Source organism: Paenibacillus sp. P2(2022) (genome assembly GCF_029522175.1).
In the GTDB taxonomy this organism is placed as follows: Bacteria; Bacillota; Bacilli; order Paenibacillales; family Paenibacillaceae; genus Paenibacillus; species Paenibacillus polymyxa.
On sequence record NZ_JAKWFI010000011.1, the window covers coordinates 1 to 57671 of the forward strand.

The 57671-nt window shown below is 47.1% G+C and carries 59 protein-coding genes, 1 rRNA gene and 1 riboswitch; of the genes, 57 read left to right on the forward strand and 3 right to left on the reverse strand.

Annotated features, from left to right (window positions below):
* Positions 1–2 precede the first annotated feature (2 nt).
* Together rrf and MMB75_RS23020 are read left to right on the forward strand one after the other, a co-directional pair.
* Positions 3–119, forward strand: a 5S ribosomal RNA gene (rrf, locus tag MMB75_RS23015).
* Between the two features lie 231 nt (positions 120–350).
* Positions 351–770 (forward strand): hypothetical protein, encoded by a 420-nt coding sequence (locus MMB75_RS23020; RefSeq protein ID WP_013368653.1) that lies wholly within the window; start codon positions 351–353, stop codon positions 768–770.
* 363 nt (positions 771–1133) lie between these two features.
* Here the strand turns inward: MMB75_RS23020 and MMB75_RS23025 are convergent, their stop codons facing one another.
* A complete protein-coding gene (locus MMB75_RS23025) occupies positions 1134–1661 on the reverse strand; it encodes a hypothetical protein (RefSeq protein ID WP_216976836.1) in 528 nt (175 codons plus the stop codon).
* 400 nt (positions 1662–2061) lie between these two features.
* On the opposite strand from MMB75_RS23025, the gene MMB75_RS23030 reads away from it, so the two are divergent.
* The 10 genes from MMB75_RS23030 (at position 2062) to rsmI (ending at position 10082) form a co-directional block, all read left to right on the forward strand.
* Complete coding sequence (locus MMB75_RS23030) at positions 2062–2247, forward strand: sigma factor G inhibitor Gin (RefSeq protein ID WP_013368656.1); 186 nt, start codon at positions 2062–2064, stop codon at positions 2245–2247.
* A gap of 144 nt (positions 2248–2391) precedes the next feature.
* Positions 2392–3975 (forward strand): aminotransferase class I/II-fold pyridoxal phosphate-dependent enzyme, encoded by a 1584-nt coding sequence (locus MMB75_RS23035; RefSeq protein ID WP_277511096.1) that lies wholly within the window; start codon positions 2392–2394, stop codon positions 3973–3975.
* Positions 3976–4078: 103 nt separating this feature from the next.
* Positions 4079–4726 (forward strand): dTMP kinase, encoded by a 648-nt coding sequence (tmk, locus tag MMB75_RS23040; protein ID WP_045245223.1) that lies wholly within the window; start codon positions 4079–4081, stop codon positions 4724–4726.
* A 74-nt stretch (positions 4727–4800) separates the two neighbouring features.
* Positions 4801–5130 (forward strand): cyclic-di-AMP receptor, encoded by a 330-nt coding sequence (locus MMB75_RS23045; RefSeq protein ID WP_007427998.1) that lies wholly within the window; start codon positions 4801–4803, stop codon positions 5128–5130.
* A 197-nt stretch (positions 5131–5327) separates the two neighbouring features.
* The gene (locus tag MMB75_RS23050) at positions 5328–5771 is read left to right on the forward strand and encodes a YaaR family protein (RefSeq protein WP_013368659.1); all 444 of its coding nucleotides are present in this window, start codon (positions 5328–5330) and stop codon (positions 5769–5771) included.
* 248 nt (positions 5772–6019) lie between these two features.
* On the forward strand, positions 6020–7015 hold the full coding sequence (gene holB, locus MMB75_RS23055; protein ID WP_025363640.1) for a DNA polymerase III subunit delta': 996 nt from the start codon (positions 6020–6022) through the stop codon (positions 7013–7015).
* A gap of 138 nt (positions 7016–7153) precedes the next feature.
* Positions 7154–7954 carry a PSP1 domain-containing protein gene (locus MMB75_RS23060; RefSeq protein WP_013368662.1) on the forward strand — a complete coding sequence of 267 codons (801 nt, stop codon included), beginning with the start codon at positions 7154–7156 and terminating at the stop codon, positions 7952–7954.
* A 27-nt stretch (positions 7955–7981) separates the two neighbouring features.
* Positions 7982–8356: a DNA replication initiation control protein YabA gene (gene yabA, locus MMB75_RS23065; RefSeq protein WP_016818929.1), complete on the forward strand. Its 375-nt coding sequence runs from the start codon at positions 7982–7984 to the stop codon at positions 8354–8356.
* An 89-nt stretch (positions 8357–8445) separates the two neighbouring features.
* Positions 8446–9204, forward strand: coding sequence for a tRNA1(Val) (adenine(37)-N6)-methyltransferase (locus MMB75_RS23070; RefSeq protein ID WP_016818928.1), 759 nt, complete (start codon positions 8446–8448; stop codon positions 9202–9204).
* Positions 9201–10082: a 16S rRNA (cytidine(1402)-2'-O)-methyltransferase gene (gene rsmI / locus MMB75_RS23075; RefSeq protein WP_016818927.1), complete on the forward strand. Its 882-nt coding sequence runs from the start codon at positions 9201–9203 to the stop codon at positions 10080–10082. Before MMB75_RS23070 ends, rsmI begins: the two co-directional genes overlap by 4 nt.
* 124 nt (positions 10083–10206) lie before the next feature.
* On the opposite strand, the gene MMB75_RS23080 is transcribed toward rsmI, so the two are convergent.
* Positions 10207–10461, reverse strand: coding sequence for an AbrB/MazE/SpoVT family DNA-binding domain-containing protein (locus tag MMB75_RS23080; RefSeq protein ID WP_007428005.1), 255 nt, complete (start codon positions 10459–10461; stop codon positions 10207–10209).
* 331 nt (positions 10462–10792) lie between these two features.
* On the opposite strand from MMB75_RS23080, the gene MMB75_RS23085 reads away from it, so the two are divergent.
* From MMB75_RS23085 to MMB75_RS23145, 13 genes are all read left to right on the forward strand, one after another.
* The gene (locus MMB75_RS23085; RefSeq protein WP_017427068.1) at positions 10793–12076 is read left to right on the forward strand and encodes an HD domain-containing protein; all 1284 of its coding nucleotides are present in this window, start codon (positions 10793–10795) and stop codon (positions 12074–12076) included.
* Positions 12077–12118: 42 nt separating this feature from the next.
* Entirely contained in the window at positions 12119–12889 is a 771-nt protein-coding gene (locus tag MMB75_RS23090; RefSeq protein ID WP_016818925.1) for a TatD family hydrolase, read from the forward strand.
* Positions 12890–13089: 200 nt separating this feature from the next.
* Positions 13090–13369, forward strand: a riboswitch (cyclic di-AMP (ydaO/yuaA leader).
* Positions 13370–13640: 271 nt separating this feature from the next.
* Complete coding sequence (locus MMB75_RS23095; protein ID WP_016818924.1) at positions 13641–14789, forward strand: 3D domain-containing protein; 1149 nt, start codon at positions 13641–13643, stop codon at positions 14787–14789.
* Positions 14790–14936: 147 nt separating this feature from the next.
* The gene (gene rnmV, locus MMB75_RS23100; RefSeq protein WP_016818923.1) at positions 14937–15482 is read left to right on the forward strand and encodes a ribonuclease M5; all 546 of its coding nucleotides are present in this window, start codon (positions 14937–14939) and stop codon (positions 15480–15482) included.
* A gap of 7 nt (positions 15483–15489) precedes the next feature.
* The gene (gene rsmA, locus MMB75_RS23105; RefSeq protein ID WP_016818922.1) at positions 15490–16374 is read left to right on the forward strand and encodes a 16S rRNA (adenine(1518)-N(6)/adenine(1519)-N(6))-dimethyltransferase RsmA; all 885 of its coding nucleotides are present in this window, start codon (positions 15490–15492) and stop codon (positions 16372–16374) included.
* Positions 16375–16429: 55 nt separating this feature from the next.
* Positions 16430–17326 carry a sporulation peptidase YabG gene (yabG, locus tag MMB75_RS23110; protein ID WP_025363644.1) on the forward strand — a complete coding sequence of 299 codons (897 nt, stop codon included), beginning with the start codon at positions 16430–16432 and terminating at the stop codon, positions 17324–17326.
* Positions 17327–17524: 198 nt separating this feature from the next.
* Positions 17525–17806 (forward strand): biofilm formation stimulator Veg, encoded by a 282-nt coding sequence (gene veg / locus MMB75_RS23115; protein WP_013308120.1) that lies wholly within the window; start codon positions 17525–17527, stop codon positions 17804–17806.
* A gap of 165 nt (positions 17807–17971) precedes the next feature.
* A complete protein-coding gene (locus MMB75_RS23120) occupies positions 17972–18151 on the forward strand; it encodes a small, acid-soluble spore protein, alpha/beta type (protein ID WP_007428013.1) in 180 nt (59 codons plus the stop codon).
* A 144-nt stretch (positions 18152–18295) separates the two neighbouring features.
* Entirely contained in the window at positions 18296–19150 is an 855-nt protein-coding gene (ispE, locus tag MMB75_RS23125) for a 4-(cytidine 5'-diphospho)-2-C-methyl-D-erythritol kinase (RefSeq protein ID WP_025676573.1), read from the forward strand.
* A gap of 181 nt (positions 19151–19331) precedes the next feature.
* Positions 19332–20171 carry a pur operon repressor gene (gene purR / locus MMB75_RS23130; RefSeq protein WP_013368673.1) on the forward strand — a complete coding sequence of 280 codons (840 nt, stop codon included), beginning with the start codon at positions 19332–19334 and terminating at the stop codon, positions 20169–20171.
* Positions 20172–20334: 163 nt separating this feature from the next.
* Positions 20335–20622: a septation regulator SpoVG gene (gene spoVG / locus MMB75_RS23135; protein ID WP_007428016.1), complete on the forward strand. Its 288-nt coding sequence runs from the start codon at positions 20335–20337 to the stop codon at positions 20620–20622.
* 345 nt (positions 20623–20967) lie between these two features.
* Entirely contained in the window at positions 20968–22365 is a 1398-nt protein-coding gene (glmU, locus tag MMB75_RS23140) for a bifunctional UDP-N-acetylglucosamine diphosphorylase/glucosamine-1-phosphate N-acetyltransferase GlmU (RefSeq protein WP_016818919.1), read from the forward strand.
* A gap of 59 nt (positions 22366–22424) precedes the next feature.
* Complete coding sequence (locus MMB75_RS23145; protein WP_013308125.1) at positions 22425–23378, forward strand: ribose-phosphate diphosphokinase; 954 nt, start codon at positions 22425–22427, stop codon at positions 23376–23378.
* Positions 23379–23446: 68 nt separating this feature from the next.
* On the opposite strand, the gene MMB75_RS26160 is transcribed toward MMB75_RS23145, so the two are convergent.
* Entirely contained in the window at positions 23447–23647 is a 201-nt protein-coding gene (locus tag MMB75_RS26160; protein ID WP_013368676.1) for a hypothetical protein, read from the reverse strand.
* A 74-nt stretch (positions 23648–23721) separates the two neighbouring features.
* Between MMB75_RS26160 and pth the strand changes: the two genes are divergently transcribed.
* From pth to MMB75_RS23305, 32 genes are all read left to right on the forward strand, one after another.
* A complete protein-coding gene (pth, locus tag MMB75_RS23150; protein WP_016818918.1) occupies positions 23722–24282 on the forward strand; it encodes an aminoacyl-tRNA hydrolase in 561 nt (186 codons plus the stop codon).
* A gap of 86 nt (positions 24283–24368) precedes the next feature.
* Positions 24369–24599, forward strand: a complete 231-nt coding sequence (gene fin, locus MMB75_RS23155) for an anti-sigma-F factor Fin (protein ID WP_007428020.1) — start codon at positions 24369–24371, stop codon at positions 24597–24599.
* Between the two features lie 134 nt (positions 24600–24733).
* Complete coding sequence (gene mfd, locus MMB75_RS23160) at positions 24734–28261, forward strand: transcription-repair coupling factor (protein WP_045245224.1); 3528 nt, start codon at positions 24734–24736, stop codon at positions 28259–28261.
* Positions 28245–29363, forward strand: coding sequence for a peptidylprolyl isomerase (locus MMB75_RS23165; protein ID WP_016818916.1), 1119 nt, complete (start codon positions 28245–28247; stop codon positions 29361–29363). The genes mfd and MMB75_RS23165 overlap by 17 nt, the downstream gene beginning before the upstream one ends.
* Before the next feature lie 167 nt (positions 29364–29530).
* On the forward strand, positions 29531–30073 hold the full coding sequence (gene spoVT / locus MMB75_RS23170) for a stage V sporulation protein T (RefSeq protein ID WP_013368681.1): 543 nt from the start codon (positions 29531–29533) through the stop codon (positions 30071–30073).
* A 139-nt stretch (positions 30074–30212) separates the two neighbouring features.
* Positions 30213–31871 (forward strand): putative polysaccharide biosynthesis protein, encoded by a 1659-nt coding sequence (locus MMB75_RS23175; RefSeq protein WP_045245225.1) that lies wholly within the window; start codon positions 30213–30215, stop codon positions 31869–31871.
* Positions 31872–32038: 167 nt separating this feature from the next.
* Positions 32039–33538, forward strand: a complete 1500-nt coding sequence (gene yabN, locus MMB75_RS23180) for a bifunctional methyltransferase/pyrophosphohydrolase YabN (RefSeq protein ID WP_277511155.1) — start codon at positions 32039–32041, stop codon at positions 33536–33538.
* A gap of 333 nt (positions 33539–33871) precedes the next feature.
* The gene (locus tag MMB75_RS23185) at positions 33872–34144 is read left to right on the forward strand and encodes an HU family DNA-binding protein (RefSeq protein ID WP_007428028.1); all 273 of its coding nucleotides are present in this window, start codon (positions 33872–33874) and stop codon (positions 34142–34144) included.
* Positions 34144–34422, forward strand: a complete 279-nt coding sequence (locus tag MMB75_RS23190; RefSeq protein ID WP_016818913.1) for an RNA-binding S4 domain-containing protein — start codon at positions 34144–34146, stop codon at positions 34420–34422. The genes MMB75_RS23185 and MMB75_RS23190 overlap by 1 nt, the downstream gene beginning before the upstream one ends.
* A gap of 178 nt (positions 34423–34600) precedes the next feature.
* Positions 34601–34885: a sporulation protein YabP gene (yabP, locus tag MMB75_RS23195; protein WP_013368685.1), complete on the forward strand. Its 285-nt coding sequence runs from the start codon at positions 34601–34603 to the stop codon at positions 34883–34885.
* On the forward strand, positions 34882–35460 hold the full coding sequence (gene yabQ, locus MMB75_RS23200; RefSeq protein WP_019685738.1) for a spore cortex biosynthesis protein YabQ: 579 nt from the start codon (positions 34882–34884) through the stop codon (positions 35458–35460). Before yabP ends, yabQ begins: the two co-directional genes overlap by 4 nt.
* A 4-nt stretch (positions 35461–35464) precedes the next feature.
* Positions 35465–35794: an FtsB family cell division protein gene (locus MMB75_RS23205; protein ID WP_013368687.1), complete on the forward strand. Its 330-nt coding sequence runs from the start codon at positions 35465–35467 to the stop codon at positions 35792–35794.
* Between the two features lie 123 nt (positions 35795–35917).
* The gene (locus MMB75_RS23210; RefSeq protein ID WP_013368688.1) at positions 35918–36433 is read left to right on the forward strand and encodes a S1 domain-containing RNA-binding protein; all 516 of its coding nucleotides are present in this window, start codon (positions 35918–35920) and stop codon (positions 36431–36433) included.
* 506 nt (positions 36434–36939) lie between these two features.
* Complete coding sequence (spoIIE, locus tag MMB75_RS23215; protein ID WP_019685739.1) at positions 36940–39447, forward strand: stage II sporulation protein E; 2508 nt, start codon at positions 36940–36942, stop codon at positions 39445–39447.
* 126 nt (positions 39448–39573) lie between these two features.
* Positions 39574–40323, forward strand: coding sequence for a vWA domain-containing protein (locus MMB75_RS23220; protein WP_016818910.1), 750 nt, complete (start codon positions 39574–39576; stop codon positions 40321–40323).
* A complete protein-coding gene (locus MMB75_RS23225) occupies positions 40307–41245 on the forward strand; it encodes a protein kinase domain-containing protein (protein WP_016818909.1) in 939 nt (312 codons plus the stop codon). The genes MMB75_RS23220 and MMB75_RS23225 overlap by 17 nt, the downstream gene beginning before the upstream one ends.
* 66 nt (positions 41246–41311) lie before the next feature.
* A complete protein-coding gene (gene tilS, locus MMB75_RS23230) occupies positions 41312–42760 on the forward strand; it encodes a tRNA lysidine(34) synthetase TilS (RefSeq protein WP_222821989.1) in 1449 nt (482 codons plus the stop codon).
* Between the two features lie 47 nt (positions 42761–42807).
* Positions 42808–43347 (forward strand): hypoxanthine phosphoribosyltransferase, encoded by a 540-nt coding sequence (gene hpt / locus MMB75_RS23235; RefSeq protein WP_013368693.1) that lies wholly within the window; start codon positions 42808–42810, stop codon positions 43345–43347.
* A gap of 97 nt (positions 43348–43444) precedes the next feature.
* Positions 43445–45484 (forward strand): ATP-dependent zinc metalloprotease FtsH, encoded by a 2040-nt coding sequence (gene ftsH / locus MMB75_RS23240; protein WP_017427052.1) that lies wholly within the window; start codon positions 43445–43447, stop codon positions 45482–45484.
* Positions 45485–45764: 280 nt separating this feature from the next.
* The gene (gene nadB / locus MMB75_RS23245; RefSeq protein WP_045245226.1) at positions 45765–47378 is read left to right on the forward strand and encodes an L-aspartate oxidase; all 1614 of its coding nucleotides are present in this window, start codon (positions 45765–45767) and stop codon (positions 47376–47378) included.
* Positions 47368–48258 carry a carboxylating nicotinate-nucleotide diphosphorylase gene (gene nadC / locus MMB75_RS23250; protein WP_016818905.1) on the forward strand — a complete coding sequence of 297 codons (891 nt, stop codon included), beginning with the start codon at positions 47368–47370 and terminating at the stop codon, positions 48256–48258. The genes nadB and nadC overlap by 11 nt, the downstream gene beginning before the upstream one ends.
* A gap of 6 nt (positions 48259–48264) precedes the next feature.
* On the forward strand, positions 48265–49032 hold the full coding sequence (locus tag MMB75_RS23255) for a type III pantothenate kinase (protein ID WP_013308148.1): 768 nt from the start codon (positions 48265–48267) through the stop codon (positions 49030–49032).
* Between the two features lie 217 nt (positions 49033–49249).
* On the forward strand, positions 49250–50134 hold the full coding sequence (hslO, locus tag MMB75_RS23260) for an Hsp33 family molecular chaperone HslO (protein WP_025674491.1): 885 nt from the start codon (positions 49250–49252) through the stop codon (positions 50132–50134).
* A gap of 20 nt (positions 50135–50154) precedes the next feature.
* The gene (locus MMB75_RS23265) at positions 50155–51105 is read left to right on the forward strand and encodes a peptidyl-prolyl cis-trans isomerase (protein WP_277511156.1); all 951 of its coding nucleotides are present in this window, start codon (positions 50155–50157) and stop codon (positions 51103–51105) included.
* Between the two features lie 241 nt (positions 51106–51346).
* The gene (gene cysK, locus MMB75_RS23270; RefSeq protein WP_016818901.1) at positions 51347–52285 is read left to right on the forward strand and encodes a cysteine synthase A; all 939 of its coding nucleotides are present in this window, start codon (positions 51347–51349) and stop codon (positions 52283–52285) included.
* A gap of 129 nt (positions 52286–52414) precedes the next feature.
* Positions 52415–54037, forward strand: coding sequence for an anthranilate synthase component I family protein (locus tag MMB75_RS23275; RefSeq protein ID WP_277511157.1), 1623 nt, complete (start codon positions 52415–52417; stop codon positions 54035–54037).
* A gap of 5 nt (positions 54038–54042) precedes the next feature.
* On the forward strand, positions 54043–54618 hold the full coding sequence (gene pabA / locus MMB75_RS23280; protein WP_016818899.1) for an aminodeoxychorismate/anthranilate synthase component II: 576 nt from the start codon (positions 54043–54045) through the stop codon (positions 54616–54618).
* 3 nt (positions 54619–54621) lie between these two features.
* Positions 54622–55518 carry an aminotransferase class IV gene (locus MMB75_RS23285; RefSeq protein ID WP_045245227.1) on the forward strand — a complete coding sequence of 299 codons (897 nt, stop codon included), beginning with the start codon at positions 54622–54624 and terminating at the stop codon, positions 55516–55518.
* The gene (gene folP / locus MMB75_RS23290) at positions 55515–56381 is read left to right on the forward strand and encodes a dihydropteroate synthase (RefSeq protein ID WP_045245228.1); all 867 of its coding nucleotides are present in this window, start codon (positions 55515–55517) and stop codon (positions 56379–56381) included. The genes MMB75_RS23285 and folP overlap by 4 nt, the downstream gene beginning before the upstream one ends.
* Positions 56382–56584: 203 nt before the next feature.
* On the forward strand, positions 56585–56947 hold the full coding sequence (gene folB, locus MMB75_RS23295; protein ID WP_013368705.1) for a dihydroneopterin aldolase: 363 nt from the start codon (positions 56585–56587) through the stop codon (positions 56945–56947).
* A gap of 9 nt (positions 56948–56956) precedes the next feature.
* Positions 56957–57505 (forward strand): 2-amino-4-hydroxy-6-hydroxymethyldihydropteridine diphosphokinase, encoded by a 549-nt coding sequence (gene folK, locus MMB75_RS23300; RefSeq protein ID WP_017427046.1) that lies wholly within the window; start codon positions 56957–56959, stop codon positions 57503–57505.
* Positions 57457–57657, forward strand: a complete 201-nt coding sequence (locus MMB75_RS23305; protein WP_080561116.1) for a helix-turn-helix domain-containing protein — start codon at positions 57457–57459, stop codon at positions 57655–57657. Before folK ends, MMB75_RS23305 begins: the two co-directional genes overlap by 49 nt.
* Positions 57658–57671: the final 14 nt, after the last annotated feature.

Below are 57671 nucleotides of genomic sequence, written 5' to 3' on the forward strand. Positions count from 1 at the left end.
TGTTTGGTGGCGATAGCGGAGGGGTTCCACACGTACCCATCCCGAACACGACCGTTAAGCCCTCCAGCGCCGATGGTACTTGGACCGCAGGGTCCTGGGAGAGTAGGACGTTGCCAAGCAACAAGTAGAGAACCATGATCTTATTAAGATTATGGTTCTTTTTTGCATATAGATGTAATTTGGAAATATCCTTACAAAAGGAAGGTAACATTTTTGTTACGGAATGTAAGAGCAAACCCTGTATAATATAGGTATTGAATCCCATACACATACGCTGCTATATTGCAGAATTATGCAAACTCCATTATAGGATTTTGTATAGTCAATCAGGCTGGTAAGGAGGGAAGATCATGCGGCGAAATAAATGGCTTGCTCTATTGGTGCTATTCAGTGTCGCTGTCGCGATTCTTACCGGGTGCGTGGAAGAGGAGCCTTCTTGGACATCGTTTGAGGGTGCTGCTAACGAGAAGACGTTTCCGGTTCCCAAAGAAGCTAGTAAAACCGATCGGGCCAGCAGCAATTCGGACATGGACTATGTACGCTATGCATTGCCAGCGTTGAAGGAAAGCGATAGTCTACCTGCTCCTTATCTGGAGGAGATTGCAGCCTGGGGCTGGACTGAGGAACCGAATTTATCTACCTCGAATCAGAAGGTGTTCCAGAAAAATAAACACATGGTGCATTTGTCTGTGCATGATGGTTCTTTTACCGTATTGGTTCCAAAAGACAGAAAAGCTACCGTGAAGAGTAAAAGTGTAGACCTTAATTAAGAGTGCGATTTTCACTTAAGTATGCAACACAAGATGTATTGTGGGGTCATAGTTAACTCATAGTGTATTGGTTGCTGTACGGATAATGATGAATGATAAGATGGGGAAGCACTTGAAACTGCCGTTGTGTAGAGAGTGGCTTCCTTTTATATATTTGTGTATAGATTGATTTACTAATTTAACGACATATATAATGTGGATAAAGTCTAAGTCTATTTAGTGAGAGAATAAAGGGATTATAATTGTTAAATTACAAAAAAGGAGCAACCCGGGTCGGGTTGCTCCTTTTTATTATTCTTAGGCTGAAGCGTTGGAGATACATTAGTTGAAGTTTCGATCTGTACAGATAGGAGGTGAATTGATTTACTGTTGATAGTAGGAGGCTTCTTCATCGGTGAACTTCAACATGCCATCTTTTCTCTCCCCTGTAAGCCGACTCAAGACGTATAAACGCGGTGCAATGAGCCATAAGTGCCAGAAGAGTAAGGATACTGTAAAGGCTGGTGGAGACCAGAGAATGAATACGGCAGATAAGCAGGTACCAATCCAGAGTGTATGTATGTGCACACGACGAAAAATCCTATAGCCTATGTACTGGTCTGTCATATAGCCTAGCCAAGGCAACCTGCGCTGGAATGCCCAGCGTTTGCGGAAGGCTGGCCCACCACCTATATATAGGACAGATCGCGAGATTACGAAGTGTACCCATAAGGTTAGGAAAAAGGCAAGAGCAAACAAAAATACACTAGTCCAGGAAAAGGCAAGAAGCAGAAAGAGAAGCATAATAACAGGCAGTGTGAGGTGACTCCATATCAGCTGACGCGGTATATTGATTTTTTTGATGAGCTTGTAGTGATAGTAGGTAGCTTTGGTTCCGGTTTCCTCTGTCATGCGAACAGTCCTTTCATTAATCTACTGCATCACAAGTGGCTTCCCGTCCACAGCCGGAAAAAGGGACGGTACTTCGCTCATGCCGCTTTAATAAGCATCAATTATTTTTTGTAAGAGTATAGAACGACGACATCTAGCGTTAGCTAACCTATTCTATAATTACAGGAAAAGCTCTCACTGATGAAGTGTACAAAGGCTTCGATGAAAGGGCATCCATACTATAGAAGCTTTTCTTATTATATCGGCATATGCGGCTGTTTTTTTAAACATACGGGGTACAAACACCATAATAGCCCAAGGAGAATATATATAGAGTATATCGTCGAACTGGGCTATGAAAAGGTTTAAAATAGTAGAAAGTGACCCATACTAATAGTAAAAGAAACAAGGTGGGATGGATATGCATGATCAAGGTGACCACCGCTGCATCATATGCGGACAACACAAACATGAAGGCATTTTTATCGTTTCCGAGTTTATCTGTGATACGTGTGAAGCGGAAATGGTGCACACGGATGCAACTGACGCCAAATATCATTTTTTTATTGATCAACTAAAGCAAATTTGGGTACAGAAAAATGCATAATATCCTTCGCTAGCTAGTGTTTGAAGGATGGGCATTCCAAGGTCTGTCGATACGGGCCTTTTTTTCTGTGAGTAAAAGTAGGATTCCGCTTGATTTTACGATAAAATAGGGTAGATATAAAGCTTTGTTTGGAAGGATTGCAGAATGATGGGGAAAAAGGCGGTTCATGCACCATTAGTGGAAGCTCTAATACGTTACAGGTCTCAGGGGAATGCTTCTTTCCATGTACCCGGTCATAAAAATGGACAAGTCTATAGGCATGAAGAAATGGCATCTCTGTTGCAAGAGGTGATGTCTATTGATGCGACGGAAATTACCGGACTGGACGATTTGCATCACCCAGAAGACGTAATCCGTGAAGGTCAGGAGCTGGCTGCGAAGTGCTTTGGTGCAGAAGAGAGCTTTTGGCTTATTGGAGGCAGCACAGTCGGAAATTTGGCTATGATTTTGACCGTATGCACGAAGCCAGGAGATGTACTATTGGTACAGCGAAATGTACACAAATCTGTACTGAACGGTCTCATGATATCGGGAGCCAAGGCCGTATTTCTAGATCCGGAAATAGATACACTAAGCGGGCTGGCGGTTGCTCCATCGACAGACACGATAAAGGCTGCTCTCAAGGCCTATCCATTGGCTAAAGGAGTATTACTTACGCTCCCTAACTATTATGGGATGGGGCATGATCTGACTGCTACAGCTAAAACTTGTCATGCAGCCGATGTGCCGTTGATGGTAGATGAGGCACATGGTGCTCATTATGGACTGCATCCTCGTTTGCCAGTCTCTACTCTTTCCTGTGGTGCTGATATAGTTGTCCAATCGACACATAAGATGCTTCCAGCTATGACCATGGGAGCCATGTTACATGTGCAAGGACAGAGAATTCATCGGGAACTGCTCCGTCAGCGGTTGGCTATGGTGCAAAGCTCCAGCCCTTCGTATCCATTAATGGCCTCGCTCGATTTGGCAAGATGGTATATCGATGCTTATGGCACGGATGCCTTTACAGAGGGCCTAGCAGCAGCAGACGCTTTTAGAAAGGGGCTGGCGCAGCTCCCACGCTTTCGCTTGGTAGAACCTACACAGCAGGCAAGTGAACAGTGTGGCGCTCAGAAGGGGATCTCTGAGGCTCTGGAAAGGGCCGAGAAGAGAAGTGATGGGTACTCAACTCAGGACCCTTTTAAAATGGTGCTATATGATACATGGGGTGTATTAGATGGCTTTGGATTAAAACGTGAGCTGGAGACTTACAGTTGTATCCCAGAGATGAGCGACGAGAAACATGTGGTTTTATTGTTTACGTTAGGCTCTACAGCTAGGGATGCGAGTCACCTGTTGCAGGCTCTTGTGCATATAAATAATGATATAAGGTTTAAGTGGACGGCTGATAAGCCGGAGTTAGCGGGGATAGAGCAGCAGAGACTAGAATTCGATTTTTCCACGTGGAACAATGAGGGAATGAAGGCTTACTCCAGTCCGGTGCAGTTTGGGCTTCAACCGATTAATCCAGATCAGATGGAGATCGTGCCTGTGGAGGAATCAGCTGGCAGGATAGCTGCTGAAATGATTATCCCGTATCCTCCAGGTATCCCGCTGCTATATGCAGGGGAAATGATCACAGAAGTGATTGCTCTACGGATGATTCGTCTACGTGAGCTAGGAGCTAAATGGCAAGGGATAGCAGATGAAAGTATGCTTACGATTCGGGTATTCCGTTTACAATAAAGATTAGATACTAGAGAATTAACAAATACAGAAGACTGGATAAAAGAAGCATACGCAGCCTGTGGATGACTTTTATTTTTCAGGCAGGAAAGCAGGGAATAACATGAATCGCAAAGGCATTTTTATTACGCTGGAGGGGGGAGACGGCTCCGGTAAAACAACCATGATCCAACGACTGGCGAAGTATATGGAGGAAGAAGGCCATCCAGTCGTCACGACGAGGGAACCGGGCGGCATTGAAATTTCTGAAAAGATTCGTTCTATCATTCTGGACCCTGCTCATACCAGTATGGATGCCCGAACAGAGGCGCTTTTATATGCGGCGGCGCGGCGCCAGCATTTGGTGGAGAAGGTAAAGCCGGCTATTGAGCAAGGAGCTATGGTATTGTGTGACCGTTTTGTGGACAGTAGCCTGGTCTATCAAGGGTTTGCAAGAGGGATTGGCATTGAAGAGGTAGCTTCGATTAATCGCTTTGCGGTGGATGATTGGGAGCCGGATGCCACGTTCTATCTGGATATTGAGCCCGAGTTGGGATTAGCAAGAATCAATGCGTCACGGGGAGAGGAAATGGATCGTCTAGATATGGAGAGCATATCGTTTCACCATAAGGTGCGAGAGGCTTATCTGGAGCTAGCTCGCAAATTTCCGGAACGAATTACGATTGTGGATGCCTCTCCCGCACCTGAACAGGTAGAGCAAGTATTGAAGGATTTGCTGAAAAAGCGGTTTATTCAGAATTTTAGCGTATAATTGTCGAAGGATATACGGTAAAATTGAGCTAGGGACAAGGCTGTCTCTAATATGACTTGAAGGAGGAATACAGGATGAAGCTGATTATTGCGATTGTACAGGATAAGGACAGTAATAGATTATCCAGCGGACTGGTGAAAGCTAATTTCCGTGCTACCAAATTGGCCAGCACAGGGGGATTTCTGCGTGCAGGTAATACGACATTTATGATTGGTGTCGATGACAATCAGGTAGACTCGTTGATGAATGTCATTCGCAGCAGTTGCAAGGTACGTGAACAGCTGGTCACACCCGTTACCCCTATGAGTGGGACGACGGACTCTTATCTGCCGTTGCCTGTTGAAGTGCAGGTGGGTGGAGCGACAGTTTTCGTGATGCCTGTAGACCGTTTCGAGCATTTCTGAATCTACACAATAGAACCTATTTTGCCGATATGATAGTGGAAATGCCTGTTTCTCGCTCATACGATGAGAATGAGAAGCAGATCCACTAAAACGGCAGCGCTACAGCGCAGCCCCCGGAAAGCCGAAGAGACTCCCGAGTTCTCTATTGAACTGTTCGTTGAGGCAAAGGAAAGCATCCGGGGAGAAAGCAGGTTTATATGAAAATAAATCCGGGCTACCGCCCTTTACACAGTACATTGTCTACAAATGAAACGAGTGCCAAGCCAATTCAGCCGAAAAGCTTCTCCGATGTTATGCAGCAAAATGGGGAGCAGGCTTCGAAGGAGGAATTGAACCGGCGCTTTAAGGAAATTCAAATGCAGGGAGACCGTCTTGCTCGCTCAATGACGATTCGTGAGTTGAAGGCCTATAAGATGCTGGTTAAACGGTTTTTGGAAGATACGGTTCGGCGGGGCGTGTCTATGAAGGACACAAAGGGATGGGATCGTCGGGGACGCAGCAAGCGTTATAAGCTTATTGATGAAGTGGATGAGCTATTGCTCAAAATGGCAGATGAGCTGCTCGATACCGAGCAAGGGAAGATTGAGCTTTTGCAAGGAGTCGGTGAGATTAGAGGCTTGCTGATTAATCTCTCATTTTAATGCAGTCTTATGTTATAAATGAATACAGACGGGCTGTTGCCACGAAGAAATAATCTGCTTGCTGATCATGCTGGCAGATTATTTTTGACTATGTACATGTGGGCAAACGTAATATGCGAATAGCGGCACAGCTATACTGAAGAACCATGATTTGAGGGTGAGAGCATCACAACATCAACAAACTCGCCCGGGAAAACAATGATTTGCTGATGATTCATCGTTGTTTTCAGTGGAGAAAGTGAGGAAATATGTCTTTCCAACATATATTGGGGCAGGATGTAGCCAAAAAAATGCTGCAAAGTGCATTGCGGAATCACACAGTCAGCCATGCTTATGTTTTTAGCGGACCGCAGGGAAGCGGACAGCTGAACATGGCACAGACCTTTGCCAAGGCTTTATTCTGTGAAAAACAGACGGATGATGCATGTGGCGAGTGCTTGTCATGCCGCAAGGTAGAGCACGGGAATCACCCGGACTTGCACATTGTGGAGCCTGATGGAGCAACGGTTAAAATCGATCAGATTCGCGGGCTTCAACGAATATTTTCATACAAATCTGAAAGCTCCAACCCGAAGGTATATATCATTCGACAGGCGGATACCATGACAGTGCAAGCTGCTAACAGCTTGCTTAAGTTTTTGGAGGAGCCTCAGATTCCCGTGGTCGGTATACTCATTTCAGAGAATGGACAGGCGTTGTTGCCTACGATTCAATCGCGGACACAGCAGGTGCCTTTCCACGCTTTACAGCCGGAAATGATGATGCAGGTGTTAATTGGGGAAGGCTATACGGCAGGACTTGTCCGGTCAGTGGTTCATATGGCTTCAGGACTGGAATCATGTAGAGAAATTCTCCAGCAGAATTGGTTTGCAGAAATTAGAAACGTAGTGTTACAATTAGTGAAGGAGTCCATGAGCCGGGGGAGTTCGTCGATTATTCTGGCTCAACAGAAGATTTTTAAAACTGGACTTTCTGAACACCTGGATATTCTGTTTCATCTGTTTCATTTGTGGTTTAAAGATATGCTTCATTTCCGTTACGGAAGGCACGAAAGCATTGTTTTCATAGATCATTTGGAGTCCGTCTCCAAATTGGCAATCACCCGCAGCACGGAACAATGGGTCTCTTATATGGATTTGGCCGCGAATTGCAGGAAGAAGCTCCGTTTTCACGTCAACGGACAATTATGCGTGGAGCAGCTTCTGATTGGGTTGTCCGATACAAGCGGTTCTATCACCGGCTAACAGGAAGGCGCGCTTGTTCCACTCTGCACAATCCGCGACGCCAGGTTCCCGGTTTGTGCGACAGTGAGACTTCAATTGCGGCCATTCTTACAATGTCGGCTACAAATGAGGTTTAGTGGCATACAAGGGGGTTAATTTTTGTATAGTGTAGTGGGTGTCCGTTTCAAGAAGGCGGGCAAGACTTATTATTTTGATCCGCTGGACCTTCCAGTGGAGAAAGAAAACTGCGTCATAGTAGAGACCGCTCGCGGTATTGAATATGGCAAGGTTGTGGTGGGCAAAAAAGAAGTAAATGATTCGGATGTTGTCCTACCCTTAAAAAAAGTCATTCGTATTGCCGGAGATGATGACGCTCTTGTTGTAGAAGAGAATAAATTGGCGGCCAAGGATGCATTCGGTACGTGTTTAAATAAAATTAAAGACCATAACCTTAAAATGAAGCTGGTAGATGTGGAATTTACATTTGACCGCAATAAGATCATTTTTTATTTTACGGCTGAGGGTCGGGTTGATTTTCGAGAGCTTGTAAAGGATTTGGCCAGCATTTTTCGTACACGAATTGAGCTGCGGCAGATCGGAGTACGGGATGAGGCTAAAATGCTTGGTGGAATCGGACCTTGCGGACGTATTCTGTGTTGTTCCTCATGGCTGGGGGATTTTGACCCGGTATCTATTAAGATGGCGAAGGATCAGAGCTTGTCGCTGAATCCGACGAAAATTTCCGGGTTGTGCGGAAGATTGATGTGCTGTCTCAAATTTGAACATGATAACTACGAGAGCATGCGGGAAGAGCTGCCTCAGGTAGGTAAGATGGTTATCACCTCTCTGGGAGAAGGAAAAGTGGTAGGTGTCAATGCAGGCCATCGTACGGTACATGTTCAACTGTTTGAGATCAGTAAGGTCAAGGAACTTCCAATGGACGATGTAGTCGTCAAGTAAACCATTAGGTTGCTTCGGGGTGGAAACTTGGATAAATTAAATGTTTTTGCGCGTATTCACGAAATGGAAACCCAAATGGGACAGTTGCATAGCGATCTGGGTGAATTGAAACTGGCAGTAAAAGAGCTGCTGGAGGAAAATCAACGACTAACGATTGAAAACGAACAGGTGCGCAAGATGCTCAAACGTGAAACCTCTGGAGAAGAAAAGACGGCAAGCAAGCCGAAGCTTCCTCCTCCGATCGTCGTTAAGAATGAAGAGGAGACGGGTGAGGTCGTGGGCGAAGGCTACGACAATCTGGCAAGGCTGTATCATGAAGGATTTCATATATGCAACGTGTATTACGGACATTTGCGAACAGAAGGCGATTGCCTCTTCTGTCTGTCATTTTTGAATAAATAAAAACAAGCCGTAGGAGCAAGATTGCCTACGGCTTTTTTGTAAGGAAGTATGAGTAAAAAGCGATTTAGGTTATAGGATAGGAGAGCATTATGTACGAAAATGAAAAGAAGTCTGAACGAATTGATGATCTGCTTTCACACAATCTGCGTATTATTCAGAGTGATGAAGTGTTCAGCTTTTCGATGGATGCGGTCTTGCTGGCACGGTTTGCTGGTATTCCGCTTCAGCGTGGGAAGATTCTCGATTTGTGTACGGGCAATGGGGTTGTTCCCATACTGTTGACGACACGCACCAAAGCATCTATTGAAGGAATTGAGATTCAACCACGCCTGGCAGATATGGCTAGACGGTCTGTCAGTTTGAATGGATTAGAATCTGCAATTGAGATTCGGGAAGGAGACTTGCGTGAGCTGGTTCAAATCACGGGACATGGCGTGTATGATGCGATTACCGTGAATCCTCCCTATATGCCGCTAAATGGTAGCGATATCAAGCTGAATCCTCACCAGGCCATTGCTCGTCATGAAGTGAACTGTACACTGGAAGAAGTCATCCAGGCATGTTCTCGGCTTGTCCGAAATGGGGGGAAAGTATCGATGGTTCATCGCCCACAGCGCCTGGGTGAGATTATATCCTTGATGCGCAGTTATAGCCTGGAACCCAAGCGGATACGTTTTGTTCACCCACGGATTCATATGGAAGCAAATATGGTACTTGTTGAAGCAATGCGTGACGGCAAACCGGAAGTTCGTCTATTACCCCCACTCATTGTATATCAGGAAGATGGGAACTATACTCAGGAAATAAGGGAAATCTATGGAGAAGTAAGCAAGGGGGATTCAGTGTGACAGCAGCTGTACAAAAAAGCTTTAGTAACCGTGAAGAGGAACGGGGAAAGTTATATCTCGTTGCTACCCCGATTGGCAATCTGGACGATATGACCTTTAGGGCAATTAACACCCTAAAGTCATGCAATATTATCGCTGCTGAGGATACGCGACAGACACGCAAATTGCTCACACATTTCGACATCACGCCGGAAATGCTCTTCAGTTATCATGAACATAATAAAGCTGCCAGTGGGCCTGAGCTGATACGTTATATAATAGAAGGAAAAAATTTGGCACTGGTTAGCGATGCAGGTCTACCAGCCATTTCTGATCCTGGTTCGGATCTGGTCAAGCTGGCACTTGAAGCAGAAATCAGTGTTATTCCTATCCCAGGGGCAAATGCTGCACTATCCGCTTTAATTGCCTCAGGACTGGATACAGAGAGGTTTACCTTCGCTGGATTTCCACCAAGGGAGAAAAAGGATCTAGAGAAGTTGTTACAATCATTTCAGGTATCCCATGGCACGATTCTTTTTTATGAGTCGCCCCACCGTATTGTAAAGACATTGACAGTAATAAAGGAAACATTAGGATCACGCAACGTAGTACTTGCCCGTGAACTGACCAAGCTGCATGAGGAATGGGTGCGTGGAACAGTGGAGCAATGTCTTGCAAAACTAGAGGAGAACCCACCGATTGGTGAATATTGTCTGGTCGTTGAGGGGAAAAACGAAGAGGAAGAGGAACAGGAGCGTCAGGCATGGTGGCAGGACTTATCTTTGGAGTCTCACGTCGCGCATTACGAGTCAGAGGGGCTTACGCGCAAGGATGCCATGAAGCGTACAGCCACAGACCGTTCAATTTCCAAGAGGGATGTATACAACGCACTTTTATGAGTACGTGTGTAAACAAAAAAGGGCCTTCCAACGGTTGGGTTCAAACCGTGGAAGGCAACAAGGAGTATATATGAAAAAGGTTAGAATTAACAATCTCTGATAAGTCTATTATATACTAAAATTCTCAGTTTGTCACAGGTGTTGGGATTTCGGAAATGCAATCTTGGCAAACAATTTTCCCTTTGAAGTAAATTACGTTCTCAGCATTGCCGCAGAAGATACAAGCAGGCTCGTATTTTTTAAGCATGATGCGCTCACCATCAACGTAAATTTCCAAAGCGTCTTTCTCTCCGATTCCCAGGGTACGGCGCAATTCGATTGGAATAACAACACGTCCGAGCTCGTCAACTTTTCTTACAATACCAGTGGATTTCATCATAATAAATCAGGCTCCTCTCGCCGTTTAAAATAATATAAGTGTCATCATTCGACAAAATTTTCTCTTTTCTGATATTTACTATACCAACGATTCCCAAAACAGTCAACCTTAAAAAAGTAGTAACAGCCTAATTATGCAAAAGTATTTAGAACAAAGAGCTTTATTCATGTGAATTACCTTATTTTACGGATGATTTGTCTTGTGTGTCGATTTGGAAATGTCGAAAAGTGATAATTCGACATATTACGACAAACAATGTCGAATAAGGGAGGACGTTTAGGATTTTATTGTATTTTAATCCATTATTCCGAATATTAAAGGAGCTGATATCTTGCACCAGCCACTCAGTGAAGAAAAAGTTTTTAAGGACCCGGTACATAATTACATCCATGTTCAGGATACTGCGATATGGCGATTGATCAATACGCCGGAGTTCCAACGTTTACGACGCATTAGGCAGTTAGGCACATCTTATCTGACGTTTCATGGAGCGGAGCATAGCCGGTTTTCACATTCACTGGGCGTATACGAGATTACGAGACGCATCATTTCCCAATTTGAACGTGGAGACTTTCCCGACTGGCCAAAGGAAGAAAGACTGGTTGCTCTGTGTGCTGCTTTGTTGCACGATGTGGGGCACGGTCCATTTTCTCATTCCATTGAAGAAGCCTTTCATATGAACCATGAGGATTGGACATGCCGCATTGTACTGGGCGACACGAAGATTAACGCTGTGCTACGGCAAGTGGATGAGATGCTGCCCCACAAAGTCGCGGCGGTTATAGCCAAAACGTATGATAAGCCGATTGTTGTCAACCTGGTAACAAGTCCGCTCGATGCTGACCGTATGGATTATTTGTTGCGGGATGCTCATTCGACAGGTGTTAACTACGGAACGATTGATTTGGATCGTATTTTACGTTTGTTGCGTCCTCATAATGGGAGAATTGTCGTAAAAGAGTCGGGTATGCATGCTGTAGAGGATTATCTAATGTCACGCTATCAGATGTACTGGCAAATTTATTTCCATCCTGTAACACGCAGCTCGGAAATCCTGTTACGTAAAATTTTCAAGAGAGCAAAGGAATTGTTCAAAAACGGATATGAGTTTGGTTTTCTGCTTGATCCGCTGCCCGATCTGTTAAAAGGAGAACTAACAGTGGAGCAGTATTTGATGCTCGATGAGTCTTTGATTCAGACGGTATTTAGCCAATGGAAACGGGAAAAGGACGAAATTTTAAGTGATTTGAGCAGCCGTTTTATGGATCGTAGATTGTATAAATATGTAGAGATTGAAAATATGGATACAGATACCGTTGACCATATTCGAGAGGCTTTGAAAGAGGCTGGATTGCATCCTGAATATGATCTTGAAATTGATTTTCCAACAGATCTTCCTTATGATGTGTTTCGGCAGGGCGGCTCAACGGACAACCAGATTTTACTGCTTGGACGTCAGGGCGAGGTGCGGGAAATATCCGAAGTTTCAGAAATTGTGCGCTCAATAAGTGGCATTCACCGAGGAAAATATCACATGTATTTTCCCCAAAATAAATTGAACGGGGTAAAAGACAGGCTTCCTGCCGAAATAAGGAATTATTTTGTCAAACAATAGACAAATATATAGAAATGTAAGTAAAAAAAGGAGATGAAAACCTTGGATTTATTCGACACTCATACTCACCTGGATGCCCCACAATTTGACGAAGACCGTGAAGAAGTTATAGCACGTGCTGTCGAATCAGGAGTAACACGGATGATCAATATCGGATTTAATCGTGAGACCATTCCATCCACCATGAAGCTGGCTGAGACGTATGATTTTATTTATGCGGCCGTTGGATGGCATCCGCAGGATGCTATTACAATGCAGGAGGGGGATTTAGAATGGATTGCATCGTTATGCAGTCATAAAAAGGTTGTAGCGATCGGAGAGATCGGTCTGGATTACTATTGGGATACATCACCAAAGGATGTACAGCAGCGGGTGCTTCGAAACCAAATTGGTCTGGCACGTGAGCTCAACATGCCAATTGTTATCCATAACCGGGATGCGCATGAAGATATTGTGAGAATTTTACGTGAGGAAAAGGCGAGCGAGATTGGCGGAGTCATGCACTCCTTTTCTGGGAGCTGGGAGACCGCTAAAATGGTGCTGGATATGGGCTTTCACCTTTCCTTTGGCGGGCCCATAACGTTCAAAAATGCCAAGCAGCCAAAAGAGGTACTGGCCCAGGTTCCGCTGGATCGTCTGCTGATTGAAACGGACGCACCATACTTGACGCCTCATCCGTTTCGCGGGAAGCGAAATGAGTCGGCCCATGTGAGATTGGTGGCAGAGGCAGCCGCCCAAATTAAGGGAATTACGGTGGAGGAATTGGTATCCATTACGACCCAAAATGCTTTGGAACGATTTGACATTCAGTGAAAAAGCGAAGAAATCAATCAAAATAAAGAGATAGACGGAGCTAATTATGATTTTGTTGCAGGAAACTCAAGAATATTACAATTTTTTAACCGAATATTTTAAAAAATGTACTTGAAACCTGCTTTACAACATGCATGGAAACAGGATATCATCTTTTCAGTGAATTGTTGTTGAGTGTAAACATCAACAAATCATTTCATGAACCAGTCTCGCTGAGTCCCTTTTGCAGGGAACGGGGGAACCGATATGGCTTACAGTACGTCCGGCGTATGTGCAAGAGAGAATGTCTCTTCAGCAGCCGGCTCAACCGAAATTCATTTCCCGAATGGGATGAACAGGTAGAGAAGCCGTATTTCGATTTCTTTCTGGGTCTTCGGGGTGAATGTGAAGGCGACCGCCATGAGCGGTTGACCTAAGCTAGGGCGACTCTCTACGTCCGAACCCGACAGCTAACCCCGTAAGCGTAACAAGAGAGAAGCCATCTCGTGCATGAGTTTTCCCGCATATTCACACATGTCGGAAGCCACGAAAGAGCTCTCTAGTCTCTTTCTTTGGCTTTTTTTGTTGTGAATAAAAGAAAATCTGTCATCATACTGTGGTTAAACAGGGGAGGACAGCATGCCGCGAAGACGGGTACATGGTGCAGGACAGTCGCAGTACGGGCTTGTCTTGTAGAAAATCTGTTATAGTCACGTCAACGATCAACTATGTCTTACTCCAGACGGCGGGCTATGTAAGGAGGACGGAGGAAATGGGCATTTTCCGAAAAGAGGAGACCCATGAGTCACGCTCATCCAGCATGTCTTACGTATTACGTTGGAAGCAAGAGAATGTGCGCCAGGCTGCTTTGGTTGCTATTTTTCTAATCGCACTAACGATTATGATTTCAATTCTGATGTACACGCAATCTAAAAAACAAGTCTTTTTTGTCATCGATGGTAAGGCATCTGCGGTAGAAACCCGGGAATCCAAGCTCCAAGATTTGCTCAATGAGCATTCTATTTCACTTCAGCCGCATGATACAATTTCCATGCCGCTAAATGGGGCAGTACAGGATGGGGATCGCGTAGTCATTAAACGTGCCAATCAGGTTAAAGTATCCTCAGGCAATAAGACGAAAAAGCTGTACACAACAGAAAATACAGTAGAGGGTGCCATTCGCACTTCGGGCTATAAATTATCATCAACGGATAAAGTTTACCCTGCGTTGGATGCCTCTGTTTCAGCTAACATGGACATAAAAATCGTCCGTGTGAAGAAACAGCAGGTCGAACAGAAAAAACAAGTGCCTTATCAGGTCATCAAAACGGCAGATCCAAGTCTCTATAAAGGCGATAATCGAGTCATTCAAAGTGGCAAATCGGGTGTGGTAGTCCAGCATGTTCAAAAGGTATACCATGATGGAAAATTGGTATCCAAACAGCTGGTCAACAAGGAAGTCGCACAGAATCGTGTGGATAAGGTAATTGCGGTAGGAACGAAGAAGAAACCGGTCGTTCTAGCTGCTTCCATCGGCCCTAAAGATGCGGTTAAGGCTACAAAGGTTAGTTCGGGCAGTGCTGTCCGTAAAGCAGGTATTAATTTTAATTATAGAAAAGTTTTACAAAATGTCTCCATGACGGCGTATTCCGCACAGGAGCCAGGTATCGGTACACGTACCGCCTCCGGCACGCGTGTCACGGAAGGACGCACCATCGCTGTCGATCCGAGTGTAATCCCAATCGGGTGGTGGGTGTATATTGAAGGGGTGGGCTTCCGCCGTGCGGAGGATACCGGTGGCGCGATTAAAGGCCACAAAATCGATGTGTATTATGAGAGTTTAAGCCGGGCCAACCAATTTGGTCGTAAGCACGGTAAAACCGTATATGTTATCGGACCTGTAAAGCCGGAAATCAACTAAAACAGGTTGTGTATGTTGAGGACAATGCGATAGTATTAACAACATAGTTATGCCATGCTAAGAAGAGGATACCCTCTTCTTATTTTGTTTTCAAAAGCAGGGAAAGATAAATATATGTTGCTGTGTAGCAGTGGAGGGGAAACGAAGATGATCAAGGAAGTGATCGTGGTGGAAGGCCGGGATGATACGGTAGCCATTCGCCGTGCTGTCGAAGCAGATACGATAGAAACTGGCGGTTCAGCCATTAATAAAATGACGCTGCGGAAAATTGCATTGGCGCAGGAACGGCGGGGGGTCATTATTTTAACTGATCCCGATCATGCAGGGGAGCGTATCCGTAAAATCATCGCCTCCAAGGTACCCGGCTGCAAGCAGGCTTTTATACCTGAGGCAGAGGCGACGCGCAAAGGGGATATTGGCGTAGAGAATGCCTCCCCGGAAGCCATCAGACACGCTCTTGCGCGGGTACATACGACAGTGGAAGGTGCCGAACCGCTGATTGAATGGGCGGACCTGATTGACGCTGGACTTATTACCCATCCCAATGCTGCTGCACGCCGTATGGCCTTGGGGAATGTACTGGGTATTGGCTATTGTAACGGAAAGCAGCTACATAAGCGGCTCTCTGTATTTCAGATCAGCCGTGAGGAATTTGCCAGTGCGCTGGCACAAATCGAAAGTGAAGGATTGTGATATCCGTATGACAGGGATTCAAGATATAGCAACACCGCGGCGTACGAAGGAAATTATTCAAAAGCACGGTTTTTCGTTCAAAAAGAGCTTGGGACAAAACTTTTTGATTGATCAAAATATTCTGAGCAAGATCGTAAATGCTGCCGGTTTGGATGATACAAAGGGTGCGCTTGAGATCGGTCCGGGGATTGGAGCTTTGACTGAAAAATTGGCGCAATCGGCTAAGGCAGTTACCGCTGTCGAGATTGATCAGCGGCTGCTGCCCATTCTTGAAGAAGTGCTGGCCCCTTACGATCACGTAAAGGTTCGTCATGGAGACGTATTGAAGCTGGACTTGCGTGAGGTGTTCGCAGTCGATTTTGCAGACGTGAGCAAAGTGAGTGTCGTCGCTAATCTGCCGTATTACGTCACTACACCGATTCTGATGCGTCTACTGGAGGACAAGCTTCCTTTGGAGAATATCGTCGTTATGATTCAAAAGGAGGTGGCTGAGCGCATGGCTGCGTCTCCTGGTACGAAGGATTACGGCAGCTTAAGCATAGCCGTGCAATATTACAGCGAGCCTGAGTTAGTCTGTACGGTGCCGAATACAGTATTTATTCCTCAGCCGAATGTTGATTCGGCAGTTATTCGGCTGCGTGTACGAGAAGTTCCTCCGGTGGAAGTGGTGGACGAGAGGCATTTCTTTGAAGTGGTTCATGCCGCCTTTGCCCAACGTCGTAAAACCATTTCAAATAACCTAAAAAGCCGCTTCTTCACTAAAGAGAACAGGGACACGCTGGAGCCGCTGTTGCAACAAGCTGGTATTGAGCCTTCCCGTCGAGGGGAAACGCTGAGTATCGAGGAATTTGCGCGTCTCAGCGCCGTGCTGTTAGAGGCTGGAATATCCTAAATTGGAACCAAACTGTGCATTCACCCATACGATATAGGAGGGGTGATACAGTGTGATGAGTTTAGGAGACTTGGTCGTTCGGAAATCGTACGGCGGTGATGTCACGTTTCGCGTTGAGGACATCCAGCGGGATAAAGCGATCATTAAGGGGACGGAATTTCGGCTACTGGCTGATTCCCCGGTGAACGATTTGGTCAGAGTGCCGGCAGACCAGGTTAGCGGTAAGACTCAACAGGCCCACATTAAGGCCGGGGAGTCTCTTAATCTTTTGCAACGGGCACGCCAGCAGCAAGCTGCCCGTAGCCAGGCGGCTCTGATTGGAGAGTGGAGTGATCCGGTGGAGTCAACGTATTTTGAAATGCCAGGAAAGGTTCTTCATCTGGATGGAGACCCTGGCTATTTAAGGAAATGTCTCAGTCTATATGAACAGCTCCGTGTTCCCGCAGAGGGACATCACGTTCACGAATCGGCAATGGCGGATACGTTATACCGACTGCTTCCCCGCATTCGTCCTGATATTGTAGTCATCACTGGACATGATGGTGTGCTAAAGCAACCGCAGCCTTATGATTTGTACAGCTTGAAAAGCTACAAGAATTCGCAAAATTTTGTGGCAGCGATTCAGGTAGCGAGACAATATGAGCGTCATCTGGATTCACTGACAATTGTAGCGGGTGCGTGCCAGTCCCATTTTGAGGCGCTGCTACGTGCGGGAGCCAACTTTGCCAGTTCCCCAGGGCGTATCTTGATTCACGCTCTGGACCCCGTTTACGTGGCTGCCAAGGCCGCATTTACTTCGATCCGTGATACGGTCAATATGGGAGACTTGTTTCATCAGACCATCAGTGGCAGCCGCGGAGTGGGTGGAATTGAAACAAGGGGAAGCTACCGCATCGGTTTGCCGAAGCTTGAAAATTTGTCAACGCTTAAAGTAACGCCTTCGGCGATCTGAGATTCAATGTGCCTAATAGGATTTATCTGAACAAAAGCCTCTTTTTAGAGGCTTTTTGTCATTTTTTATGTATATTATTCCTGTTCGCAAAAAATTAAATTGACAACTTATTTTTCGTGTTGTTATAATATTTAGCTTGATTTGACAATCCCTCTAAAATTCGTTATAATGGACAAGGAAAGAGGTGGTCGTTAGGCAATGGCTAAAAATACGCTGTTGGAAATCAAACGCAGTCTCGACGCACATGTAGGGCAAAAGATTTTGCTGCGGGCTAACGGCGGACGCCGTAAGACCGTCGAACGAACTGGTGTCTTGGAAGAAACGTACCCTTCTGTTTTTATCGTCAAGCTGGATCAGGAGCAACAGACGTTTAAACGTGTCTCCTACAGCTATGCTGACATTCTTACCGAGTCGGTGGAGGTCAGTGTATATGATCCCGACTCTCACACAAGTGTAGTCGAATATTTCGAAACACCTTAATTCTTTTTTACGTGATTTATACCAGCTTTGCAGGTTTAACGGCGACCTCGTCATTTTTAATGGCGGGGTCGTTTTGTATTTGCAGAGCAGGATGAAGCATGATATCTCTGCACATACTAAGGCGGGAATGATCTTCCTTATTCCATTGCCGAAGGAGGCGTATGCATGAGCCGAAGAAGACGGAGTGTTATGTCGGAAGAGCTAAAGTACGAACTAGCCAAAGATCTGGGGTTTTACGACACGGTCAAGGAAGAAGGCTGGGGAGGCATTAAAGCCAAGGATGCGGGCAATATGGTCAAGCGGGCCATTCAGCTTGCGGAGCAGGCGGCTTCTCGCAAATCGTAGCTCTCGGTGGTGCTGATGAAAAGCGGGGATATCCGGGGTCATACCGGGGCATCTCCGCTTTTTTGAACCTCATGACTTGACAGGCTGAGTCTGATATAATATGTTAAGCTGTCTTGAGGGAAAAGTTGAAGGTGGGTGAACGCCTTGAAAATATATGAAAAAGCACCGGCGAAAATTAATTTAATGCTTGATGTTCTACGTAAGCGGGATGATGGTTATCACGAGGTCGAAATGATCATGACTATGGTTGATCTATCCGACCGATTGACGATGTCCGAGTTACCGCGTGATACCATTATCATTTCTAGTCAAGCCGGGTACATACCATTGGATGAAAAGAACTTGGCTTTTCAGGCTGCGCGTCTGATCAAAGAACGTTATAACGTGTCTACAGGCGTCCATATCCATCTGGATAAGCATATCCCGGTGGCTGCAGGATTAGCAGGCGGAAGCAGCGATGCTGCTGCAGCATTGCGTGGACTGAACAAGCTGTGGAAACTCGGTATCTCGGATGCGGAATTAAGGGTACTGGGTGCTGAATTGGGTTCAGACGTACCTTTCTGCATTACAGGGGGCACAGCTTTAGCGAGCGGACGCGGAGAACTGCTCAAGCCACTGCCGAATCCGCCACAATGCTGGGTGATTCTCGCCAAGCCGCCGATTAATGTTTCGACGGCTGAAGTGTATGGTCGTGTCAAAGCGGATCAGATTACGCACCACCCGTCTGCCCGGCAGATGGAACAGGCGATTCGTAACGCTTCTTTTACCGATGTATGCAACGCCCTGGGTAATGTACTGGAGGATGTGACATTAAAGCTATATCCAGAAGTGGAGCATCTTAAAAACTCCATGATCCGTTTAGGAGCAGATGGCGTGCTGATGTCAGGCAGTGGACCTACAGTGTTCGGGTTGGTATCTAAGGAAGCCAAAGTGCCACGGATCTATAACGGACTAAGAGGCTTTTGTAAAGATGTATACGCAGTACGACTTTTGACCTGATTTTAGATATTTTCTTCATATTATAGTGGTAATTGTTGTACAAATACGTACGAAGATGATATATTTACTATTAAATATTCGGATTTTACTATATCACTTACATTCCGCCAGCAACCGGCCAGTCCGCCGGTGCTTTATTGTACGAAGCGGGCGGCAGGAGAATAGATCGCGAGGAATTGTTGTGAAAAAACTTAAAAGAAGCTCACGATTGGTGGAAATGACACAATTTTTGTTGTCACGGCCGCATACATTGGTGCCTCTTACTCATTTTGCAGATCGATACGGGGCAGCTAAGTCGTCGATAAGCGAGGATCTAGCTATTATCAAAGAAGTATTTGAGGATGAGGGTACTGGCGAGCTTCTGACACTGGCGGGAGCAGCAGGGGGCGTCAAGTTGATCCCACGGCTCTCCAAGCAGCATGCGCTTGCGTTTGCGAACGACTTGTGCGCGCAGCTGGAGCAGCCTGATCGCATATTACCGGGAGGGTACCTATATTTATCCGATTTGCTGGGCCAACCAGCGATGATGAACGAAGCAGGTAAAATATTTGCGACCGCTTTTGCCGATCGTCAGATTGATGTGGTTATGACTGTAGAGACGAAGGGCATTCCGCTTGCATATGCAACCGGAGCACAGCTTAATTTGCCAGTCGTGCTTGTACGACGTGACCATCAGGTGACAGAAGGCTCAGCTGTAAGTATTAATTATGTTTCTGGATCACAAAAGAGCCTGCATACGATGTCTTTATCCAGACGTGCAATGCGTGAGAAATCGCGTGTGCTCATCGTAGATGATTTTATGAAGGCTGGCGGCACGATACAAGGAATGGTTGACTTGTTAGCAGAGTTTGATGCTGAGGTAGCTGGTGTCGGTGTTCTGGTAGAGTCGGGCGAGGTGGAGAACGAAGAGCGCCTGTTGCACGATTATATTTCACTGGCAAATCTGACCGCAGTCGATTCTCGAAGCAAGCAAATTACAGTCAAGCTGGGTAATTATTTTGATGAGTTAACAGGGCAGTAAATTGTCACAATTCATCATAAAATACCTAAATATGTCGAAAAGAAATCTTTTCAAAAAAATTACCTGAATTTAGGATACGAATTGTCCAAAAAAAGAAGGAATTCGAAATGCTGTGTGGAATGTATACACCAAGTCCTATTTGGAAAAAGGTGGTGAAACACACATGCAGATTACGGATGTTAGACTCCGCCGAGTGAACTCAGAAGGAAGAATGAAGGCGATTGCATCCATTACAATTGATAACGAGTTTGTTGTTCATGACATCCGAGTTATCGACGGTAACAACGGGATGTTCGTAGCTATGCCAAGCAAACGAACCCCTGACGGAGAGTTTCGCGATATCGCTCACCCGATATCTTCAGGAACTCGTGAAAAGATTCAAGCTGCTGTATTGACTGAGTACGAACGTGCAGCTGTTGATGAAGAAGTTGCTATTGAAGAAGGCGCTTAATTCGCCTAAAGCAGGATTGGGGTACAAAAGAAAAAGAGAGCCACTAACTGTGGCTCTCTTTTCTTTTTGTCTGGAATGAGATATATTCTTTAGTGAGTTAACAGTCAGTTTTAAGGCAACTTGGAGCCATCCGGGCTGCCGAAGCGGCTTTTTCATAAGACAGGGACTAGGCAGCGATGCGTCCTGGGGATGAACGTCCAGCACAAGCTGGCCTGAAAAAATAGCCATTAACCAAAGGTTCGCCGTTATTTTTCAGGAGGATTGTGAAAAGTTAAGCAAAATCTGATCTGGGAATTAACGTTTTAGCCAAGGGGTAACTGTTATTTTCAGGATAGGAGGTTGGACTTGTTGGAAAGGTTGGCAGTCATTCTTGCCGCAGGGCAGGGAAAACGTATGAAATCCAAATTATATAAAGTTCTGCATCCGGTGTGCGGAAAACCGATGGTCGGACATGTGCTCGACACGGTTCGTGCAATCGGTGTGTCCCGCAGTGTAGTCGTCGTGGGTCACGGAGCAGAGGCGGTACAGTCTTATTTGGGACCGTCGGCAGAATATGCGCTTCAGGCAGAGCAACTGGGAACGGGCCATGCTGTCAAGCAAGCCAAGGACCTGCTCGGTCAGGAGCAGGGCACCACAATTGTCATCTGTGGAGATACTCCTTTGATCACAGCGGAAACGCTGGAAGGTTTGGTGCAACTGCACGAAAGCCGCGGAGCGGCTGCAACGATTCTGACCGCCGAGTTGGACGACCCGAAAGGATATGGACGAGTTATTCGTGATACTTCCGGGGCCGTGCTTAAGATCGTGGAACAGAAGGATTGTTCACCTGAGGAAGATGCTGTCCGTGAGATTAACACAGGAACGTATTGTTTTGACAATGCCAAGTTATTTGCAGCGCTGGACAAGGTAACGAACGCCAATGCACAGCAGGAATACTACCTGACCGATGTCATTGGTATTTTGCATGGCGAAGGTGAGAAGGTTGAGGCGTATTTGACAGATGACGTGTCGGAATCTATCGGTGTAAACGACAGAGTTGCTTTGTCGGTTGCTGAAGGCTATATGCGCGAGCGTATCGTTCGCAAACATATGCTGAATGGTGTCACCGTCATTGATCCGTCTTCTACCTACATCGGGAGCGATGTTGTCATTGGTTCCGATACAGTGTTGTACCCAAATACATGGCTGCATGGTCAAACACAAATCGGAGAAGATTGTGTGATTGGTCCGCAGGCAGAGATCCAGAATACGATTATCCACTCAGGAGCAACAGTGAAACATTCGGTGTTGAACGAAGCGGAAGTGGGAAGCAGTACATCTGTAGGTCCGTTTGCTTATCTGCGTCCAGGCGCGAAGCTTGGCGAACATGTGAAGATTGGTGATTTTGTAGAGGTGAAAAATGCGACCATTGGAGATCATTCCAAGGTGTCTCATTTGAGCTATGTCGGTGATGCCAAGGTGGGTACAAACGTAAATATTGGCTGCGGGGCAATAACGGTTAATTATGATGGATATAATAAATCCATTACAGAAATTGAAGACGATGCCTTTATTGGCAGCAATGTGAATCTGATCGCCCCGATTAAGATTGGAAAAGGTGCTTATGTTGTCGCAGGCTCCACTGTAACACATGCTGTCCCTGATAACGACCTGGCCATTGCCAGACCACGTCAAGAGAACAAAGCCGGATATGCGGACAAAATCCGCGCGCGTGCCAAAGCAAAGAAAAAAAGATCGGAATGACCTTAATCAGCAAGCTGTTGAATCTGTAATGAATGAACCAGCACGGAGGGTTTCTATTAATGACTTATTGCGATTCCAAACTCAAAATATTTACTTGTAACTCCAATCCGAAGTTAGCCCACCAGATTGCGGACTACATCGGAATCCCAATGGGGGAATCCCATACCACATCGTTTAGTGACGGTGAAATTCAGGTTAAGCTGTCGGAAAGTGTTCGCGGCTGCCATGTGTATATTGTACAGTCCACTTGTCTGCCAGTTAACGACAACTTGATGGAGTTATTGGTTATGATTGATGCACTTAAACGCGCTTCTGCCAAAAGTATCAATGTTGTTATGCCATATTACGGTTATGCTCGTCAGGATCGTAAGGCTCGTTCGCGTGATCCAATCACGGCGAAACTTGTCGCTAACTTGATTGAAAAGGCGGGGGCTCACCGCGTAATCAGTATGGATTTGCATGCGATGCAGATTCAGGGATTCTTTGATATTCCAGTTGATCATATGCTGGGAGCGCCAATTCTGGCCCAATATTTCCGTTCCAAGCAAATTGAGAACCCGATTGTCGTTTCACCCGATCATGGTGGGGTTGTTCGTGCGCGCAAGCTGGCGGACTTCCTGAGTGCGCCGCTCGCTATTATTGATAAGCGTCGTCCAGAGCCAAATGTCAGTGAAGTGATGAATATCATCGGGAACATTGAAGGTAAAACGGCTATTTTAATTGATGATATCATTGATACAGCCGGAACGATTGTATTGGGTGCAAATGCGCTTAAAGAAGGCGGCGTAAAAGATGTGTATGCATGTTGTACACATGCCGTGCTGTCCGGTCCTGCGATGGAAAGACTGGAGAATTCGCCATTAAAAGAGGTGGTTGTGACGGATACGATCCCGATCGTTCACCCAAATCCGACAAGCAAGCTGAAGGTACTGTCTGTGGCTCCATTAATGGGAGAAGCCATCATCCGTGTGCATGAAGAATTGTCGATCAGCAAACTGTTTGAAATCGAATAAGCGCTGGCTCATTAAAAAAGGGGTTGCTTTTTCCATATGGAAAAGGTAACCCCTATCAGCATGTCAGGCTAAAAGCCTGGCCGAGATATGAATGTGAAGCGTTGACGATTGTATAGTGTGTCCTCGATTTCGACGAAATGCTCATTAAAACGCGCAACGATGCCAATTTGAACATGTACATTCCCGTCATAAATTTGGACAGGAACGGAATGTTTTAAATGATATAGAAAATGGCTGTCATATAAGAGGATATCACCTTGATTGAGCATATCGGCACGCACCTTCCTGTTCACTAAAACTATTTTACCAAAAAATCAAGACTTCGAAAGAGGTGTCAAGGCTAATGAAGTGGATTGTAGGATTGGGCAACCCCGGTCCCCAATACGAGAAAACGAGACATAATGTCGGATTTATGGCCTTAGATGCACTTGCCTCACGCCATAATATCCAGATTACCCAAAGCAAATGTAAGGCATTAATTGGTGAGGGGCACATTGGTGGCGTGAAAACGGTATTGATTAAGCCTATGACATATATGAATCTCTCAGGTGAGTCTCTACGTGCATACATGGACTACTATAAGGCCGATATGGAAGATCTGATTGTCGTTTACGATGATCTGGATACAGAGGTCGGTAAAATAAGACTGCGTTATCAAGGTAGCGCAGGCGGTCATAATGGCATTAAATCGATCATTCAGCATACAGGGACGCAATCCTTCAACCGGATTCGCATGGGCATTTCCCGCCCAGAGCCTGGACATGCTATTGTCGATTATGTTTTGGGCACCTTTCCAAAGAAGGAAAAGGAACTATTGACCGGAATGATAGAAGATACGTGCAACGCTTTAGAATACAGTCTAAATCATCCGTTTGAGCGGACGATGGCTGAATTCAACAAGTAAGTTCTGACGTAGGTAGACGGGCTTAAATGGAAGATTGTTGGACATACTGAAAGGTATAGAAAACTTTCAGGAGGCATATACATTACATGGTTGTTAATTATGTATGCAGACATTGTCGAACTTTCTTAGGGCGAATTGACTCCGCTGCAATAACCGAAGAAAGGTTGGGCTTCCATTCCTTGACCCCTGCTGAACGTAGAGATATAATAGCGTATAATTCGGGTGGTGAGGTGACCGTTAAGGTCATTTGCGAGCATTGCAGTCAGGCACTGGAGAATAATCCGGAGCTGAGTCTGCTCGTAAACCCGCTCCAATAACAGGTATTCAACTGGTCTGATGTACCAGCTTGAGAGGTGAAGCGGCAATTCCGCTTATGGAGCCTTGGCAGCATTGCTGAGGCTTCTTTTTCGGTTTACATGTAACTATTTATAAGCATAAAGGGGTGCCTTTTTTGTTACAAGCACTTATTCAGGCTTTTACGAAGGATGCTGATTATGCATCCATTGCGGCAGGTATTTCCTCAGGCATGAAGGAACAGCTGATATCAGGCTTGTCAGGCTCTTCAAGACAGGTCCTGATGGCCGCACTTGCTGAAGATACTGGACGACCGTTAATGGTCATGACGCACAATATGTTTGCCGCTCAAAAGATAGCAGATGATTTGCAGGAAGCGCTTTCTCCTGATCAGGTTTTATTGTATCCAGCTAACGAGTTGGTAGCTGCTGAAGCAGCCATATCCAGTCCAGAGACGTTATCCCAACGAATTGATGTATTGATCCGATGTGCCCAGGGTTTTCGTGGGGTTGTTGTCGTGCCGTTTTCTGGAGTCCGGCGTCTACTACCAATCCCGGAAACATGGCGTGAGGCTCGTGTTGAGCTGAAAGAGGGAGAAACGATTCAGCTGGAAGCATTTTTGCTGCATATGGTGGAGATGGGATACCAGCGTGTAGAGCGTGTTGAATCCCGCGGGGAGATGAGTGTACGCGGGGGAATTGTTGATTTTTATCCAATGACAACCCGATGGGGATATCGTGTGGAGTTGTTTGATGATGAAATTGACTCCATCCGTATGTTTGATCCGCAAGATCAGCGTTCGGTGGAAAAGGTACAGGAAGTTACTGTAACGCCATGTAAGGAAGTTATTGCAAGCCACCAGCGTATGGATCAAGCTGCTGATGCCGCTGCTCTGTTGTTGGAGGAACAGCTGGACAAAATGACAGATCGTCAGGCTAAGCAGCATCTGAAAGAGGAAATTCATCGTGAAATTGAGCTGCTGCGGGAGCATGTGTATTTTGACGAAATCTATAAATATATCTCCCTGCTGTATCCTGAACGCAAAACCTTGGCTGATTATATGCCGGAAGATACGATTCTAATCATTGATGAACCAGCACGGATGCTAGAAACAGCCAGGCAGCTAGAGCGGGATGAGTCTGAATGGAATTTGCATTTGCTTCAAAACGGTAAAACTCTACCGCAACTGGAGCTATCGGATAACTCGGATAATCTGCTGTATAATCGGAGATTTCAAACGCTGTTCCTGTCGATCTTTCTTCGCCAGGTTCCGCATACACAGCCGCAAAATATTTTGAATTTCATCTGCCGTGGCATGCAGGATTTCCACGGTCAAATGAATGTACTCAAGGCAGAGATGGATCGTTGGCGCAAGGCAGGCACACAGGTTATGATGCTGGCGAGCGGAGATGAACGTCTGGATCGGATGCGGCGAGTGCTTCAAGACTACGGTATTGATGAGCCGACGATGGCGATTGGTAATCTGCAAAGCGGTTTTGAGATGCCGTCTATTCATCTGGCAGTGATTACCGAAGGTGAGATGTTCTCCCAGAAGCAGCGGAAAGCACGTAAGCAGGGGCGACATGTAGACAATGCAGAGCGGATTAAGAGCTATAGCGAGCTGAAGGTGGGCGATTATGTCGTACACCAAAATCACGGAATCGGGAAGTACATGGGAATCGGTACGCTGGAGGTTGGCGGTATCCATAAGGATTACATGCATGTCCTCTATGCGGGCGGAGATAAGCTGTCTGTACCGATTGAACAAATTGATCTGATTCAGAAGTATGTGGGCTCCGAGGACAAGGAACCCAAGATTTACAAACTGGGCGGCAATGAGTGGACACGTGTTAAAAGTAAGGTGCGCAGCTCGGTTCAGGACATCGCAGATGACTTGATCAAGCTATATGCGGAAAGACAGTCAGCACCAGGCTTTGCTTTTGAAAAGGATTCACCAGAACAGCAGGAATTTGAGGATATGTTCCCGTATGATGAGACACGTGACCAGATTCGGGCTATTGAAGAAATTAAAAAGGACATGGAGCAGAGTCGTCCGATGGATCGTTTGCTGTGCGGTGACGTAGGCTACGGCAAGACTGAGGTGGCTATTCGTGCTGCTTTTAAGTCTGCTATTGAGGGCAAACAAGTGGCTGTGTTGGTACCGACGACGATTTTGGCACAACAGCACTATGAGACTTTCCGTGAGCGCTTTTCCGGGTATCCGTTCAATATTCAGGTATTGAGCCGTTTCCGCTCGCGCAAAGAGCAGAATGAGACGACCAAGGGAGTTCGACAAGGTACGGTGGATATTGTCATTGGTACTCACCGTCTACTTTCCCAGGATCTGGTGTTCAAGGATCTGGGGCTGCTTATTGTCGATGAAGAGCAACGTTTTGGCGTAACGCACAAAGAAAAGCTGAAAAAACTGAAAACGAATGTAGACGTGTTGACACTAACGGCTACACCTATTCCCCGTACGCTGCATATGTCCATGCTGGGTGTACGTGATTTGTCAGTTATTGAGACGCCACCAGAAAACCGTTTTCCAGTGCAGACCTATGTAGTTGAGCATAGCCAGACTCTAGTTCGCGAGGCTATTGAACGCGAGATGGCACGTGGAGGACAGGTGTACTACCTGTATAATCGCGTACAGGGGATTCAGGAGATGGCTGCCGAGATCAATGCACTTGTCCCAGACGCCAAGGTGGGCGTAGGTCACGGACAGATGTCTGAAACGGAACTGGAGAAAACCATTTTGGATTTCCTAGATGGTGAATATGATGTACTGGTTAGCACGAGCATTATCGAAACCGGTGTGGATATCCCCAATGTGAATACACTCATTGTGCATGATGCTGATAAAATGGGGCTCTCCCAGCTTTATCAGCTGCGTGGGCGTGTAGGCCGTTCCAATCGGATTGCCTATGCTTATTTCACGTACCAGCGAGATAAGGTGCTTACAGAGGTAGCGGAGAAGCGGCTTCAGTCTATCAAAGAATTTACGGAGTTGGGTTCTGGGTTCAAGATTGCAATGCGTGATTTGTCCATCCGTGGAGCGGGTAACTTACTTGGCGCCGAGCAGCACGGATTCATCGCTTCCGTTGGTTTTGACCTTTACTCGCAAATGCTGGCTGAGGAAATCAACAAACGTAAAGTCAGTGTGCTTGGAGAAGAGGATCAATCCAACCGGAATTGGAGTACATCGATTGATTTGGGTGTCGATGCTTACCTGCCGGGAGATTATATTTATGACAGCATCCAGAAGATTGAGATTTATAAGAAGGTTGCAGCGGTCAGTACCTTTGATGAGGCTTCCGAACTGGAGGACGAACTGGTCGACCGATTTGGCGATCTGCCAGAGGCTGTTCGTCATTTGCTTGCCGTGGCTCGTCTTAAAGTATATGGACGGATGTATGGAATCGAGTCCATTGTGCAGCGGGATGACAATATAGTGCTGAAATTCCATGAAGGTCGTCAGTACGCGGTTCAGACGGCCAAACTTGCCGAGATTGGCAATCGCTTTGAAAGACGTGTACAATTTGAACAGGGCACTTCTATGAGCGCACGCATAAAGGGCAAAGGTCTAAATGATCCACAGTTGCTAGAACTGTTGGAGCAATTTTTGAGTGCATTGAAAGAAGCATTCACATTGAAGGAGGAACTGCAAAATGCCACAACTAAATAAAAGAAAACCTTGGAGAATGCTCTCCTTGGGCATGGCAGCGTTGCTAGCTATATCGGTGCTGGCAGCATGTACAAAGCAAGCGGATGAGAATAAGGTCAAGGATGAGCCGAAAGACAACAGCAAGGTTGTCGTGACCTATAAGGGTGGAACGATTACCGAAAATGAGTTCAACCAAGAAATCAGCATGATGAAATTTCTGTACCCAGAGTATGAGGCTGCTTTAGCTTCTGATCAGGTACGTGAGCAAATTGTAAAGCAGGAAGTAGTGTACAAGCTTTTGGCGGCCAAAGCGGACGATAAAGCCAAGGAAGAGGGCGCCAAACAAGGAAACGAGCAGTTGGAGCAGTATAAAAAGTCGGTCGGCGAAGATAAGTTTAAGACATTTCTGAGTGATCAGAAGCTGACCGAACAAGGTGTGAAAGATTACTTCACGCGTGTCATGACGGTAATCAACAGCGAAACCAATAAAGTAACGGATGATCAGCTGAAACAGGAATTTGAGAAAAATAAAGATCAATTCACGACAGCAACCGTGCGCCATGTATTGATTAATTTCGAAGATCCAAAAACTAAGAAACAGCGCACAAAAGAGGCTACTCTCAAGCTCGCCAAAGAAGTAAAGACGAAGCTGGACGGTGGAGCGGATTTTGCGACGATTGCCAAGAAGTATTCGGAAGACCCAGGTTCCGCATCTAATGGGGGGCTGTATGAGAATGCGTCCGTAGCACAATGGGTACCTGCTTTTAAAGAGGCTGCCGAGACTCAACCGATTAACAAAATTGGTGAGCCTGTGGAAACAGAATACGGATATCACGTGATCAAAGTGGAGTCCCGCAATGATCCAACATTTGATAAATTGAAGGACAACGAGAAGGCTGCCCTGAAAAATAAATTGGCTGGAGAAAGTATCCAAAACTTTACCGAAAATGATTTGGCGAAGCTTGATTTGAAAATCAATCTGCCGAAGGCACCTGCTACGCAAGAGAAAAGTGGTGCAACGTCCGGTGCGGGCAGCACAACTACACCGAGCGGAACAACAAGCGGTACGGGCGATAGCAAGGCTGGAACAGCCAAAGATGGGGTTGCAAACGAAGGTAAATAACTGAACATGCATAAGGAATTGGGAACAGATGAATACTATGGTCAGATATCACCATAAACACCATGACCGCGACGTTCTTCGTGACCGCTTCTGGGGGAGTGGAAGCGTCTTTCGATACCGTCAGTAGTTTACTAAATTCTTCTTGAGAAAGTGGGGCAACATGTGAAATGAAAGCTACTGGTATAGTTCGCCGTATTGATGATCTTGGGCGGGTAGTTATTCCAAAGGAGATTCGCCGCACCTTGAGAATTCGTGAAGGAGATCCGCTTGAGATTTTTGTGGATCGTGACGGAGAAGTCATTTTGAAAAAGTATTCACCCATTGGTGAACTTGGTGATTTCGCCAAAGAATATGCTGAGTCCCTGTTTGAAAGCACAGGCCATATTACGATGATTACCGATCGTGACACCATTATTACGGTGGCTGGAGGCTCGAAAAAAGAGTTTTTGGACAAGCAAATCGGTAGCATTATCGAAGGTAGCATGGATAATCGCAAGACTGTGCTGGAGACAGCCAGCGGCTCTTATGAGCTGACGCGAGACCACGAAGAAACACTCTCGTCCTTTGTGACGGCTCCCATTGTTTCGGGTGGTGATCCCATCGGATCTGTTATATTGTTGAACAAGGATGAAAATGTAAAAATGTCCGAAATGGAGGTCAAGATGGCTGAAACAGCCGCTGGCTTCCTGGGCAAACAAATGGAACAGTAACACCCCGTTTCACCCCTGTATGACGTACAGAACGGACAAAGCCGTTCAACGTCGTACAGGGATTTTTTTCTTTCCGGGAGAAGAGACGGTATAATAGGACTCGTAAAAATGCTTATCCAGGTGGGAGTGGAGACGGAGAATGCAGGAAAATCGCGCCGCTTCGCGGCTGCTACGGGGTGCTGTCATTTTGACAATGGCAGCGGTAGCAAGCAAGCTGATCGGCACATTGCAAAAAATCCCACTGCAAAATATTGGCGGCGACGGCGTGTTTGGCATTTATAATACGGTTTATCCTTTTTATACGCTGTTCATTACCATTGCAGCTGCTGGATTCCCGGTGGCTGTATCCAAATTTGTAGCTGAGTATGAGGCTGTGGGGAACCGGGCAGCAGGGCAACGTGTTGCCCTGCTATCTTCGCTTGTACTGGGCATATTCGGATTGATTCTGGGGCTGCTGATGTATACGTGTGCGCCGCTAATCGGCCAGTGGATCGACAATGTTCACGTCATTCCGTCGGTGAGGGCGGCGGCGGTTGCCTTCTTGTTCGTGCCGGTTATGGCGGGACTGAGAGGCTATTTTCAAGGTTTGCAAAATATGATTCCAACGGCGGTCTCCCAAGTGACGGAGCAGGCGATACGGGTAAGCGTGATGATCATATTGTTGCTGTTCATGCTGTCACAAGGAGCAGGGGCGGATATGATAGCCGCTGGAGCAGTGTTTGGCTCAGCAGCAGGCGGAGCAGCGGGCTTGGTGATCATGCTGTTGTATTGGCGAGGTCACAGAAAGAGACTTAGGCGGCAAGAGATGGCGATGACAACAGTGCAAGCCCAGACTGGTGAGCTTCACCCAACGGAAAGCAACGGCGCTTTGCTAAAGGCGCTGCTACGTTATGCCTTGCCTGTTTGCCTTGGAGCGCTAGCCGTTCCGTTAATTAACCTGGTAGATACATTTACCGTCCCTCGCTTGTTAAAGCAGGAGGGCTTGGACGATACGGCGGTTATGGTGGCCTTCGGCGTGTATAACCGGGGGCTTCCGCTAGTACAGCTGGTCATGATGTTTGCCACCACATTGTCGGCATTGTTCATACCCTCGCTGGCTGAGGCTCGGGTAACTGGAGGTACGGAGCTGGCACGTCGTCAGTGCGAGCAATCGCTGCGCTGGTTTTGGCTGTTGGGACTAGCCGCTGCGACAGGTTTGATCGTGCTGGCCGTGCCCGTCAATGTGATGCTGTATGCAGACGACACCGGCAGCACGGTGATGCGCTGGATGGCGCTGACCGCCGTAGGAGGCACGCTCAGCATCATCTCGGCTGCGCTACTGCAAGGGCTTGGCGCGGTTCGTGCGCCAGCTCTGGCGATGCTCGCGGCCGCAGCAGCCAAGGCGCTGCTAAACTGGCTGCTCGTGCCGCAGTTAGGCACGGCTGGTGCCGCCATTGCGGGGGCTGTCGCCTATCTGCTGGCGGCAGTGATCAACATCGCGCTGCTGGCCCGCTTGGTGGGGCTGCGCGGGAGCTGGTCCGCCAGTGTACTCAAACCGGCGGCATTGCTTGTCGCCTTGGCTGGTGCAGCCGGGGCGGCGATGTGGGGCACCAGTGCTGTGCTGGGTGCCTTGGGATGGGCTGCCGGAGGTCGTGCCACGGCAGCGGCGGAGAGCCTGCTGGGAGTAGCAGCAGGCGCCGTGGTGTTCGTGATCGGCCTCGCACGCTTGAGGTTGATCACGGAAGCCGAGCTTGTGGCAGTGCCCAAGCTCGGACGCCCGCTGGCAGCCGTGCTGCGCAGACTGCGTGTACTGGCTTAGCCGGGGTTATACGACTTGCCGCGCGACAGCTGCGCAAGCCATTTTATGAGCCTATACAACTTTGTGGTATAGTAAATGCCAAAGCAAAGGAAGCGGAAGCTGGATTGGATTGCGCCGGGTGTTTTTTCCGAGCATGAATCCTGCTTTTGCGGAACGGAGGATTGGATATGAGCGTAACATTAACGATCGTAGGTCTGGGCTCGGGAGATCCCGATCAGCTTACGATAGGGATATTGAACAAAATGCGGGGGGCTTCAGCGCTATATCTGCGAACCAAGGAACATCCGGCGGTTCAAGTGCTGGATGAGTTTGAAGTGGCCTTTGAGTCATTTGATGCGGTATATGAGACAAAGGAATCTTTTCCAGAGGTATACGAGGAAATTACCAGTCAATTGATGGCAACAGCTGCTAAGGCGGCAGACGGAAGCGAAATCGTCTATGCGGTTCCCGGTCACCCGATGGTGGCGGAAGCAGCGGTGCAGTTGCTCAAGGAGCGTTGTCCTGCGCAAGGGATTGAACTAAACATCTTGGGGGGCGAAAGTTTCCTGGATGAGGCTTTTGTGCGTCTTGGTTTTGATCCGATTGAGGGTTTCCAGCTGTTGGATGCAGGTACACTGGATGCGAGCTGGCTCCAGCCTCAGTTGCACACGCTGATCGGACAGGTATATGACACCTTTACGGCTTCCGATGTGAAGCTGTGCTTGATGGAGCGGTATCCTGACGATTATGAGGTGTATGTCGGCCACGCGCTTGGGGTAGAAGGTGAGGAAGCAGTCCACAAGGTGCCGCTGTACGAGCTGGATCGAGTAGAGGGCTACGGGAACCTATCCTTGGTGTACATACCTCGCAGTGAGGATGAGGCGCTGAAATGGCGTTCTTTTGACCGTCTACATGAGATTGTCGATATTTTGCGCAGTCCAGAAGGCTGTCCATGGGATCGCGAACAGACACATCAATCGATCCGCAAAAATCTGATCGAGGAAACGTATGAGGTCATTGAAACTATAGATGAGGATGATCCTGAGCATATGAAGGAAGAGCTCGGCGATCTGTTGTTACAAATTTTGCTGCATGCCCAAATGGAAGAGGAAGTCGGAACCTTCAATGTCTATGATGTGATCCAAGGGCTGAACGATAAGCTTATTTTCCGTCACCCGCATGTGTTCGGTGATAATCAAGCGAATGATGCGGAAGAGGCGCTGCAAAACTGGGAACAGATGAAGGCTGAGGAAAAACGACTTAAAGGTACAACGGCAGCAGACCCTTCCGTGCTGGATGGGGTTCCCCGTGATCTACCTGCTCTTATGAAATCGTACAAGCTCCAGAAAAAAGCAGCTAAAGTAGGCTTTAACTGGGATAGCATTGAAGGCGTATTTGATAAACTGGACGAAGAAGTGGCTGAGTTGAAGGAAGCGGTTCGGGAAGGGCATTCCGTGGAAGCTCAGTTGCTGGAGTTGGGCGATGTGTTATTTGTTGCCGTGAATGCAGCCCGGTTCATGGAAGTAGATCCAGAGGAGGCGCTGTCAGCCACTAATCGCAAATTTGTGAGCCGTTTCCAGTATATTGAGCAGAAATTACGCGAGCAGGGACGTCGTCCCGAAGACAGCAGTGTAGATGAAATGGAGACCTACTGGCAGGAAGCGAAAAAGCTCCTTGATAGAGATTGACTCCATAGATTTGATCTTTGGCTGTATGGGCCAGTAAAATGAGACATAAGCAGGGTTGAAAACACGCCCAGCTTGAGCAGACTTGCCAATGGGCAGAGTTTTGTAGTAGGATGTTGGCTTAACTGGGGGTCGAATAAAAAACGCCTGTCATTGCAGGATTTTTAAGGACAAGCCCGAATAACTTGTAATAATTCTGAAAATAACTGTAGCCTATAGTTAACATGTTACAGTAGTATTCAGAAAGGCTACGGCCACAGTTGGACCTCACGTCTGCTCCATTTATGGATATGTAGCGTGATGATTATTTTTTGACATTTAGGAGGCTTTTATCTTATGAACAAGACAGATCTGATCAACAATATTTCCAGCAAAAGCGGTTTGAGCAAACGTGACGTTGAAGCTGTATTGAATGGCGTACTTGGTGAAATTACAGATGCACTTGCGAGTGGCGACAAAGTACAACTGATCGGCTTTGGTACTTTCGAAACGCGCAAGCGTTCTAGCCGTACAGGCCGCAATCCACAAACCGGCAACACGATTGAAATTCCAGAATCGACCGTTCCTGCTTTTAAAGCCGGTAATAAGCTTAAAGAAGCCGTTAACTAATGCGTCTTGATAAATTCTTGAAAGTCTCGCGGCTGATTAAGCGTCGTACAGTAGCCAAGGACGTCTCTGAACAAGGGAGAGTGCTGGTGAATGGACGCGAAGCCAAGCCGAGCAGTGCGGTCAAAGTGGGCGATGAAATTACCGTCCAATTTGGCCAGAAGCTGGTGACCGTGCGAGTGGAACGGCTCGCCGACACTACACGCAAGGACGAGGCTGCAAGTATGTACACTTTGGTAAAGGAAGAGCCTATTGCCAGGGACAACGGTTTGAACTGGTAAGCAGACATCTGATTTTCTCATAACGTTGTACATAGAAGCATTCCTTCATATCTTATGAAGGGATGCTTTTTCTTTTGGATGATGAGCTTTCGTCTAATATATGCTCGTGAATAACCAATGCGGTTCTAAATCATGCCCACCCCTTCATAAGCTAAGAACAGAAGGAGGGGTACATGCCATGATTGAACAAGGGAAGTCCAAGCACCATGATCTGCGCATGCAAAGCCGCAAGCAGCTCGACATTTCAGGCGTCAGCAATGTGGAGAGCTTTGACAGTGAAGAGTTTTTGCTTCAGACCGAGCTGGGCCATCTCACCATTCGCGGACAACATTTACATATCAAAAACCTCAGTCTGGAAGAGGGGCTGCTGTCCATTGAAGGTCTGATTACTTCCCTCGTCTACCTAGAGCCTGGGGCCCCGGCCAAAAACGGAAAAAGCCTATTCGGCAAGCTCTTCAAATGAACCCTTACACACAATGGCTGACATTGACGTGGATGCTATTGTCGGGCATAGCGATGGGAGTGGTATTTGACAGCTACCGGGTGCTGTCAATCCGCTTTCATTTTGCCCGTTGGAGTGTTCATATGTTGGACGTGCTGTATTGGGTGGCCTCGGCTTTGTTTATTTTCCGTGTGCTATACGCGAGTAATCGCGGTGAGCTGCGGTTTTATGTCTTTTTAGGACTACTTTTGGGGGTTTGGCTCTATTTTTGGGCCTTTAGTGTTACAACCCAACGTTTTGTGGTAATGTTAATAGAGATCGTTCGCAGACTGACGTTGATCGTGAACAGCATACTGCGCATCCTGATTGTTCTTCCGGTGTTAGCGCTGTATCGGCTGTTACGCAAGCTGGTCGGATGGACATGGGCACTTATTGTGTTCCTAGGAAGGATGCTGATATACATCCTGATGCCGGTTTGGAAGCCGATTCTTTGGTTGATCCGTCCGCTTATAGCGCGCTGGAAGACGCCAGATCTGCTCATAAAGCTAGGTATCAGACTGAAAAATACAGCAAAAAGATGGTTTGGAAGGGGGTAGTATCATGCGTAATTCGTCTGTAGATCGCCATTCATCTCCTACGTCCAAGTCCAATGCGGGCGGGCGCAGGCGAATCATGATTTGGTTGCTATCGCTTGCCGCCTTTGGTAGTTGGGCCATATTCACCTTTTTTTCTCAAGGCATGATCATGGCCGATCGAAGTGAACAGCTCACCCAGAAGGAAAAACAGAAGCAAGCTGCTACACAAACGGAACAACAGCTTCAAACCGAAGTGAATCGTCTCAAGGACCCTGAGTACATTGGAGAAATTGCTAGAAGCAAGTACGGTCTTTACAAACCGGAAGAGACGCCAATCATCGGAGATCAAAAATAGAGGCATTATCGGGCCAATGCTTAGTTGACCTTGGTTCCGCCATTTTGTATAATCAAATCACCACAGCGGGATTTTTTTGCAAAAAAATCGGTTGTATATTTTAAGGGAGGATCATTTTATTCTATGGCAATTGAAGTGGGCACCAAGTTAGAGGGCAAAGTGACAGGCATCACGCATTTTGGAGCATTTGTGGATTTGTCTGGAGGTGTCACGGGTCTCGTTCACATCTCGGAAATCGCCGATAATTATGTTAAGGATGTTAACGACCACCTGAAGATTAATGATGTTGTGACGGTGAAAGTCATTAATGTTGACAAAGATGGCAAAATCGGACTTTCCATTAAGCAAACGATTGATAAGCCGGCAAGTGAAGCCCGTCCCCCAAGAGCTCCAAGACCGGAGCGTACAGGAGGACCAGGCGGAGGAGACCGTTTTGGCGGCGGAGGTTCAGGTCCAAGTCAGGGACGCGGTGGTGGTTTCAACCGCGATCGTGGAGGCCGTTCTTTCAAGCCTGCACCGGGTAAACCTTCATTTGAGGATAAAATGTCACGCTTCCTGAAAGATAGTGAGGAACGCATTTCGTCGCTGAAAAAGAACACCGAAGGTAAACGCGGAGGACGCGGCGCGAAGCGTGTTTAATTCACTTTGACAACCGTATCAACCATACACGGAAAACCGTACAGTCGAAAGACTGCTACGGTTTTTTTGCGTTCTACCGACAAGAGATGCGACAAGCTGTGGCTGCGGGCAATACATTTGGGCGGAGGTGTACAGGCACATTTTTAAGATTAGTAGTTTCATGAAGAAGAGAAGAAGCATCGTACTGAAATGTTGGATGTTTTTTTTGTCGTGTGGACATAATCGTCCGACAAACTCCAACGGTTTTCCGTCTATCTTCTGTGCAAATCGCTAGTCTGGGCATCAGGGTGGACGACATACAGAGGCCGTGCAAGGCGTGGAGTGATACAACTTCCATCTGCTTCCATACGGGCGCAGCTTGATGTACAGGGGGATGCTCTGTCCTTTCGCGCGGCACGTTTTTTTGTCGGAAATTTCTTGGAATAAGACGTGAGGTTCTGACAAACTTTCTCAATCGTTCCGGTTTAAGATGAGAACATCAAATTGATGAATGGGGTGCCTGACGCATGATGGAGAAATGGAACGTGGTACATTTTCCGGGGTTAAAATCTAGAAAGTCCAAATCCAAAGAGCGTACGGAAGGTTGGCCTTCCAGACTCAAGAAACGGCTCGATTCACATAAAATGGTGCAATGGGTAACCGCGCAAAGATGGATGCTGCTATTGTCAGCTATGGGAGTTCTACTGGGACGCGCCACTATTTTGGACGAGCTTTCTCCTTTTGCCCTCGCTTATTTTGCGGTCATTACGTTCCTTCGGCGTGATCTAATGCTGCCTGTAGCTGTATCCGTTGTGCTAGGCAGCCTGTTAGCTCCTTACCCATCGTTGTTCATGATTGGTGGTGAGCTAATCGTATTTTATCTCCTGTATCGCGGGCTACGTACCTTCGATCGTCTGGAATTATCCTATGCCCCGCTTATGGTCTTCTTGTCTGTGTTTATGGTCAATTTATTTAACGCCGTGATGGCTCCGGCTTTTACATGGTATGAGCTTGTCATTGTGGGAACGGATGCGGTGCTCAGTTTTATGCTTACATTGGTGTTCACACAGGCCATACCGCTGTTTACGTACCGCAAGAAGGCAAGCCAATTGAAGAACGAAGAAATTTTGTGTCTGATTATTCTATTAGCCTCTGTGATGACGGGAGCAGTAGGATGGACCGTTCATTCACTGTCTGTCGATCATGTGCTTTCACGATATTTGGTCTTGGTGTTTGCTTTGGTGGGAGGTGCTTCGTTGGGTGCCTCGGTCGGTGTGATTACCGGTTTAATTTTAAGCCTGGCCAATATGTCCGCAATTGTGCAGATGAGTCTACTTGCTTTTGCAGGTTTGCTGGCAGGAATGCTGCGTGAAGGGAGAAAAGGTGCAGTGGCTCTTGGCATGCTGTTGGGCTCCTCCATTTTGACGATCTATTTGGATGGGACTGGGGACGTGTTGACATCAACCTGGGAGAGCTGCGCGGCAATTCTATTATTTTTAATGACTCCAAAAAGTTTCTTTAAAGCGGTTTCTACCTATGTCCCTGGTACGCAGGATCACGCCAAGTCCCAGCATGAATATGCCAAAAGAGTTCGTGATCTCACTGCCGAGCGGGTGACGAAATTTTCCCGTGTATTCAGCCAGCTATCGCGCAGCTTCCATCAGATATCTGCGAGTGAGGGAGCAAAACCGGACGGAGAAATGGAACACTTTATGAATGCGGTGGCGGAAGGAACCTGTGCCTCTTGCTTTAAGTGCGAGCAGTGCTGGGACGGCAAGTTTATGCAAACCCATCAGTATATGACGGAAATGATGAGCGCCATTGAGGATAATCCTGATTTGGAGCCGGAGCAGATGCCGCCACAATGGAGCAAGGCATGTGCCAAGACGGGCGCTGTCCTGCAGGTAATGAAGCAGCAGTATAGTCTCTACCAACATAATATGCAGTGGAAGCGCCAAGTATACGATAGTCGTCAGCTTGTTGCTGACCAGCTATCCGGTGTATCGCAAATTATGGAGGATTTAGCGCGGGAAATTCAGCGAGAAGGGCAGACCATGCATCGGCAGGAAGAGCAAATCCGAGAGGCTCTTGATCGACTCGGCTTGTCCATCCAATCCATTGAGATTATTAGCCTGGATGCAGGTCAGGTTGAAATAGAGATTGTCCATGCCTATACAAGGGGATTTGATGAATGTCGGAAAATCATTGCTCCACTGCTGTCGGACATACTGGACGAGCATATAGCTGTCATGCGCGAAACGGCGGCAGATCGCCGCCAAGGCTTGGCTACAGTCATGTTCGGCTCTGCTAAAACGTATGAGATTGCTACAGGAGTAGCTAGTGCGGCCAAAGGAGGCGATTTCTTCTCAGGAGACAGTTATAGCATGATGGAGTTAGGGAATGGGACTTTCGCAGTCTCTTTAAGTGACGGTATGGGGAACGGAGAGCGTGCGCAGCAAGAGAGCAGTGCAGCACTTAACATTTTGGAAGAACTACTGCAATCAGGTATGGACGAAAAATTAGCGATCAAGTCGGTTAACTCTGTCCTGATGCTCCGATCACCTGAGGAAATGTATGCTACGGTGGATATGGCGCTGATTGATCAGTATACGGCCCGGACAACCTTTATGAAGATTGGATCTACACCGAGCTTTATTAAAAGAGGGGAGGAGGTCATTCCCGTATCTGCAAGCAATTTACCGATTGGCATTATACAGGATATCGAGGTTGATTTGGTGTCACTGCAACTCCAGCCAGGAGATATTCTCATTATGATAACAGACGGTATATACGATTCACCGGGTTATGCAGTCAATAAAGAAATATGGATGAAACGCATGATTCAGGAAATTGAAAGTGAGGATCCACAGGAACTGGCCGATTGTTTGCTAGAACGGGTTATTCGATACCAACAAAATCAAATCTATGATGATATGACTGTAGTTGTTAGTAAAATTGATCACTTTCGCCCAGAGTGGGCCACCCTTCATGTACCTGGCATGAGGTGGTTGGAACGTCCGCGGACGGTGAGCTAGACTGACATTGCCCGGGAAATTGCTTATTCATTTTTAAAAATCCGCATCCTTCGTTTGAATCGTTCCGGATTAGGCAAAGATAGAATCTATCGGAATAGATTAAGAGGAAGCGGAGGTCAAAAAGCGATGAAGCAAATTTTGATCATTACAGATGGATGCTCTAACGTAGGGGTTAGCCCAGTGATGGCGGCTGCCCAAGCTTTACGTGAGGGAATTACAGTGAATGTCGCCGGAGTCATAGATTATGGAACCATCGGCGAGCTTGGGAGCGCAGAGATTCAGGAAATTGCTAAAGCAGGGGGAGGGTTTAGCCAAATCGTCGGTACGAAGCAGTTGGCACAAACCATGCAAATGATGACGCGCAAAACAGTGGTTCAAACGATTCAGCAGGCGGTTAATAGAGAGTTAACGCACATTTTGGGTGAGGGCGGCGCCCGGCATATCGGTGAACTGCCTCCGGCCAAACGAGCCCAGGTAGTTGAGGTAATGGATGAACTGACAGAAACAAGCCCTCTGGAAATTGCTTTACTCATTGATGCAAGTGCAAGCATGAAGCCTAAGCTGCCTGCTGTAGAGGATAGTATCCGCGATTTGCTGCTCAGTTTACAGTCCAGAAGCGGACTCAGCCGTATATCTGTATTTCATTTTCCGGGTGGACGAATGGGAGAAGACGCAGTCATGGATATCGGGTGGACCTCTGAGCTAGACCAGATCAAATCGATATTCGGACGCTTGCGGATGAAAGGAGCGACACCGACAGGACCAGCCATTTTACAAGTGATTGATTATTACCGATATGTTACACTAGGGGAACAGAAAGATCTGGAAGAATCCTATGGCAAAGGAGAAGGGATGCTCGGTGACTACGTCGTCTGATCCCGTTCTTGCACCCGGAACGGTCATCAAGGGCAAGTGGAAGCGGAGTAGCTATGTCATCCAGCGCTTGCTGGGCCGGGGAGCGAACGGAACTGTATATTTGGTAAAAGAAGCACAGGCCGATCGGCAATTTGCTCTCAAAATGGGAAAGAACACGCTTGATCTGCAATCGGAGATTAATGTGCTGACCACATTACAGTCTCAAGGGACTCAGGCTGCCCTCCAGCGGAATGGGAATCCTTCCTTCTTGTTTGAAGTGGATGATGTAGTGTTACGCAATGGGGAGATCCCCTTTTATGTTATGCGATACGTTAAAGGAGATCCGCTTCATAAATTTGTGGCAGCCAAAGGGTCTGAATGGTATGGTGTGGCTGGGACTGGCATACTGAATCGTCTGGCCGATCTCCATCAGGCAGGATGGGTGTTTGGCGACCTGAAGCCTCAAAATATATTGGTCAATGCCTATGGAGAGGCTGAGTTGATTGATTATGGTGGCGTGTCCCTTGCAGGTCGGAGTGTTAAACAATTTACAGAATGGTACGATAGGGGATTTTGGAATGCTGGTAGCCGAAATGCTGATCCCCAGTATGATCTGTTTGCCTTTGCTCTTTTAACGGTTCATATATTGGAGAGCGAATCGTTAAAGGCGGCTGCGAGTAGGCTGCCGCAGCTACGTAATACGGCAGAATTGACAGTCATTATTCGTCGCAGTCGTGTATTACGCCCCTACGCCGAATGGCTGCTGGGTGCAGTACGTGGCGAATATTCCGATACTCGTGCAGCGGCCCGAGCTTGGTCGCGTCTGGCTTCCGCGCATGTCAGGCAATCATCTGTCAAAAGAGGAAATCCACGCTGGTTGGGATATGCTTTCACGGTATCGCTTTTGCTGCTTGCTGGAGCGCTCTGGATTGCGTTAAGGTAGCAGCATGACTTACATAAGATAACATAGGATCATCATTTTTACGGTCGGGAGAAAAGAGGGTCGTGAATGGGAACAACAAAACCGACCGGTGTTGTACAGGAAGTGCTCGCTTTGGCGCGAGAACATTCCCTGTGGAGCCCCGGAGACCGCATTGTGGTTGCTGTATCCGGCGGACCGGATTCGGTGGCCCTTTTGCACATTTTACATGAAATATCCGTTATACATATGCCATTACAACTTGTCTGCGCTCATGTTCATCATGGCTTCAGGCCAGAGGAATCGGATGCGGAGGCTGAAGAGGTACGCAATATTGCCCGAAAGCTCAAGCTTCCATTTGAAATGATCCGGGTTGATGCACCCGCTTATATAAAGGAAAGCGGCAAGGGTCCACAGGAAGCGGCCCGTGAGCTACGGTACAGCTTTTTACATGATACGGCTACGAAGTGGGAGGCACAGCATATTGCTATGGCTCACCATGGCGATGATCAAGCGGAAACAGTCCTCTTGCACTTGCTGCGCGGTAGCGGACCGGCGGGTTTGGCGGGTATGCGTTTGGCACGCACCGAAAAAAATGTGCAACTCATTCGCCCGCTGCTTCGTATGTACAAGGCTGACTTGATTGAGTATTGTAACTTTTATGGTCTTTCCTATGTGACAGACAGCACTAATTTATCGACCAAATACCGTCGTAATGCCATCCGCATGGATGTGCTTCCTTTTTTGGGGCAATATAATGAGCAACTGACACCGTCCCTGAACCGGCTGGCCGAAACGATGGCTGACGAAAATGATTTTATGGAGGCAGCTACACTGTCGGTATACGAGAAAATGGTGCATTTCAATAATGGCAGGTACATGTTTTCCATCGCATCATACCGTAAGCTATCCGTTGCTTTACAACGGAGGTTGATTAAACTAATATTAAATTATCTGCCTTCGGACAGTGGAAATTTTGATTTTCGTAAAATTGAGACCGTTCGACTAAGACTTCTCCAGGAGACAACTTCTACATGGAGCTTGGACTTGGGCGGCGGTGCGGTTGGAGTCCGCGAATATGACCAGGCGGTTTTGTTTGACCGTACGCAAGTCGTTATGGGTGAATGGAGCTATGGACTGAGCGTATTGCCTATTTCCGGTGAGCTTGAGTTGCCTGAAGCGGGTGGTATACTCCGGTGGCAAAGAGCTTCCTATTTGGATGGACAACATCCGGCGAATGAGGAAGAAGCATGGTTCGACGCAGATGAATTGACTCTGCCGTTGACTGTACGCTCGCGATTACCTGGAGATACCATGTATGTAATGGGATTAAACGGAAGAAAAAAGGTTAAAGATATTTTTATTGATGAAAAAATACCTCCTTCAATGCGTTCCGTTATTCCCATCGTCTGCGACCATTCTGGAGTTGTTCTCTGGATTCCGGGCGTACGACGTTCTGTACATGCTGCGGTGCAAAAGCACACGTCTTCGGTTATATATATGTCATGGCAAAGACGAGAGAGTCCGGGGCACCGGTAATTGCGCAGGAACGGCTTTCATAGTATAAACTTAGGAGGTTTACACCGTTGCAAAATGATATTCAGGAAGTATTGATCAGTGAAGAAGAAATCCAGAGTAAAATCAAGGAATTAGGCGCACAGCTTAGCGTGAAATATGAAGGGAAAAATCCATTGGTGATTTGCGTGCTGAAGGGTGCGTTTATCTTTATGGCCGATTTGGTTAAATCCATTACAGTGCCGTTGGAACTTGATTTCATGGCTGTATCTAGTTATGGAGTATCCACCAAATCATCAGGAGTCGTTAAAATCATCAAAGATTTGGACGCTTCCGTAGAAGGACGCGATGTTCTGATTGTCGAAGATATTATCGACAGTGGTCTGACACTGACACATTTGATTGAATTGCTTAAAAATCGTAATGCCAATTCGGTATGTGTCGTAACTTTGTTCGACAAGCCTGCACGCCGGACCGTTAACCTTGAAGCTGATTACACCGGATTTACACTTCCGGATGCGTTTGTTGTCGGCTATGGTCTGGACTATGCCGAGCACTACCGGAACCTCCCATACATAGGGATTTTGAAGCCGGAAATCTACACCAGCTAATCTCAGCCTCCAGTCCTAGGACTAAATAGGGTCCTTTGTTGAGAAGGGCTTACAGGCTATGGTAAAATAACTTAAGTGTCTCGAGAGGAGGTAGGGGATGAATCGGTTCATCCGGAATTCTGGTTTTTATTTGATTCTTTTTTTAGTTGTGGTGGGTATCGTTCAGTTTGTTAGCAACAGTAACGAAGCCTCCGATCTCCCTAGATATGACCAATTACGGCAAGAGGTTAAAGCTAATAACATCTCTAAAGTAACGGTCCAATTTGACGGTTACGCCTATCTTGTAACCGGTGCATATAAGAAGCAGCCGGCTAATGCTAAATCAACCAATTTTTCCGTATACGTTCCGCCAACGGATCAAGCACTAAGTGAACTGGTGAATGCCAGCGAAACGAACGGGTTTGAATACGTACAGAAGAAAATGGAAGGCGAAAGCATTTGGCTGACATTTTTGACTTCTATCATTCCTTTGGTGATCATGTTCCTGTTGTTCTTCTTCCTGTTTAATCAGGCACAGGGCGGTGGCGGCAAAGTAATGAACTTCGGCAAGAGCAAAGCCCGTCTGTATAACGAAGAGAAGAAGAAAGTTACCTTCGAAGACGTAGCAGGGGCTGACGAAGAGAAGCAGGAGCTTGTCGAAGTCGTAGAATTCTTGAAGGACCCACGTAAGTTCGCAGCCGTGGGCGCTCGTATTCCAAAAGGTGTTCTGTTAGTGGGCCCTCCAGGTACGGGTAAAACACTCTTGGCGAGAGCTGTTGCAGGCGAGGCCGGAGTGCCGTTTTTCAGTATCTCAGGTTCTGATTTTGTAGAAATGTTCGTCGGGGTCGGTGCTTCCCGTGTTCGTGACTTGTTCGAGAATGCGAAGAAGAACGCACCTTGTATCATTTTTATTGATGAAATTGATGCCGTTGGACGTCAACGTGGTGCCGGATTGGGTGGCGGACATGATGAACGTGAGCAAACGCTCAACCAATTGCTCGTAGAGATGGATGGATTTGGGGCAAACGAAGGCATTATCATCGTTGCTGCTACTAACCGTCCGGATATTCTTGATCCAGCCTTGCTTCGTCCGGGACGTTTTGACCGTCAAATTACGGTTGACCGTCCAGATGTTAAAGGTCGCGAAGCAGTATTGCATGTACATGCACGCAACAAACCATTAACGAAGGATGTTAAATTGGACGTCATTGCGAAACGTACAACAGGCTTTACGGGCGCTGATCTGGAAAACTTGTTGAACGAAGCTGCCTTGCTGGCCGCTCGTCGCAACCGTAGAGATATTTCGATGCGAGAAGTAGATGAAGCTATCGACCGCGTGATCGTAGGTACTGAAAAACGCAGCCGCGTAATCAGTGACCGCGAGAAACGAATTGTTGCTTATCATGAAGCAGGGCATACGATTATCGGTTACTTCTTGGAGAATGCCGATATGGTTCACAAGGTAACCATTATTCCACGTGGACGTGCAGGCGGATATGTCATCATGCTTCCGAAGGAAGACCGCATGCTGACAACCAAGCAGGAATTGCTGGACAAAATCACTGGATTGTTGGGTGGACGTGTTTCCGAGGAGCTGTTTATTGGTGAGATCGGAACAGGGGCTTATAGTGACTTCCAGCAAGCGACAGGCATTGCGCGTAGCATGATCGTGGAATACGGTATGAGTGAGAAGCTCGGCCCGATGCAGTTCGGAACTTCCCAAGGTCAAGTATTCCTTGGACGTGATATCGGTCATGAGCAAAACTACAGTGATCAGATTGCTTATGAGATTGACCAGGAGATGAATCGCTTCATCACTGACTCCTATGAGCGTGCTAGAGAACTCTTGACGAAGTATTCGAAAGAGGTTCATTTGATCGCTCAAACCTTGTTGGAAGAAGAAACTCTGGAGCTTGAACAAATCAAACGTTTGATCGAGACAGGTTCTTTGAACGGCAATACGAATGAGGGAGAAGGAACACCGGAAAACGGTGAGCCTGTGATCGACAACATCGGTGATGTTCGTGTACGTATTCAAGGTAAGGATGACGAGCCTAAGAATACAACAGATCAACCGAACGATATCCCTAATCTGCAAAAACCAGAGGATGATAACAATTCAGGCAATTCCGGCGGTACTCCACCGACAACAACCTGATCATCTGATGGATAGTTGAATAAGCATATATGTAAGCTTCGGGGAACCAGATCCTATTGGTTTCCCGAAGCTTTTTTAAATGTGGAAGATTATTGCTGACGTGATTTGACAGACACAGGAACGTTGTGTACATTTATTGTTAAATAAACGGCTGTCGCCTTCCTAGCTTAAAAGGCCAACAGCCGCTGCAATCGACTTACTATCATTTTGAACATATCCGTGAGCGCATACTGTACGATCTATGGTGTGCGCTATTCTTCTGTGAAATCAGGTGAAAGGCATGATTCCAAGATATCTAGTTGATTTTGATGTAGCGGAATTGACCCAATACGAAGCCGACGTCTTAATCATCGGCTCCGGTATTGCGGGCTTATATACAGCGATTAAGGCTGCGGAGAATCGGAAAGTGTTGCTGATTACCAAGAAAACTTTAATGGAAAGCAACACACGTTATGCTCAAGGTGGCATTGCTGCTGTCACATCGGACGAGGATACACCGGCTTATCATATGCAAGACACTCTGATTGCTGGTGCAGGTATGTGTGAACCCGAGGCGGTCAGAACGCTTGTTCATGAAGGACCAGACGGTATTAAAGAGTTAATACGATTGGGGACAGCCTTTGACCGTGTGGATGGTGAACTAGCGCTAACCCGAGAGGGGGCGCATAGTCATCGTCGCATTTTGCATGCAAATGGAGATGCCACCGGTTATGAAATCGTGCGTGCCTTGTCACAGCAGGTTGTCGCCCATCCCGGTATTCAGGTGTGGGAAGAGTGCATGGTCATTGACCTGCTGACTGAGCATGGTGAGTGTATTGGGGCCCTCGTTCAAATGCCAGATGGAGAAAGGTCGTATATCACTGCCAATGCAACCATTTTGTGCTCAGGAGGTAGCGGGCAATTATACCGTTACACGACTAACCCGGATATCGCAACTGGGGACGGTATTGCTATGGCTTATCGTGCGGGGGCAGTTGTACGGGATATGGAATTCGTACAGTTTCATCCTACGGCGTTGTGCCATCCGGGCGCTCCAAGGTTTCTAATTTCCGAAGCCGTACGGGGAGAAGGGGCCGTGTTACGCAACATTCATGGAGAACGCTTCATGGATAAGTACGATTCCCGACAGGAGCTTGCACCCAGAGATATCGTAGCTCGTGCGATCATCCATGAGATGGAACGCACTCAGTCTACGTTTGTATACCTGGATATTACACACGAGCCGCCTGAGCGGGTAAAGCAACGTTTTCCGACGATTTATCGGACATGTCTGTCATATGGTTTGGATATGACGACAGGCTGGATTCCCATTGCTCCTGCTGCCCATTATATGATGGGTGGTATCCAGACTAATCTATACGGGGAAAGCTCCGTTAGGCGTTTGTTCGCTTGTGGAGAGACTTCTTCCACAGGTGTTCACGGTGCTAATCGTCTGGCGAGCAATTCGTTATCTGAAGCTATTGTGTTCGCCAGCAGGATTATCGAGCGGCTGCATTCATTGCCACCGCTGGTCGGCCATACTTTGATATCTTACAGTGATAACCGTGCAGAGTTCCAGGCTTCATCCGTCGTGGGACAGCGACATAAGCTGCAAGAAACGATGGTTCATTATGCTGGAGTTCGTCGGCATAGTGAAGGGCTGCAAGCAGCTTTAGAAGAGCTGCACGGGCTAGTGTCTGTTTTTCAGGCTGTGATCACCAGCCGGGAAGAGATCGAATTCGCCAATTTGCTCACCTGTGCTTTATTAGTAGCAGATGGTGCGCTACTGCGTGAGGAGAGCCGGGGGGCACACTATCGTGAGGACTTCCCTGAGACAGATGATCGCATGTGGCGAAAGCATGTCCAGCAGCGACGTGAGCAAGGCATAACGGAGGAGAGCGTTCATGACATCTAACAGCGAGCTTTATGGAGAGTTTAGCGGATATCAGGAAGAACTGACGGCACAAATTCGCAGCTGGCTGCGAGAAGATACAGGTTCTGGCGATGTGACCACACGTTGGACGATTGAGCCGGGTCACCAATCCAAGGCTGTCATTCATGCCAAAGAGAGCGGCGTGATTGCGGGTTTACCTGTGGCTGAACTTGTATTTCGAGTAGTGGACCCTTCCTTGTCGTTCACTCCGTTGGTGACCGATGGCCAATGGATTGAAAAGGGGAGCGTTTTGGCAGAAGTGAATGGGAGTACTCATGCGATTTTGACCGGGGAGCGATTGGCATTAAATTTACTTCAGCGGATGTCCGGTATTGCAACGCGGACGCGGACTTTTATAGATCAACTGCATGGACTTTCCACGCGCTTGGTGGACACACGTAAAACAACGCCAGGACATCGACTGTTAGAGAAGTATGCTGTGCGTGTAGGTGGCGGCTCGAATCATCGCTTTGGTCTGTACGATGCGGTTATGATTAAGGATAATCATATTAAGGGCGCGGGTGGGATTGCACAGGCGGTCAGCCGAGCGCGCGCGCATATACCGCATACAATGACGATCGAAGTAGAGACGGAAAACATGACGCAAGTCCGGGAAGCTCTGGAGGCTGGGGCGGATATTATTATGCTGGATAACATGTCCGTCCCAGATATGAAGGAAGCCGTTCGCTTCATTCGTGAACAGGCCCCACACGTCAAAACAGAAGCCTCAGGCAATGTATCGTTGGATACAGTGCGTGAGATGGCTGAGAGCGGCGTAGATGTGATTTCTGTAGGCAGGCTGACATACTCTTTTCATAACCTGGATATCAGCCTTGACCTTAACGCTAAGAAAGATAGGTGACACCGATTGATTCTTGTAGTGGATGTAGGTAATACCAATATTGTTCTAGGAATGTATGAAGGGCGCGAGCTGTTGCACCACTACCGGATCAGCACCTCCAGACAGGCAACAGCGGATGAATACGGCGTACTCATACATAATCTTTTTAGTATGGGCGGCGTATTAAAGGATGACATTCAGGGAGTTATTATTTCCTCTGTCGTTCCGCCGTTGGTCCGTGTATTAGAGGAAATGTGCGATAAATATATAGGCAAAACGCCGTTAATCGTCGGACCGGGAATCAAGACCGGTCTTAACCTGCGTTACGAGAATCCGCGTGAAGTAGGTGCGGATCGGATCGTGAACGCTGTTGCGGCTGTAGAACGGTTCGGCGGGCCTCTCGTTGTGGTGGATTTTGGAACGGCGACGACGTTTGATTGTATTGACGATAAGGGAAACTATCTGGGTGGAGTCATTGTGCCGGGTATCGGCATTTCGACAGAGGCACTGTATCAACGGGCTTCCAAGCTCCCTCGTATCGAGTTGGAGAAACCCAAAAAGGTTATTGGTCGGAATACGGTCCATGCCATGCAAGCCGGGATTATTTTCGGTTACGCTGGGCAAGTGGATGGCATTGTGAGGCGCATTAAGGAAGAAATGCAGGCAGAACCCACGGTTATTGCTACCGGAGGTCTTGCAGAGCTAATCGCATCAGAGACAGAGAGCATTCAGAAAGTGTTGCCGATGTTGACGCTCGAAGGATTACGCATCATTTACCAACGTAACGCCGAATAAAAAGTGGATATAAGCTGCCGCTGAGTCAAGCCGATGATCTTATCGGTTTGGATTAGCGGCGTTTTTCGTCTATACTGAAATATGTTACGTTTTTGAACAATTCGGTGATCTGTTAAGGCAGGTTGTTTATATAGTGGGAAATGATGTTTCAAGGATGAGGAAATACTAACGAAAATAAGCAGCATGGCTGCCTTGGATAATAGGGGAGGATATCAATATGGAAAATAAACAGGATCGACTTATTCGCGGCACAGCCATGGATGGAAGGGTCAGAGCTTTTGCAGTTCGGACAACTCAATTGGTAGAGGAGTTGCGGAGAAGACATGATACTTATCCTACAGCAACCGCTGCTTTGGGACGAACCCTCACAGCGGGTGCAATTATGGGTTCTATGCTAAAAGGCAAAGAACGATTGACCATTCAAGTCAAAGGCGATGGACCGATTGGGCAAATTGTCGTTGATGCCAATGCTGTAGGAGAAGTGAGGGGTTATGTTACTGAACCGCACGTGCATTTGCCGAGCAATAGTATGGGCAAACTGGATGTAGCGGGTGCCGTAGGTACAGAGGGATTCATTCATATTATCAAGGATTTGGGGTTAAAAGAACCGTACCGCGGTAGTATCCCGATTATTTCCGGTGAGCTCGGTGAGGACTTTACCTATTATTTTGCCAAATCCGAACAGACTCCGTCAGCGGTGGGTTTGGGTGTGCTGGTAGATACGGATAACTCCGTTATTGTGGCCGGCGGATTTATTATTCAGTTGCTTCCAGGTCTGAATGATGATGAGATTACTGCTATCGAAAATGCAGTTGGCTCAATTCCACCCGTTACCGCTCTGCTGGATCAAGGGCTGGAGCTTGATGAAATGCTGCGTTGGATGCTGCCGGACGTTCGAGTTCTGGATGAAATGGATATCCATTTTCAATGTGAGTGCTCACGCGAGCGCGTGGAAAAAACATTGATCAGTCTGGGAGAAAGTGAATTAAAGCAATTAATTGAGGAAGAAGGACAGGCTGAGGTCGTGTGTCACTTTTGTAATGAGGCTTATCAGTTTAATAAGGATGAATTGCAAAATCTGTTAGATCAAGCCAAGGCCTAACCGGATAGGCGGTGCAAGCGATGACTACACGGGAAAAGGGATTATGGACAGCTGTCATTATTCTGACCGTTAGCGTCGCCGCCTTGGGTGGTCTTATCATGCTTCGGGGGCTGTTAAAGCCGGGTGATGTAAGCAAGGATGACGGCGATCATACTGTGGCGGAGATGGGTCAGGAAGGCATATCGGAAGAACAGTGGGTAGCGGAACTGAAAAAGCGATATGGAACGAATACGCTGTTGCAAATGTTGAATCGTAAAGCCGTGCAGGCTGAAGCCAAGCGTCTCGGTATTAAGATCACCCAAGAGGATTTACAGCAAGTGCTGGAGCAGGATAGTAAAGGGTACGACTCAGAACATGCCTACTTTGAGGAAATGCAGCGACAGTTTGGCTTAAATCCGGTTGACTTGCGGAATGAAGCGGAGTACCGGATTGGCTTGGAGAAAATAGCCACCCAAGGTATTCATGTTGAGGAAACGGAGATTGACGAGTATTGGGAACAGCACCCCGAAGAGTTTGCCGTTGGTAAGCAGATCAAACTGGCAGCTATTTATGTGGCTAAAGCAGAGGAAGCAGAGACGTTGCTCGATCGGGTCAAGCAAGGAGAAAGCTTCGACATGCTGCTTCGGGAGCATTCAGTCTCAGGTAACCCTCTTGGCGAGGATCACAGCGGACAGTTGGGATGGTTGGATGAATATGATCCATTTCAACCAGAGGCAGTCATGAAGGCGGCGAGAGAACTAAGCTCCGGGGATGTTGCAGGTCCCATCTCTGTTAATGATGGCTATGCGGTCATTTATGTACAGGATGTCAGACTAAAGAATTCTCCCGATAAGCAGCAAATTCGCCAGCAAATCCGTCGCTCTCTTGCGCTTGCACAAGCCGCTCCTTTGGACGAGGTCGAAAAGAGTCTGCGTGATAAATATGGAGCTCGTATTTTATCTGGGAAAGAGGCACCCTCTGCTTCTCTTTAGCATAGTGAAAGGATCTTGCTTTTGATGAAGATACGGTGCCGATAACGCGGGAGAACAGCCTATTGGCTTATTTACTTGTATTGACATTGGAATTGAAGATTGTTATGATTAGCGTATAAAACCAACTATTTTTATCGGAAATTAAATGAACGGCATAAAACTAAGATAGATTTACCTAGAATCATCTACAATATGTTTTCGCAATTTTTAATATATCATCTACAGTCAGGGAGGAATTATCATGGCTAAAGTTGTTAATAACATCACCGACCTCATCGGGGAGACTCCCCTCGTTCGCCTCAACCGGATCGTACCGGAAGATAGCGCTGAAATTTATTTGAAACTCGAATATCAGAACCCGGGCTCCAGTGTAAAAGACCGTATTGCGATTAGTATGGTGGAAGAAGCTGAGCGTGAAGGTCTGCTTAAGCCGGGCGGTACCATTATTGAAGCAACTAGCGGTAACACAGGAATCGGCCTGGCTATGGTTGCTGCTGCGAAGGGATATAAAGCAGTAATTGTTATGCCAGAAACGATGAGTATAGAGCGTCGTAATTTGTTGCGTGCTTATGGAGCCGAACTTGTGTTAACACCTGGCTCAGAGGGTATGAACGGATCTGTTAAAAAAATGGAAGAGCTATTGAGCGAAAACCCGGATTATTTCGCTGCCGAGCAGTTCAAGAACAAAGCCAATATCAAAATTCACCGTGAAACGACGGGTCCTGAGATCGTAGAAGCGATTCGCTCCATTGGTGGCACGCTGGATGCTTTTATAGCAGGTATAGGGACTGGTGGAACCATTTCCGGTGCTGGAGAAGTGCTTAAAAAAGAATTCCCTGATATTAAAATCGTGGCTGTAGAGCCCGCTTCTTCCCCATTGCTAGCAGGCGGCAAGCCAGGACCTCACAAAATTCAAGGGCTGGGTGCAAACTTTATTCCTGAAATTCTAAATCGCGATATCTATGATGAAATTTTTCATGTAGAAAACGATGAAGCTTTCGAGGTAGCGCGTAGAGTGGCCAAGGAAGAGGGCATTTTGTCCGGTATTTCTTCTGGCGCGGCTGTTCATGCAGCCTTGAAGCTTGCTAAGCAATTGGGCAAGGGTAAGCGGATTGTTGTCATTATTCCAAGTAATGGCGAACGTTACCTGAGTACACCACTATACAATTTCGAGCTGTAATTATGTCGTAATTGTGTATACTATACGTAAGGAAACCCTCATTTCCCTGTAACCGGGGGGGATGAGGGTTTCTTTGTAGGGAGAAAATGCAGACTTTTGGCATAGTAAGGGAAGGGGTAGCACACACAGATGAAATGGACAGCTAGAGTGACGGAGGCGCAGTGGCAAACCTGGCAGAAGGAAGGCTGGAATGTACTTCCCTATATTGTTGAGTACCCTTTGCCCGTAGGCGGTTTACCTTCATCGTGGCGGAGGGCTTGGGAGGATTCGTCGCCATATGCCTTCTTGCTGGAGAGCGCTAAAGGTGGAAGATATACGTATCTAGCCTTGAATCCGGTTGCTATATTGGAAGGCAAGGGAGAACAAGCAGTTTGGACTGATTTGCAAAGCGGGGAGCATGGTGCTATACATGGACAACCTTTGACAGTCATGAACGATTGGATCGCCCCTTACCGTGCGCCACGTGTACCTGGCATGCCTTTTTTCTCTGGGGGATTTGCAGGCTACCTGGGCTACGATGTAGCTCGCTCGTTAGAGCGTTTGCCAACTCAAGCTGCAGACGATACCGATATACCTGATTATGTGTGGATGCGGGTGAATGAGCTATGGATTTATGATCATGAAACATCATGCCTATACTGTGCTGTTCATATGCCTAACCCTGTCCGCTTCGGTGAATTCAGTAGTCAGACTGATTTGGCAAATGAGGTTATGTTGAATGAGACCGCATCGATACTTGGCAAGCATTATACGGAAGCGGTCCAACGTACAGAACGCATGGTGACTCAGTGGAAGAACATTATACATGCGGGAGAGACTGATCCAGCTTACCCTCTTCGTTGTGCTCGGCTGTCCGAAAAAGGATTAGAGGCTGTTCATCAGGAATCTGAGGGCTGGAAAACGGCATTCAGTCAACAAGATTTTGAACATGCTGTGAAACGTGTGCAGGAATACATTGCTCAAGGGGATGTATTTCAGGTGAACTTGTCGATTCGTCAGAAACGTACGCTTGCAGCCCTTCCTGAGAATATATATGAATGGCTTCGTCTGCTGAATCCTTCCCCTTATATGGGGATGCTGCGCATGCCAGATTTGCGGATTGTCAGTGGCTCACCGGAATTGCTGGTGAAGCTGGAGGATGGACGTGTGAGTGCCCGACCTATTGCAGGTACGAGAAGAAGGGGACTAACACCGGATGAAGATGCCGCTATGGCCGCAGAGCTTCTATCAAGTGAAAAAGAACGAGCCGAGCATATTATGCTCGTCGATCTGGAGCGTAACGATATCGGACGGATTGCTGAATACGGATCGGTGCATGTTCCTGAATTGTTGACTGTCGAATATTATTCGCACGTTATGCATCTGGTTTCTCAGGTTGAGGGGAAGTTAGCCACGGGTCGTACAGCTATAGACGTAATTGCTGCTACCTTCCCGGGTGGAACCATTACCGGAGCTCCTAAGGTGCGTACGATGGAAATTATTGAAGAGTTAGAGCCCGTCCGTCGGGGTCCTTATACGGGGTCCCTTGGATGGATTGACTATAATGGTAATATGGAATTAAATATTATAATAAGAACATTAGCTGTTCAGGGCAATACTGCCTATTTACAGACAGGTGCGGGTATCGTCATTGATTCAGACCCGTACAGAGAATATCGGGAGTGTCGGAACAAGGCCAGAGCTGTCATGAAGGCGGTACAATGTGGGGAAGAAGAAGCCGCTTTGAGCAGGAGCGGTATCACAGGAGGGTGAGTCTAATGATTTTGGTGATTGATAATTATGATTCATTTACGTACAATCTTGTTCAATATCTGGGTGAACTTGGCGAAGAAGTAACCGTAAAACGGAATGATGAGATTGATGTGAAAGGCATAGAAGAGCTGGCACCAGATCACATTTTGATCTCGCCGGGTCCATGCACGCCGAATGAAGCGGGAATATCGCTGGATGTAATCAGCCATTTTAAAGGCCGGATTCCGATTTTTGGCGTGTGTCTCGGTCACCAGGCCATCGGACAGGCTTTTGGCGGTAAGGTTATCCGGGCTGATCGTCTCATGCACGGCAAAACGTCACCGATTCTCCATCACAATACCTCAGTATTTGAAGGCCTGCCTTCTCCATTTACAGCCACCCGGTATCATTCATTGCTTGTAGAGCGCGAGAGCCTGCCTGAATGTCTAGAGATTACCGCTGAAACCGCAGAGGGTGAAATTATGGGTTTGCGGCATAAAGAATTTGCCGTAGAAGGAGTCCAGTTCCATCCCGAATCCATTATTACGGACTACGGGCATCAACTGTTGCGCAATTTCCTAAAACGCAAGGTAGGCGTCTGATTTATGAGATATATCGGAGTCAATGGCGTCCTCACGGAAGCCGCAAAAGCCGTGATTCACGTAAGTGATCACGGCTTTTTATACGGAATGGGCTTGTTTGAGACATTCCGCACCTATAACGGGGTTCCCTTCCTGCTGGATCGGCATCTACGTCGACTGGAGGAAGGCTGCCGAATGCTCGGCATTCCTTTTCAACCGGATAAGGAGCAGCTTACGAAACACATCCAGCATCTGATGGTGGCAAATGGGCTGGATGAAGCCTATATCCGCTACACCGTATCGGCGGGTGAAGAGGCACTGGGCTTGCCATCTGGTGACTACACGCGGCCCAACCATATTTTGTTCGCCAAGCCGCTGCCCTCTACAAATACACAAACCGAGCAGTCCTCAGCGCCTTCGGCGCTTCAGTTGCTACGAACCCCCAGAAATACTCCGGAGGGGGAGGTTCGATTAAAATCGCTCCATTATATGAATAATATTCTTGCGAAGCGGGAACTTCAGCAGTATGCCGAGGCTGTCCATTATAAGGCTGAAGGAATAATGCTTACGGCCAACGGTTTTCTGGCAGAGGGAATAGTTAGCAATCTGTTTTTTGTGCGGAATAATACGCTGTATACCCCTGACTTGTCTACAGGAATTCTGCCAGGCATTACACGTGAGTTCATTTTGGAGTTGGCGGACCTGCGAGGCATTCCATGTGAGCAAGGGTTATACCACTGGGATGAGCTGAAACAGGTTGATGAAATTTTTATGACCAACTCTATACAAGAAATACGACCCGTGGATTTATTGTTGGAGCCGGGAGGCGTAACAAGTCATTTATCGGTGCCCTTGGCGCAGACCGAGTCCATAACAGCTTTGCTGTTGCATGATTATAGGCAGAAAGCAGGGATGAAGTGAATATACCAACTCTTTATGAACGCAGCTATCAAATGGGGGATGCCAAGCTTACACTCGGGCATTCCACCCATATTATGGGCATACTTAATGTGACCCCGGATTCTTTTTCTGATGGAGGATTACATTATAATCCAGAGATTGCTGTTTTACATGCATTGAAGCTAGTGGAGGATGGAGCGAATATCATTGATATTGGTGGGGAATCTACCCGTCCGGGTCATGAACCAGTAGGTGTGGAAGAGGAACTGGCTAGGGTCATTCCGGTCGTCCAGGCAATCCATCGTATTGCACCGCACATCCCATTATCTGTGGATACTTACAAAGCCGAAGTAGCCAGACAGGCGCTTGAAGCAGGCGCACACATCATTAATGATGTGTGGGGGTTTAAGGCAGACCCCGATATGGCACGAGTAGCAGCTGAATTCGATTGTCCGGTCATTTTGATGCATAATCGTCACGACCGTAACTATACCGATTTGGTTTCTGATATGCTGTCCGATTTACAAGAAAGTATCCAATTAGCACTGAAAGCAGGGGTCCGTAAGGAGCAGATCATTTTAGACCCAGGCATCGGTTTTGCCAAAGACTATGATGAAAATATTCATGCCATGACTTCTCTTGATACATTAAGTCAGCTGGGATTTCCGCTGTTGTTGGCTACGTCGCGCAAAAAATTTATCCGTACAGCACTGGATTTGCCAGTGGATGATGTAGTGGAGGGAACTGCGGCTACCGTGGCCTTTGGGATTGCCCAAGGGTGTCAGATTGTGCGTGTACACGATGTGGCACAAATCAAGCGCACTGTACGTATGTGTGATGCGATGGTGTACGGGTCTAAAAATCCACTGAGTTATGGTGGGTAAAGCCCGCTTCACGATCCTTTGATTCTACGATCGCTGTTGCAATGGGATTCTTTTGAATTGATAAATTATATATCTGTAAGAATCCCGTTAAGTATATGCTTACGATGTAGCTTTTCCTTGAAAAGCTTTGGAGGCGAGCGATATGAAACTTTTATGTGGAACTTATATAGATAAAATCAAAAAAACAGGGGGACTTACCTAAGATGGATAAAATGAAATTGCATCGCATGGAGTATTACGGATATCACGGCGTTTTTCCCGAGGAACGTAAGCTGGGACAGCGTTACTATATTGACTTGGAACTGGAGCTTGATCTGCGTGAAGCAGGGGAGCAGGACGCTTTGGACAAAACGGTTAATTATGCTGAGGTGCATTATACCGTGAAAGATATCGTAGAAAAGGAATCTTACCAATTGATTGAAGCTTTAGGCGAACGTATTGCATCTTCCCTACTGGACACTTATACTAGTGTCAATGCACTGACTGTCAAAGTGACGAAGCCGCATCCGCCGTTTGATATTCATTTTCAGGGTGTGACGGTTGAGCTTTATCGCGCAAGAAAGTAGGAACGATACATGAATGCACATTCGACCTCTGAGGCATCAGAGGCTTATATTGCTTTAGGGGCTAATTTGGGGGAGCGTGAGCATACCCTGTATGAAGCCATTACCGCACTGGACGAACATCCGGCGATACGAGTGCTGCGCTGCTCCAGTCTGTATGAAACAGAGCCTGTTGGATATCTGGATCAGCCTTCTTTTTTGAATATGACGGTAGCCGTATCGACAACACTTGCTCCAGAGGAGCTTTTGTTTTATATGCTGGACGTGGAGAGTCGTCTGGGAAGGGTAAGACATATTCCTAACGGTCCACGAACCATTGATCTGGACTTGTTGTGGATGGAAGCGGAACAACTGGCTACGACGGATTTGGAGCTTCCTCACCCTCGTATGTTGGAGCGTGCTTTTGTGCTGGTTCCCTTGGCTGACATTGTTCCGAACCAAGATTCGTCCGGTCTGTACAGTATCGTGCATACTGCATTGAATTCTGTGGATGGAAAGGACGGCATACAGCTTTGGAAAACTTGCAGCTGGCGCAACGACTCCGCGCCTTTCGGAAGCTAAAAGGGTTCACCCAGCAGGAGTTGGCAGACCGAACGGGCATATCTTTGACTGTATTAGGTGCTGTAGAGCGAGGTAACCGTGCAGTAGACCCAGACATGCTAAACATCATTGCCCAAACGCTAGAGATTGAAGTCCGGGAATTGACGGAATGAAGATAAGTATACGA

Coding starts and splice junctions, on each gene's coding strand:
- MMB75_RS23275 (WP_277511157.1), top strand. CDS start 52,415: ATGAAATGGACAGCTAGAGTGACGGAGGCGCAGTGGCAAACCTGGCAG.
- tilS (WP_222821989.1), top strand. CDS start 41,312: ATGGGAACAACAAAACCGACCGGTGTTGTACAGGAAGTGCTCGCTTTG.
- rsmA (WP_016818922.1), top strand. CDS start 15,490: ATGACAGGGATTCAAGATATAGCAACACCGCGGCGTACGAAGGAAATT.
- nadB (WP_045245226.1), top strand. CDS start 45,765: ATGATTCCAAGATATCTAGTTGATTTTGATGTAGCGGAATTGACCCAA.
- MMB75_RS23025 (WP_216976836.1), bottom strand. CDS start 1,661: ATGACAGAGGAAACCGGAACCAAAGCTACCTACTATCACTACAAGCTC.
- spoVG (WP_007428016.1), top strand. CDS start 20,335: ATGCAGATTACGGATGTTAGACTCCGCCGAGTGAACTCAGAAGGAAGA.
- MMB75_RS23035 (WP_277511096.1), top strand. CDS start 2,392: ATGATGGGGAAAAAGGCGGTTCATGCACCATTAGTGGAAGCTCTAATA.
- folB (WP_013368705.1), top strand. CDS start 56,585: ATGGATAAAATGAAATTGCATCGCATGGAGTATTACGGATATCACGGC.
- yabN (WP_277511155.1), top strand. CDS start 32,039: ATGAGCGTAACATTAACGATCGTAGGTCTGGGCTCGGGAGATCCCGAT.
- MMB75_RS23045 (WP_007427998.1), top strand. CDS start 4,801: ATGAAGCTGATTATTGCGATTGTACAGGATAAGGACAGTAATAGATTA.
- MMB75_RS23175 (WP_045245225.1), top strand. CDS start 30,213: ATGCAGGAAAATCGCGCCGCTTCGCGGCTGCTACGGGGTGCTGTCATT.
- MMB75_RS23265 (WP_277511156.1), top strand. CDS start 50,155: ATGACTACACGGGAAAAGGGATTATGGACAGCTGTCATTATTCTGACC.
- pabA (WP_016818899.1), top strand. CDS start 54,043: ATGATTTTGGTGATTGATAATTATGATTCATTTACGTACAATCTTGTT.
- MMB75_RS23210 (WP_013368688.1), top strand. CDS start 35,918: ATGGCAATTGAAGTGGGCACCAAGTTAGAGGGCAAAGTGACAGGCATC.
- MMB75_RS23205 (WP_013368687.1), top strand. CDS start 35,465: ATGCGTAATTCGTCTGTAGATCGCCATTCATCTCCTACGTCCAAGTCC.
- MMB75_RS23185 (WP_007428028.1), top strand. CDS start 33,872: ATGAACAAGACAGATCTGATCAACAATATTTCCAGCAAAAGCGGTTTG.
- MMB75_RS23095 (WP_016818924.1), top strand. CDS start 13,641: ATGGGCATTTTCCGAAAAGAGGAGACCCATGAGTCACGCTCATCCAGC.
- folK (WP_017427046.1), top strand. CDS start 56,957: ATGAATGCACATTCGACCTCTGAGGCATCAGAGGCTTATATTGCTTTA.
- rnmV (WP_016818923.1), top strand. CDS start 14,937: ATGATCAAGGAAGTGATCGTGGTGGAAGGCCGGGATGATACGGTAGCC.
- yabP (WP_013368685.1), top strand. CDS start 34,601: ATGATTGAACAAGGGAAGTCCAAGCACCATGATCTGCGCATGCAAAGC.
- MMB75_RS23050 (WP_013368659.1), top strand. CDS start 5,328: ATGAAAATAAATCCGGGCTACCGCCCTTTACACAGTACATTGTCTACA.
- MMB75_RS23285 (WP_045245227.1), top strand. CDS start 54,622: ATGAGATATATCGGAGTCAATGGCGTCCTCACGGAAGCCGCAAAAGCC.
- MMB75_RS23120 (WP_007428013.1), top strand. CDS start 17,972: ATGAGCCGAAGAAGACGGAGTGTTATGTCGGAAGAGCTAAAGTACGAA.
- cysK (WP_016818901.1), top strand. CDS start 51,347: ATGGCTAAAGTTGTTAATAACATCACCGACCTCATCGGGGAGACTCCC.
- spoVT (WP_013368681.1), top strand. CDS start 29,531: ATGAAAGCTACTGGTATAGTTCGCCGTATTGATGATCTTGGGCGGGTA.
- MMB75_RS23030 (WP_013368656.1), top strand. CDS start 2,062: ATGCATGATCAAGGTGACCACCGCTGCATCATATGCGGACAACACAAA.
- spoIIE (WP_019685739.1), top strand. CDS start 36,940: ATGATGGAGAAATGGAACGTGGTACATTTTCCGGGGTTAAAATCTAGA.
- MMB75_RS23070 (WP_016818928.1), top strand. CDS start 8,446: ATGTACGAAAATGAAAAGAAGTCTGAACGAATTGATGATCTGCTTTCA.
- MMB75_RS23020 (WP_013368653.1), top strand. CDS start 351: ATGCGGCGAAATAAATGGCTTGCTCTATTGGTGCTATTCAGTGTCGCT.
- tmk (WP_045245223.1), top strand. CDS start 4,079: ATGAATCGCAAAGGCATTTTTATTACGCTGGAGGGGGGAGACGGCTCC.
- MMB75_RS26160 (WP_013368676.1), bottom strand. CDS start 23,647: ATGCTCAATCAAGGTGATATCCTCTTATATGACAGCCATTTTCTATAT.
- MMB75_RS23220 (WP_016818910.1), top strand. CDS start 39,574: ATGAAGCAAATTTTGATCATTACAGATGGATGCTCTAACGTAGGGGTT.
- ftsH (WP_017427052.1), top strand. CDS start 43,445: ATGAATCGGTTCATCCGGAATTCTGGTTTTTATTTGATTCTTTTTTTA.
- yabQ (WP_019685738.1), top strand. CDS start 34,882: ATGAACCCTTACACACAATGGCTGACATTGACGTGGATGCTATTGTCG.
- hslO (WP_025674491.1), top strand. CDS start 49,250: ATGGAAAATAAACAGGATCGACTTATTCGCGGCACAGCCATGGATGGA.
- MMB75_RS23080 (WP_007428005.1), bottom strand. CDS start 10,461: ATGATGAAATCCACTGGTATTGTAAGAAAAGTTGACGAGCTCGGACGT.
- yabG (WP_025363644.1), top strand. CDS start 16,430: ATGAGTTTAGGAGACTTGGTCGTTCGGAAATCGTACGGCGGTGATGTC.
- pth (WP_016818918.1), top strand. CDS start 23,722: ATGAAGTGGATTGTAGGATTGGGCAACCCCGGTCCCCAATACGAGAAA.
- veg (WP_013308120.1), top strand. CDS start 17,525: ATGGCTAAAAATACGCTGTTGGAAATCAAACGCAGTCTCGACGCACAT.
- MMB75_RS23165 (WP_016818916.1), top strand. CDS start 28,245: ATGCCACAACTAAATAAAAGAAAACCTTGGAGAATGCTCTCCTTGGGC.
- nadC (WP_016818905.1), top strand. CDS start 47,368: ATGACATCTAACAGCGAGCTTTATGGAGAGTTTAGCGGATATCAGGAA.
- MMB75_RS23190 (WP_016818913.1), top strand. CDS start 34,144: ATGCGTCTTGATAAATTCTTGAAAGTCTCGCGGCTGATTAAGCGTCGT.
- MMB75_RS23145 (WP_013308125.1), top strand. CDS start 22,425: ATGACTTATTGCGATTCCAAACTCAAAATATTTACTTGTAACTCCAAT.
- fin (WP_007428020.1), top strand. CDS start 24,369: ATGGTTGTTAATTATGTATGCAGACATTGTCGAACTTTCTTAGGGCGA.
- holB (WP_025363640.1), top strand. CDS start 6,020: ATGTCTTTCCAACATATATTGGGGCAGGATGTAGCCAAAAAAATGCTG.